A 43830-nucleotide genomic window follows, 5' to 3' on the forward strand; every position below is an offset into this window, starting at 1 on the left:
GATTGCGGATGGCATATTGGCTCTTAAGACTCTTTAGGCGAAGATGCCAATGTCGCGAACCGTTGATGTAGATACAAGAGGGGTTAGCACGACATGAATGATGGTCAGAATATTTTCTCCGACGCCCAGTCCGCGGATGCTGCCGCAACTGAGCAGGATGCGCAGGGCGCACCGGCTCAGGTAGAAGCTCCGGCCGAGGGTGCAGCCGACGCAGCCGCAGCCGACGCAGCCGCAGCTGACACTGCTGCAGCAGAAGCAGCGCCGGCAGAGGAGACTGCCGCTGACGCTGAGGCACAGGCAGCTGCTGACGCAGATGCCGAGTACCGTAAGCGCCTGCGCGAGTTCCAGCGTGAGCTCAAGCGTCGTCCGGGCGACTGGTACATCATCCAGTGCTACTCCGGCTACGAGAACAAGGTGAAGACCAACCTGGAAATGCGCGCCCAGACCATGGGTGTCGATGAGCAGATCCACGAGGTCATCGTTCCGGTTGAGGAAGTCGAAGAGCGCAAGGACGACGGCAAGAAGAAGATCGTTAAGCGCAAGCTGCTGCCGGGCTACGTTCTGGTTCGTATGAGCCTGGATGACCCGTCCTGGTCCGTCGTCCGCGACACCCCGGGTGTTACTTCCTTCGTCGGTAGCGAGGGCCAGCCGTCCAAGGTCAAGATTCGCGAGGTCGCTAAGTTCCTCATGCCGAAGGAGACCATCACCGCGGACGCCGCTGAAGAAGCTGCAAATGCCGACGGTGAGCTGGCTGTCGCAGCGGCGCCGCAGGCGGAGAAGAAGGCCGTCGCCATCGACTATGAGGTCGGCGAGTCCGTCACCATCCTGTCCGGTCCGTTCGCATCTGTGGCTGCGACCATCTCCGAGATCGACCCGGACACCGGCCGCATGAAGGCTCTGGTTTCCATCTTCGGCCGTGAGACCCCGGTCGAGCTGGGCATCGATGAGGTCGAGAAGCTGAACTAGGCCCGACCTCAAGCCAGGCGCAGAGCCAAGCGGAGAGCACCGCCAAGCCAAGCGCCGAGCAAGGCACCAGCTAGCTCGCTCGCGCAACCAATCCGGTAACGGATTTTGATGCACGCCATACGCTGCGGTAACGTAGCCAGGCGTGCATTTTTGTGCCTTGAGCACAGATGCGCCAAGTAATTCGTATCCCCGGTGGCTGGCACCAACTCAATGACCAGCGCCAGTGGCCATGATGGTCGAGGGCGCAAGGGTCGTCGTAAAGCGTCGGCATCCGGACGGGGTGAGTCGCCTTTTCATCGGGGCGGCGTGCCCCGGTAACTAGGAAGTAGGTTAATCCGATGGCTCCGAAGAAGAAGCTTTCTGCGATTATTAAGCTGCAGATTCAGGCTGGTCAGGCTAACCCGGCTCCGCCGGTTGGTCCGGCACTGGGTGCCCATGGTGTCAACATCATGGAGTTCTGCAAGGCTTACAACGCAGCAACTGAGAACCAGCGTGGCAACGTTGTCCCGGTTGAAATCTCCGTCTACGAAGACCGCTCCTTCACCTTCGTTCTGAAGACCCCGCCGGCAGCTAAGCTGCTGCTGAAGGCCGCTGGCATTCAGAAGGGCTCTGGCGTTCCGCACACCAACAAGGTCGGTTCCGTGACCTGGGAGCAGTGCAAGGAAATCGCCGAGCTGAAGAAGCCGGACCTGAACGCTAACGACATCGAGATGGGTGCACGCATCATCGCCGGTACCGCTCGCTCCATGGGCATCACCGTCGAGGGCGCAAAGTAAACCGTCAGCGTTTAGCTGCTCCTTCATCAAGTGGTAGGGCCAGCTTCGGCCCGCTACACACCACAATCCAACCATTTCACTTAATTGAGATTGGACTTTTCATGAGCAAGAACTCTAAGGCATACCGCGCCGCCGCCGAGAAGATCGACGCCGGCCGCATCTACTCTCCGCTCGAGGCCGCTAACCTGGCCAAGGAGACCTCCTCCAAGAACTACGACGCCACCATCGACGTCGCCATCCGCCTGGGCGTTGACCCGCGCAAGGCTGACCAGCTGGTTCGCGGCACTGTCTCCCTGCCGAACGGCACCGGTAAGACCGTCCGCGTTGTCGTCTTCGCTGCTGGCGAGAACGCCACCAAGGCTGAAGAGGCTGGCGCTGACTTCGTTGGCTCCGAGGAGCTGATCGAGAAGATTCAGGGCGGTTGGACCGACTTCGACGCTGCTATCGCTACCCCGGACCAGATGGCCAAGGTTGGTCGCGTGGCTCGCATCCTCGGCCCGCGTGGTCTGATGCCGAACCCGAAGACCGGCACCGTTACCCCGGATGTCGCTAAGGCTGTCACCGAGATCAAGGGCGGTAAGATTTCCTTCCGCGTTGACAAGGCTGCAAACCTGCAGGCTGTTATCGGTAAGGCTTCCTTCGACGCTGAGAAGCTGGCCGAGAACTACGGTGCGCTTATCGACGAGCTGATGCGCCTCAAGCCGTCCGCTGCTAAGGGTAAGTACCTGAAGAAGATCACCGTCTCCGCCACCAACGGCCCGGGCATCCCGGTTGACACCAGCGTGATCAAGGACTACACCGCCTAAATCAGCATCAGCCGATAGGTGAGTGTGCTCTTCATGAGTCACTCGAGAGCGACTCTGAGCAAAGCTCTTTAAAACCGCCGCCGCGCGCACTTTCCCACAGTGTGTGAGGTGGCGGTTTTGCATTGGCATAAGGGGTATCGATAGCGCGGTGGGGGCTTGGGCGCGGTAGACGTCGTAAAGCGAATTGCTAATCCAAACAACTAATCCAGGCGAAATGGACTCACAGCCAGAGTTTGTTGCTTAAAATCGCGACTATGACGTTAATTTTGGAACCCGAAGAAGGGCTGGAGGCGCTCGGCGAGATTAATCGCCTGGCGCAGCTCGACGACGGTTCCGGAATTATTGAACCGCAGCTCATCTCGTACCTTGATTCGTTGGGCGACGATGCCTATGACATGCCCTGCCTGCGCATCGCGGGGCAGACGCTGCTGGGCGAGGTACTGACGGGGCTAGGGGAGGACGAGCGCGTAGCTGAGGTCCTTCGCCGCAATATCCAGGATTCTGTGGTGCTTCCGGGGATGAGTGAGGAGGAAGCTCTGCAAGCTCGGGCGGCGCAGGTCGTCGTAGTGCGGTTGTTGCGCATCATTGCGCGGATGGAAGCCGTGGAGCTGCGCAATGTCGTGGCGCAACAGCGCCTGGCATTGCAGATTCCGCCGGTCGTGCGTGTGGCGCTGACACTGACCGTGGATATTCTCGACGCCGCTAGGTTAGACGCGCATCCCGACGACATGGTGCGCGTGGTACTCGACTACGCCGACCAAGTGCTCTGGCTTGCCGACGATGACCTGAATGCGTACTTTGCCGAGCTCGAGATGATTGTCCAGCAACGTGAGAAGGACCTGGAGTTCGGCCGCTTCGGAGAGCCAGGTGCGGCGCGGTTTGGATAGGCGATTTGGTTAATTGCCAGGGTCTGGTATAAAGTTTCTTCACGAAGTTTGACCGGCTTCCAATCGGTACCAACATCGAGTTGGGAAGATGGAGGTTGGTACTCAAGTTTCACCGAAGACCGTCGGTCATTCGCTTTGAAAGAAGCGGATTGAAGGTTTCATTGTAGGAATACAGTGAGCGGCCCACGCAGGAGGACTTGGAAGCGCTTGCGCAGTTTGACTTCACCTGTTGTCCTTGCGGTCGGCGGAGTTGAAGTGGAACATGCCACAAGAATTGTGCGCCCCATCCTTGTGCGAGGATTGGGGCGTTTGTTGTATTTGCGCAAAAGAATCCTTCACTTGGCCGAGCGGAAAATTGCAAAGACCAGGAAGGAGGCGAGAGTACACATGGCAGCAAATGCTGAGAAGATTGCAGCTGTTGCAGCGCTGAAGCAGGACGTTGAAGAGTCCAACGCTATCGTGCTGACTGAGTACCGCGGCCTGTCCGTTGCGGAAATCACGGAACTGCGTCGCGCCCTCGGTGCTGATGTTAAGTACTCCGTCGCCAAGAACACCATGATCAAGATCGCTGCCGACGAGGCAGGGATTGAGGGTCTTGATGAGCACCTGAACGGCCCGACTGCAGTCGCCTTCATCAAGGGCGAGGCTGTGGATGCGGCTAAGGCGATTAAGAAGTTCGCCGGTGACAACAAGAACCTCGTGATCAAGGGCGGCTACATGGACGGTGCTGCAATGGATGCAGCACAGTTCGAGGCTCTTGCGGATATGGATAACCGTGAGACCACGCTGGCAAAGCTGGCTGGTGCCTTCAACGGCGTTCTGGCGAACGTCGCTGGCCTGCTCGACGCTCCGACCTCCTCGGTTGCCCGCCTTGCTGCGGCACTCGAGGAAAAGAAGTAATCCCGAGCGGCTCGCGATCTACGCGAACTAAATCACGCGAAAAACTTTTCAATATCACTTTGACGGCTTCGACCCCAGGGATCTCTGAGGGGAGCGGCCGCACCACACTCATAGGAGAATATCCATGGCTAAGTACACCACTGAGGAACTGCTCGAGGCTTTCAAGGAAATGACCCTCGTTGAGCTCACCGAGTTCAAGAAGGCTTTCGAGGAAGAGTTCGACGTCACCGCTGCTGCTCCGGTTGCAGTTGCTGCTGCAGGCGCTGCTGGCGGCGAGGCTGCTGCTGAGGAGAAGGACGAGTTCGACGTCGTCCTCGAGGACGCTGGCGCTAAGAAGATCGGCGTTATTAAGGCTGTCCGCGAGATCGTCTCCGGCCTGGGCCTGAAGGAGGCTAAGGAGATGGTTGAGTCCGCTCCGAAGGCTATCCTGGAGGGTGCTTCCAAGGACGACGCTGAGGCTGCTAAGGCTAAGCTGGAAGAGGCTGGCGCAAAGGTTGCCCTCAAGTAATTCAATTACTTGCCTCGGCCCCGGTAGTGGCCTAAAGCTACCAATTATGACCGCCAATTCTGGGCTTCGTGCCCGGGGTTGGCGGTTCTTTTGTTTCTGGGGCCTTTGCTAACCCGCCTGACCCGGGCAAAACCTCACTAATCTCACCCGTCACAGGGAGTTGAGGCAAAAACCAGCCCACTCATTGTCTTGATTACCCTTATTGGCCTGTAAAGTATCTAACATGCTCTCACGGCCGAGAATTCTGTCTATCCTTCTGTTGGGTCTAGGCACCGCACTGCTTGCTGCTGGCATTTTGCTGCCCAAAGTGCTCAATGTTGATCCCAAAATGCCGCTTGACCTGCCGCCGGTGTCGTATACCCTGCGGGCGGAAGACGGCGTATCCACCAGGATTAACGAAGAGGGCAAGCGGGAAGAAGTGCACTCGCCGCTGCAGCGACAGCTTCACGGCGTGCTCATCGAACCCGCGGATGCGGACAAGGTTTCGCTCCGCGTCGGCGTGACTGAAATGCGTGAGCTTCCCCCTGAGGTTATCGGCACCGACCCGCTGACGGAGCTTATCGAGGCCAATATCTGGACAGTTACCATCGACCGACTCACCGGCGAGGCGCTGGCTCCTGCGACGCTTGTCGACCGCATGGCGGGCGTTCCACGGTCAGTGGCTTTCGAGGGGAACTGGGTGAAGCTCCCGGCCGACACGGAGGAAAAGGAATACCTGATTTTTGATGATCTCCTCCACGATTCCTTACCAGCAAAGTTTGTCGGGGAAGAGGAGCGCGGTGGTAACCGTGTCCTGCATTTCCGTCAGGACATTGAGAAGACGAATCTCGCCCAGAAGTACCGTTCTTATGTCTCTCAGCTAACCCAGGATGACAAGTCCGGCTTCCTCCAGTACCAGGGCACCCGTGATTTGTGGGTTGAGCCCAAGTCTGGCTCGGTCATCGATATGGCCGAGGACATCCACCTTTGGTGGGAGACCCGCGACGGCGAGCCGATCATGGACTACCTGCGCTTCAACGGCAAGATGGACGAAGGCCTTTCCAATCAGCTTCTCTTTGGCGCAATACAGAATTTCCAGCGCCCAGCTCTAGAGCCGTGGTCAATCGGCCTCATTGCGTCCGGTTCAATTCTGGTATTCATCGCAATCGTGGGCATCGTGCGTCCTTCGACCCGTCGTAAAGCAGAGTAACGCTTTACGACGGCCATAGCGCCCAGGCCTCATCGTTATATCGGTAACGGGTGAATGCGACACGCCCGATTTGTCAAGTTGTACTAGACAACTGCCAGTTTTTGATATAGGCTAAATCGTTGCGCTGGAATTAGTGTATCTGTCGCCAGCTCTTTTATAGTTTGCGCTCGGAGCGCGGGGCTATTATGTAGCACCGTTTTTCGTGCATCTAGCTGTTAAAGGAGTTGCTGCGGCGCCGCCGTTAGGGCTCGGGGCTCGCCTTTAAAGGCTGGTCTTGGAGGCCAAGTGGCGGGGGAATCACTTTCGTGTGTGACCAAAGGTTAGACGCAAAGTATCCCGGTGCGCAACAGAAATGATTCCTGCAACTTGAATCGCGTATAAACCAAGCGGGCGGAGCGCACCACCGGTTGCCGGTGTGCTCCACCGCGTGAGGTGCTGGAAGGACGCATCTTGGCAGTCTCCCGCCAGACCAAGGCAGTAACCGGTATTCCCGGAGCTTCGAAGAGGTACTCGTTTGCAAAGATTCAGGAGCCGATTGCGGTTCCTGGTCTGCTCGACCTGCAGCGTGAGTCTTTCGCATGGCTCATTGGCACGCCTGAGTGGCGTGCTCGTCGCCAGGAGGAGCTCGGAGAAGACGCTCGGGTTACCAGCGGTCTCGAAGATATTCTAGAAGAGCTCTCTCCGATTGAGGACTACTCCCAGAAGATGTCCCTGACGCTGTCGGACCCATGGTTCGACTCCGTTAAGAACACCGTGGATGAGTCCAAGGATAAGGACATCAACTACTCGGCTCCCCTCTACGTCACCGCGGAGTTCACCAACCGCGAGACCGGTGAGATCAAGAGCCAGACTGTCTTCATCGGTGACTTCCCGATGATGACGGACAAGGGTACGTTCATCGTCAACGGAACTGAGCGTGTCGTTGTTTCTCAGCTGGTGCGCTCTCCGGGCGTCTACTTCGATGAGACCATCGACAAGTCCACCGAGCGCCCGCTGCACTCGGTGAAGATTATTCCGTCGCGCGGTGCGTGGCTGGAGTTCGACGTCGACAAGCGGGACACCGTCGGCGTTCGTATTGACCGTAAGCGTCGCCAGCCGGTCACGGTTCTGTTGAAGGCTTTCGGCTGGACCACCGAGGAGATCAAGGAGCGCTTCGGCTTCTCTGAGATCATGATGGCCACCCTGGAGAAGGACGGTGTTGCAAACACCGACGAGGCTCTGCTGGAGATTTACCGCAAGCAGCGCCCGGGTGAGCCGCCGACGCGCGAGTCCGCGTTGGCTCTGCTGGAGAACAACTTCTTCAAGCCGAAGCGCTACGACCTGGCTAAGGTCGGTCGCTACAAGGTCAACCGCAAGCTGGGTCTGGGCGCTGATGCCTCCGGCGAGATGGTTCTGACCGAGCAGGATATTGCTACCACCATCGAATACCTTGTGCGCCTGCACGACGGCGAGAATGTTATGACCTCGCCGGAAGGTGTTGAGATCCCGGTTGAGACCGACGATATCGACCACTTCGGTAACCGTCGTCTGCGTACCGTAGGCGAGCTGATTCAGAACCAGGTCCGCGTGGGTCTGTCCCGCATGGAACGCGTGGTTCGTGAGCGCATGACCACTCAGGACGTGGAGTCGATCCAGCCGACCACCCTGATTAACGTGCGCCCGGTTTCCGCGGCTATCCGTGAGTTCTTCGGTACTTCCCAGCTGTCCCAGTTCATGGACCAGAACAACTCGCTGTCGGGTCTGACCCACAAGCGTCGTCTGTCTGCACTGGGCCCGGGTGGTCTGACCCGTGACCGTGCTGGCCTTGAGGTTCGAGACGTTCACCCGTCCCACTACGGTCGCATGTGTCCAATTGAGACCCCAGAGGGTCCGAACATTGGCCTGATTGGTTCGCTGTCCTGCTACGCACGCGTGAACCCGTTCGGTTTCATTGAGACTCCGTACCGTCGCGTCCGCGATGGTGTCATCACCGACGAGGTCGACTACCTCACCGCTGATGAGGAAGACCGCTACGTCGTCGCGCAGGCCAACACCCCGATCGACGAGAACGGCCACTTCGTTCAGGAGACCCTGTCTGTTCGTAAGAAGGGTGGTGACGTCGAGTCCGTCCGCGCCGATGAGGTCGACTACCTCGATGTTTCCCCGCGTCAGATGGTCTCCGTGGCTACCGCCATGATTCCGTTCCTCGAGCACGACGACGCTAACCGTGCCCTGATGGGTGCGAACATGCAGCGCCAGGCTGTGCCGCTGCTGCGTTCGGAGGCTCCGTTCGTCGGTACTGGTATGGAGCAGCGTGCTGCTTACGACGCCGGCGATGTCATTGTCGCTTCGGCCACCGGTGTGGTCGAGACCGTGTCGGCAGACTTCATCACCATCATGGATGATGAGGGCCAGCGCCACACCTACCTGCTGCGCAAGTTTGAACGCACCAACCAGGGCACCTGCTACAACCAGAAGCCTCTGGTTGACGAAGGCCAGCGTGTTGAGGCCGGCCAGGTCATCGCTGACGGTCCGGGTACCGACAACGGTGAGATGGCACTTGGTAAGAACCTGCTCGTGGCATTCATGCCGTGGGAAGGACACAACTACGAGGACGCCATCATCCTGAACCAGCGCATGGTTGAGGAGGACATCCTGACCTCGATTCACATCGAGGAGCACGAGATTGATGCCCGCGACACCAAGCTGGGTCCGGAGGAAATCACCCGTGACATCCCGAACGCATCCGAGGAGATGCTGAAGGATCTGGATGACCGCGGTATCGTCCGCATCGGTGCTGACGTTCGCGACGGCGACATTCTGGTCGCTAAGACCACCCCGAAGGGTGAGACTGAGCTGACTCCGGAGGAGCGCCTGCTGCGCGCTATCTTCGGCGAGAAGTCCCGCGAGGTCCGTGACACCTCCATGCGTGTTCCGCACGGTGAGTCCGGCAAGGTCATCGGCGTCCGCGTCTTCTCCCGTGAAGACGATGACGACCTGGCACCGGGTGTCAACGAGATGGTCCGCGTCTACGTTGCGCAGAAGCGCAAGATCCAGGACGGCGACAAGATGGCAGGTCGCCACGGTAACAAGGGTGTTATCGGCAAGATCCTGCCGCAGGAGGACATGCCGTTCCTGCCGGACGGCACCCCGGTCGACATCATTCTGAACACCCACGGTGTTCCGCGTCGTATGAACATCGGCCAGGTCCTCGAGGTTCACCTCGGCTGGCTGGCGAAGGCCGGCTGGAGCATTGAGGGCGACCCGGATTGGGCTAAGCGTCTTCCGGCAGACCTGCACGACGTTCCGTCCGACTCCCTGGTCGCAACCCCAGTGTTCGACGGTGCTGAGAACGAGGAGCTCGCTGGTCTGCTCGCGTCGTCCCGCCCGAACCGTGACGGCGAGGTGCTGGTCAACGCTGACGGTAAGGCCACGCTGTTCGACGGCCGCTCTGGCGAGAAGTTCCCGTTCCCGGTTTCGGTGGGCTACATGTACATGCTGAAGCTGCACCACCTGGTCGACGAGAAGATTCACGCTCGTTCCACCGGTCCGTACTCCATGATTACCCAGCAGCCGCTGGGTGGTAAGGCCCAGTTCGGTGGTCAGCGCTTCGGTGAGATGGAGGTGTGGGCAATGCAGGCATACGGCGCTGCCTACACCCTGCAGGAGCTGCTCACCATCAAGTCCGATGACGTGGTTGGCCGCGTCAAGGTCTACGAGGCAATCGTGAAGGGCGACAACATTCCGGATCCGGGTATTCCGGAGTCGTTCAAGGTGCTTCTGAAGGAACTGCAGTCGCTCTGCCTGAACGTTGAGGTCCTTTCGGCCGACGGCGTTCCGGTTGAGTTGGGCTCCTCCGACGATGAGGAACTCGACCACGCGACCGCATCCCTCGGCATTAACCTGTCCCGCGATGAGCGTTCCGACGCTGACTCCGCATAGTTTCTCGCTTAACGACGAAACATTGCGTGAGTATCAGGGTCGGGAAGCCCTAACTCGCGAATAACCCAACACAGACGACAACGTACAAAAACCTCCGCAGAGAATTTGGTTTCCGCATTACTTCGATGCGGAGGGAAAGGGAAAACAGGTGCTCGACGTCAACAACTTTGACGAGCTCCGGATTGGGCTCGCTACCGCCGACGACATCCGCCGCTGGTCTCGCGGTGAGGTCAAGAAGCCCGAGACGATTAACTACCGTACGCTGAAGCCGGAAAAGGATGGCCTTTTCTGTGAGCGTATCTTCGGCCCGACCCGTGACTGGGAGTGTGCTTGTGGTAAGTACAAGCGCGTTCGCTTCAAGGGCATCATCTGTGAACGCTGTGGCGTTGAGGTGACCAAGTCGAAGGTTCGCCGTGAGCGCATGGGCCACATTGAGCTGGCCGCTCCGGTCACTCACATCTGGTACTTCAAGGGTGTGCCGTCCCGCCTCGGCTACCTGCTCGATTTGGCTCCGAAGGATCTGGAAAAGATCATCTACTTCGCTGCCAACATCATCACTTCTGTGGATGAAGAGGCTCGCCACAACGACCAGGAAACCCTCGAAGCAGACATGCTCGTGGACAAGAAGCTGGTTGAGGACGACCGCGACCAGGAGCTGGCCGAGCGCGCCCAGACCCTGGAAGAGGATCTGGCTGAGCTCGAGGCAGCCGGTGCCAAGGCTGACGCCCGCAAGAAGGTTCAGTCTGCAGCCGAGCGCGAGATGCGCCACATCCGTGAGCGCGCCCAGCGCGAGCTGGATCGTCTCGATGAGATTTGGAACACCTTCATCAAGCTCGAGCCGAAGCAGATGATTATCGACGAGGGTATTTACACCGAGCTCGTCGACCGCTACGAGGACTACTTCACCGGTGGTATGGGTGCTGAGGCTATTCAGACCCTGATCCGCAACTTCGACCTGGCCAAGGAGGCCGAGGAGCTGCGCGAGATTATTCGCGACGGCAAGGGACAGAAGAAGATGCGCGCCCTCAAGCGCCTGAAGGTTGTCACTGCATTCCTGCAGTCCGGCAACGACCCGGCCGCTATGGTGCTTGACTGCATCCCGGTGATTCCGCCGGAGCTGCGCCCGATGGTGCAGCTCGACGGTGGCCGCTTTGCGACCTCGGACTTGAACGACCTCTACCGTCGTGTCATCAACCGCAACAACCGCCTGAAGCGCATGATCGACCTCGGCGCTCCGGAGATCATCGTCAACAACGAGAAGCGCATGCTTCAGGAATCCGTTGACGCACTGTTCGACAACGGGCGTCGTGGCCGCCCGGTCACTGGTCCGGGTAACCGCCCGCTGAAGTCCCTGAGCGACCTGCTCAAGGGTAAGCAGGGTCGTTTCCGTCAGAACCTGCTGGGTAAGCGTGTTGACTACTCCGGCCGTTCGGTTATTATCGTCGGCCCGCAGCTGAAGCTGCACCAGTGTGGTCTGCCGAAGCTGATGGCTCTCGAGCTGTTCAAGCCGTTCGTGATGAAGGAGCTCGTGGCCAAGAGCTACGCGCAGAACATCAAGAGCGCAAAGCGCATGGTTGAGCGTCAGCGCCCAGAGGTCTGGGACGTCCTCGAAGATGTCATTACCGGACACCCGGTCCTGCTGAACCGTGCACCTACGCTGCACCGCCTGGGTATTCAGGCGTTCGAGCCGGTCCTGGTTGAGGGTAAGGCAATTCAGCTGCACCCACTGGCATGTGAAGCTTTCAATGCTGACTTCGACGGTGACCAGATGGCAGTCCACCTGCCGCTGTCCGCTGAAGCACAGGCCGAGGCTCGTGTCCTGATGCTGTCCTCGAACAACATTCTGTCACCGGCTTCCGGTAAGCCGCTGGCTATGCCGCGTCTGGATATGGTCACTGGCCTGTACTTCCTGACGCTGGAGAAGCCGGAGCTGCCGGGTGGCCACCAGGATGCCACCGAGGACGCACCGGAGCAGGGTATTTACACCAGCCCGGCCGAGGCCATCATGGCTTACGACCGCGGTGCAATTGGCCTGCAGAGCCCGATTAAGGTTCGCATCAGCCACCTGCGTCCGCCGGCCGAGATTGAGGCCGAGCAGTTCCCAGACGGTTGGAACAAGGGCGATACCTGGCTGGCTTCGACCACGCTGGGTCGCGTTATGTTCAACGACCTGCTGCCGTGGAACTACCCATACGTCGAAGGCGTTATGGCTAAGAAGCCGCAGGCTGCGATTATCAACGACTTGGCTGCCAAGTACCCGATGATCACGGTCGCTCAGACCGTCGACAAGCTCAAGGATGCTGGTTTCTACTGGGCTACCCGTTCTGGTGTCACCATTGCTATGTCTGACGTGCTGGTTCTCCCGAACAAGCGGGAGATCCTGAACGGCTACGAAGAGAAGGCCGCCACGGTGGAGAAGAAGTTCCGCCGCGGTAAGCTCTCGGCTGCTGAGCGTCACGAGTCGCTGGTTAACCTGTGGAAGGCCGCGACGGCTGAGGTCGGTGAAAAGGTCGAGGCTCTGTACCCGGATGACAATCCGATTCCGATGATCGTGAAGTCGGGTGCTGCCGGTAACATGGGCCAGATTCACTCGCTGGCCGGCATGAAGGGTATGGTTACGAACCCGCGTGGTGAATACATCACCCGTCCGATTAAGACCTCCTTCCGCGAAGGCCTGTCGGTTCTCGAGTACTTCAACAACTCGCACGGTTCCCGTAAGGGTCTGGCCGATACCGCGCTTCGTACCGCTGACTCGGGTTACCTGACCCGTCGTCTGGTCGACGTTGCGCAGGACGTCATCGTTCGCGAAGAGGACTGTGGCACCCACGATGGTGTCATTGTCGAGATCGGCGAGGATGTTCTGGACGCAGCCGGTAACCCGACCGGCGAGATTCGTCGTGCGAAGTACGTCGAGACTGCCGCGATTGCTCGTGTGCTGGCAGCCGATGTCACCGACGCTGAGGGCAATGTCCTTATCTCGGCTGACACCGACCTGAACGACGACCACATCACCCTGGCTCTCAGCCACGGTGTCAAGGAAGTCAAGGTCCGCTCGGTTCTGACCTGTTCCACCGCAACCGGTGTCTGTGCCAAGTGTTACGGTCGCTCGATGGCAACCGGCAAGCTGGTCGACATCGGAGAGGCTGTCGGTATTGTTGCTGCGCAGTCCATTGGTGAGCCGGGTACCCAGCTGACCATGCGTACGTTCCACCAGGGTGGTGTCGGTGGCGACATTACCGGTGGTCTGCCGCGTGTCCAGGAGCTGTTTGAGGCCCGCGTGCCGAAGAACAAGGCTCCGCTGGTCCGCGAAAACGGTCGCGTGCGCCTGGAGGAGGACGAGCACTTCTACACGCTCACCCTCATCCCGGATGCCAACAGCGAGGACGAGGTTGTTTACGACAAGCTGTCCAAGCGTCAGGGCCTGGCTGAAATCACTGTCGATGGCCGTCGTCGCGCCATCCGCGATGGTGACCATGTGGTCAAGGGTCAGCAGCTGCTCAAGGGCGCTGCCGATCCGCACGAGGTCCTCGAGGTTCTGGGCCGCCGAGGCGTCCAGCGCCACCTCATCGAGGAAGTCCAGTCGGTCTACCGTGATCAGGGTGTGGCCATTCACGACAAGCACATCGAGGTTATCGTCAGCCAGATGCTGCGCCGCGTGATTGTGTCTAAGCCAGGTGACTCCGAACTGCTGCCAGGTGCACTGGTCGAGCGCTCCACGGTCATGGCGAAGAACCGCGAGATTGTCGCCTCCGGTGGCAGCGTCATCGAAGGCCGTCGCGTGCTGATGGGTATTACCAAGGCATCGCTGGCCACCGAGTCCTGGCTGTCCGCCGCCTCCTTCCAGGAGACGACGCGCGTGCTTACCGACGCCGCTATCAACAAGCGCTCGGATAAGCTCATCGGCCTGAAGGAGAACGTGATCATCGGTAAGCTGATCCCGGCTGGTACGGGTATCTCGCGCTACCGCAACATCACGGTTGAGCCGACTGAGGAAGCTGCCCGCCAGGCAGCCGCTCCGTTCGCTTCCTTCGGTGAGGGCTTCTACGGTGCCGAGGACACCTACGGCATCGATCAGGTCGGTTCCGCAGTTCCGCTGGATGACATCGGAACCTTCGAGTAGAAATCAATAGCTTTGCGGCAGCGGCTGGGGGGAGCGGGAGAATTCCCTCGGTCACTGTCTGGCAAAGCACCTCGCCTGACAGTTGGGGCTTCGTGCGCTAACTGTTAGGTGGCAACCGGAAAAATCCTCCGGCACAGTTGTGGCTTACTAGCGGGTTGCTAGTTCGTCACGGTCGTGCCGGAGGATTTTTCTTTGTCGAGGCAACCCAACTGGAAAACTCGGCTGGAGACTGAAGAAAGGCGATAGGAACAGAGGCAAGGGGCAGGGGAGGAAGGGCCTAGGGGTTCCGTCCCGACCTCCCTCCTCTACATCTTGAGAGCCTCTGCAATCGGGGTGTTGCCCTCGTTGAAGTTAATCATGCGACCAACGGTAGCCTCGTTGAACACGGCCTGCGCGATGACATTGGCAACGGTCGCGCGAGCGACCTCGCCTGCCTTGTCCGCCGTGGTGTCGATGGAATCCTGGCCCTCGTTGAGCGTGAGCGCACTCGGGCCGAGAATGGTCCATTCCAGGTTTGAAGCGCGCAGCGCTTCGTCGGCTGCAGCCTTGGACTCGGCATAGGCAAAGAAGCTGTGATCCTCTGGAACGCCATGGTCGTGGCCCGCACCAAAGTAAGAGACCATCACGTAGCGCTTAACGCCAGCCTGCTCGGCTGCGGCAATCGAAGTAATAGCTGCGTCGCGGTCGATCGCGTACGTCCGTTCTGGTGAACCTCCACCAGCGCCGGCGGACCAAATCACAGCGTCGTGCGCGCTGAGAAGGTCCGCAAACTGTTCGGTCGAGAGACTGGCGATGTCGTAAACGGCTGGTGTGGCGCCGAGAGCCTCGATATCCGGAACCTGGTCGGGGTTGCGTATAACAGACGTGACCTCGTAGCCATCGTCGATAAGTAGGGGAGTAGAGATTTGGGCCACCTTGCCGTGGCCGCCAATGACAATAACCTTTTTAGACATGTCCCCACCTATACGCTGCCAGTACACTGCTGGCAATGAAGAAGGCATTCGCCTGTGGTGAACATGGCGATTAAGTTTCTCCAGCGCTGATGCAGGACAGTACTATGGGCAAACCGAACGGACGGCAGAATTGGCCGAGTTATCAATTCAAACCGGCATAGTAACGTCTGCGTCTTTTGGGGCGAGGCGCGCCGTGCTGAACACCCAAAAATTTGATCACCAAGCCCACAAGCGCTCAAAGTGCTTGAAATTTATAGGCCATTACCAGGGTGTTTGGACTAAACCCGCAGCTCGCGTACTGTTATACAACGATCCCAGAAAAGAATTGGGAACTTGAGACATTACCCAGTAGGCCAGCGAGAGCGGCTGACTGGGTTTCGCACGTTCAAAATCCCTCCATTTCTTGCGTTCAACCGATGGGCTCACCACTGGATGAGTAATAACTTTTCTTGTGATGCATTCACACGGAAGGTGGTTACTCCGCTGCGGTTGGCATCGGTCGTGAGAATGTCCAGCGAGGATTGAAAACAGAAAGAGGCTTCATGCCCACTATTCAGCAGCTGGTCCGCAAGGGCCGCCATGACAAGAAGGCTAAGGTTGCAACCGCAGCTCTGAAGGGTTCCCCTCAGCGCCGCGGCGTTTGCACCCGTGTTTACACCACCACCCCGAAGAAGCCGAACTCGGCTCTTCGTAAGGTCGCTCGTGTTCGTCTGACCTCTGGTATCGAGGTTTCGGCTTACATTCCGGGTGAGGGCCACAACCTGCAGGAGCACTCCATGGTGCTCGTTCGCGGTGGTCGTGTTAAGGACCTCCCGGGTGTCCGCTACAAGATCGTCCGTGGTTCCCTCGACACCCAGGGTGTCAAGGACCGCAAGCAGGCTCGTTCCCGCTACGGCGCAAAGAAGGAGAAGTAAGCCATGCCACGTAAGGGCCCAGTACAGAAGCGTCCTGTCGTCAACGACCCGGTCTACGGCTCCCCTCTGGTGTCGCAGCTGGTCAACAAGGTTCTGATCGACGGTAAGAAGTCGACTGCAGAGCGCATCGTCTACGGTGCACTTGAGCTGTGCGAAGAGAAGACCGGTACTGATCCGGTGCTGACTCTGAAGCGCGCAATCGAGAACGTCAAGCCGGCTCTTGAGGTTCGTTCCCGCCGTGTTGGTGGCGCCACCTACCAGGTCCCGGTCGAGGTTCGTCCGGGCCGTGGCACCACGCTGGCACTGCGCTGGCTGCTGATGTTCTCCCGTCAGCGCCGTGAGAACACCATGACCGAGCGTCTCGCTAACGAGATTCTCGATGCATCCAACGGCCTGGGTGCATCCGTCAAGCGTCGTGAGGACACTCACAAGATGGCGGAAGCAAACCGCGCATTCGCTCACTACCGCTGGTAATCGCTTATCGACGGAGGCCGCGAGTGGTCACCGTCGTAGAGCAGCTGCCGGTATGTCAACGGCGCGCGTCGGTCGCGGTCCACAGATCTTTAAGGGTCACTCAATAGGGGCCAGCCCGGCGCTTACACCCGATGTCTTGCGTAGAATTTACGCAATAGGTGTACGTCACGGCGCGACTTCGCGCCAAGACGGTGGCATTATAGATAAAGCAAACCCGACCGACGGCGGATTTGACGGCCAATTGCAATCCCGTAATTGAGTCTCACCGCCAAACCGATTTGAAACGAGTGGGGAATCAAGTGGCTGAAGGTGCACTTCCCGTTAAGAAGGACCTCCACAAGGTCCGCAACATCGGCATCATGGCGCACATCGATGCTGGTAAGACGACTACGACTGAGCGCATCCTGTACTACACGGGTATTAACCGCAAGGTCGGCGAGACTCACGATGGTGGCGCTACCACCGACTGGATGGAGCAGGAGAAGGAGCGCGGTATCACCATTACCTCCGCTGCTGTGACCTGTTTCTGGAACGACAACCAGATCAACATCATCGATACCCCGGGCCACGTCGACTTCACCGTTGAGGTTGAGCGTTCCCTGCGTGTGCTCGACGGTGCCGTCGCAGTCTTCGACGGTAAGGAAGGTGTCGAGCCGCAGTCTGAGCAGGTTTGGCGTCAGGCTCAGAAGTACGATGTCCCGCGTATTTGCTTCGTCAACAAGATGGACAAGCTGGGCGCTGACTTCTACTACACCGTTGGCACCATCGTTGACCGCCTCGGTGCTAAGCCGTTGGTTATGCAGCTGCCGATTGGCGCTGAGGATGACTTCGACGGCGTTGTTGACCTGCTGGAGATGAAGGCCCTCATGTGGCCGGGCAAGGTTGAGATCGGTACTCCTGCGCAGGTCGAGGAGATTCCGGCGGACATGGTCGACAAGGCTAACGAGTACCGTGAGAAGCTCATTGAGACCGTCGCTGAGTCCGACGAGGAGCTCATGGAGAAGTACTTCGGTGGCGAAGAGCTGACCATGGACGAGATCAAGGGCGCCATCCGCAAGATGGTTATCAACTCTGAGGTCTACCCGGTCTACTGTGGTACCGCGTACAAGAACAAGGGTGTTGAGCCGCTGCTCGACGCTGTCATTGACTTCCTGCCGAATCCGCTGGACATCGGTGAGGTTCACGGCCACCAGATGGGCGACGAGGACGTCGATATGGTCCGTAAGCCGTCTAAGGATGAGCCGTTCTCCGCTCTCGCATTCAAGATTGCTGCTCACCCGTTCTTCGGCAAGCTGACCTTCGTCCGCGTTTACTCCGGTCGTGTGGAGCCTGGCCAGCAGGTCCTGAACTCCACCAAGGACAAGAAGGAGCGCGTCGGTAAGCTGTTCCAGATGCACGCCAACAAGGAGAACCCTGTTGACGAGGCAGTGGCAGGTAACATCTACGCCTTCATTGGTCTGAAGGACACCACCACCGGTGACACCCTGTGTGCACAGGATGCTCCGATCGTTCTGGAGTCCATGTCCTTCCCGGATCCGGTTATCTCCGTTGCTATTGAGCCAAAGTCCAAGGCTGACCAGGAGAAGCTGGGTACCGCTATTCAGCGTCTGGCTGAAGAGGACCCGACCTTCACCGTTCACCTGGATGAGGAAACCGGCCAGACCGTTATCGGCGGTATGGGCGAGCTCCACCTCGACGTCCTGGTTGACCGCATGAAGCGCGAGTTCAAGGTCGAAGCAAACATCGGTAACCCGCAGGTTGCTTACCGCGAGACCATCCGCAAGCCGGTCGAGAAGTTCGAGTACACCCACAAGAAGCAGACCGGTGGTTCGGGTCAGTTCGCCCGCGTCATCATTGCTCTGGAGCCGTACTCCCCGTCCGCTGAAGAGGTGGAAGAAGGCGAGTCCACAACTTACCTCTTCGCAAACGAGGTCACCGGTGGCCGCGTTCCGAAGGAGTACATCCCGTCTGTCGACGCTGGTATCCAGGATGCAATGCAGTACGGTACCCTCGCCGGCTACCCGCTGGTGAACATCAAGGCAACCCTGCTCGACGGTGCTTACCACGAGGTTGACTCCTCCGAAATGGCCTTCAAGATCGCTGGTCAGCAGGCTCTGAAGGAAGCTGTTCAGAAGGCTAAGCCGGTCCTGCTCGAGCCGATGATGGCCGTTGAGGTCATTACTCCGGAAGAGTACATGGGTGAGGTCATCGGTGACATCAACTCCCGTCGTGGCCAGGTCAACTCCATGGAAGACCGCACCGGCGTCAAGGCTGTCAAGGCTCTGGTTCCGCTGTCCGAGATGTTCGGCTACGTTGGTGACCTGCGTTCCAAGACCCAGGGTCGCGCTAACTACACCATGATCTTCGACTCCTACGCTGAGGTTCCGTCCTCCGTGGCCGAGGAGATCATTGCAGCTCGTACCGGCGCTTAAATCACGCCGGTAGGGTGGGGCACTCAATCAGAGTTGACCCCATCCCTGCACGCACTGCACTGTCACTCTTTTAGAGAACGCAGTGCGAGGGTCTGCAGCTTTAGTAGATTCCCTCTAGCTTTGACTGTGCTGAGACATCGTCAGACTGTTGGCGTGTGTTAGCACAGGCAAGCTCTAGGGGGTAGCTGCTCGCAATTCATATCGTTGGCCGATTTTAGATCGCAGCTCAAATATCTAGCATTTATGCAGGTAAATGACGATGTGAGTTGCTGGCCGTTACCCACCCTTAACTAGGGGGTTGGTCTGGTTTGGAAAACTCCAGTATCCTGCCCTAGTATCGAGTAACTGGCACAGTGAAAGAATAGTGCTCTTTTGCGCGCGCACGTTCCGAAGTCGGAAGCGAACAGCTTCAAGGCTTCTGATGCTTGTGAAGGCGGATTGAGTGACCACAAAATTGTGGCTGCGAGAGTCGTGGCCACCTAGACCTCCAGGAGGACTAAAAGTGGCAAAGGCGAAGTTCGAGCGTACGAAGCCGCACGTCAACATCGGTACCATTGGTCACGTTGACCACGGTAAGACCACCACTACCGCCGCTATCACCAAGGTTCTGGCTGACAAGTTCCCGGACCTGAACGAGTCGTTCGCTTACGATGCCATCGATAAGGCACCGGAAGAGAAGGAACGTGGCATTACCATCAACGTTTCCCACGTTGAGTACCAGACGGAGAAGCGCCACTACGCTCACGTCGATGCCCCGGGCCACGCCGACTACATCAAGAACATGATTACCGGTGCTGCTCAGATGGACGGCGCAATCCTGGTTGTCGCTGCTACTGACGGCCCGATGCCGCAGACCCGCGAGCACGTTCTGCTGGCTCGCCAGGTTGGCGTTCCGTACATCCTCGTTGCACTGAACAAGTGCGACATGGTCGACGACGAAGAGATCATCGAGCTCGTCGAGATGGAGGTCCGCGAGCTGCTGGCTGAGCAGGACTACGACGAGGAAGCTCCGATCGTCCACATCTCCGCTCTGAAGGCTCTTGAGGGCGAAGAGAAGTGGGTCAACTCCATCCTCGAGCTGATGGAAGCTTGCGACGAGAACATCCCGGATCCGGTTCGCGAGACCGACAAGCCGTTCCTGATGCCGATTGAGGACATCTTCACCATTACCGGTCGCGGCACCGTTGCTACCGGTCGTGTTGAGCGCGGCGTTCTGAACGTTAACGACGAGGTCGAGATTCTGGGCATCAAGGAGAAGTCCCAGAAGACCACCGTTACCGGTATCGAGATGTTCCGCAAGCTGCTGGATTCCGCTGAGGCTGGCGACAACTGTGGTCTGCTGCTCCGCGGTACCAAGCGTGAGGACATCGAGCGCGGTCAGATCGTTGCTAAGCCGGGCGCTTACACCCCGCACACCGAGTTCGAGGGTTCCGTCTACATCCTGTCCAAGGATGAGGGCGGCCGTCACACCCCGTTCTTCGACAACTACCGTCCGCAGTTCTACTTCCGCACCACCGACGTCACCGGCGTCGTTTCCCTGCCGGAAGGTGTCGAGATGGTCATGCCGGGCGACAACGTTGACATGTCTGTCAAGCTGATTCAGCCGGTCGCAATGGACGAGGGCCTGCGCTTCGCTATCCGCGAGGGTGGCCGCACCGTCGGCGCTGGCCGCGTTACCAAGATCGTTAAGTAAGTCTTTTCCCCATAGGGGAAATGCTTTAACTTAAGTCTTAGAAGAATCCCGACTCCGCGTAAGCGGAAGTCGGGATTTTTTGTATCTGTACATAGCCGACACTAGACCGGGCGGGGCGGCGCAATAGCCGTCGTCAAGCAGACTGTGCCGTAATGGGTGTGATGTACGTTGCACTTTGGAATCGTGATTTTACATTCGTAGCCCGGACGTGCTTTAATACGGAGGTTGCTTTAACAAAGGCGTTCGCGCCAATTGTTGTATCAGGCCCAGCTGGGAACCAGTACGAAATTGGACATAGCGCCTATGGTAAGGCGAGCATGACCACGTAGGGAAGTTTCTTCCCAATCGTGCCTCACGGAGAAAACGGGCGACACGCCCGACCGCGGGGGTCGGAGGTGGCATGGCAAATTAACAGCGGCAGTAGGCAAATGAAGAGCCCCACGAGGGGGACTTGTTTTCCACTGGGATTTGAGTGCAAGGCGTTATTCGTCCGCTCGGGTCATGGCCATAAGTTAATTTGCCATGACGATCGAAGACGAAATCGCTTTGAAGTAATGCACAACCCAGTTTTGATTTCTGGCGCTGGCCATAGTTGCTGACGGCGTCGAGAAACATTGACAGGGTCGACGCCCCTTTAATTGGGGCGCGCCGACCGAGGAGAGGACAAGCGTGGCCGGACAGAAGATCCGCATCAGGCTCAAGGCCTACGACCACGAGGCTATCGACGCTTCTGCGCGAAAGATCGTGGAGACCGTTACCCGTACGGGTGCACGCGTCGTTGGCCCGGTGCCGTTGCCAACCGAAAAGAACGTTTACTGCGTTATCCGTTCGCCGCACAAGTACAAGGACTCGCGCGAGCACTTCGAGATGCGCACTCACAAGCGTCTGATCGACATTCTCGATCCAACGCCGAAGACCGTCGATGCACTTATGCGCATTGACCTTCCGGCAAGTGTCGATGTGAACATTCAGTGATCCTGGACTTTTGGTAGCGGAGACAAGATAAATGAGTGAAAACGAGATCAAGGGCATCCTGGGCACGAAGCTCGGTATGACTCAGATCTTCGACGAGGAGAACCGCGTTGTTCCGGTTACCGTCGTTGAGGCTGGGCCGTGCGTAGTGACTCAGGTGCGCACTAAGGAAACCGACGGCTACGACGCCGTCCAGATTGCATACGGCGAAATTGACCCGCGTAAGGTCAACAAGCCGGAGGCCGGCCACTTCAAGAAGGCCGGTGTGACCCCGCGTCGCCACAGCGTTGAGATTCGCACCCCGGACGCTTCCTCTTACGAGGTCGGCCAGTCCGTTGGTGTCGACATTTTCGGCGAAATTGAGTACGTCGACGTCACTGGTACCTCTAAGGGCCACGGCTTCGCCGGTGGTATGAAGCGCCACGGCTTTGCTGGCCAGGGTGCCGCTCACGGTAACCAGGCTGCTCACCGTCGTGTTGGTGGCATTGGCGCTTGCGCCACGCCAGGACGCGTCTTCAAGGGCAAGCGCATGGCAGGCCGCATGGGTAACGACCGGGTCACGACCCAGAACCTGAAGATCCAGAAGGTTGACGCTGACGCGAACCTGCTGCTCATCAAGGGCGCAGTTCCGGGTGCACGCGGCGGCCTGCTGGTTGTTAAGACTGCCACGAAGGGTGGTGCTCACGCATGACCAACCTCAAGCTAGACGTACACACCGCTGAAGGCGGCGTGAACGGTTCGGTTGAGCTTCCTGCTTCCGTGTTCGACGCGGAGGTGTCCATCGCCCTGATGCACCAGGTTGTTGTCGCGCAGCGTGCAGCAGCTCGCCAGGGCACCCACAAGGTCAAGACCCGCGGTGAGGTTCGCGGCGGTGGCCGCAAGCCGTGGCGCCAGAAGGGTACCGGTCGCGCTCGTCAGGGTTCGATCCGTGCTCCGCACTGGACCGGCGGTGGCGTTGTCCACGGCCCGGTGCCTCGCGATTACAGCCAGCGCACCCCGAAGAAGATGATTGCAGCTGCTCTGCGCGGCGCACTCTCTGACCGTGCTCGCCACGACCGCATCCACGTTGTCGAGGAACTGGTCCCAGGCCAGACCCCGTCCACCAAGGCAGCTCGTACTTTTGTCGAGCGTCTGACTGAGCGCCGCAACGTGCTCGTCGTTCTGCCGCGCGAGGACGTCAACTCGTGGAAGTCGGTTCGTAACCTGCCAGGTGTCCACATCCTGTCTGAGGATCAGCTGAACACCTACGATGTTCTGAAGGCCGATGACGTCATCTTCGCCGTTCAGGCACTCAATGACTTCATCACTCGCACCGCCGGTAAGGAGGAGAAGTAATGGCTACCATCGCAGATCCCCGCGACATCATTGTTGCACCGGTAGTGTCTGAGAAGTCCTACGGACTCATGGAGCAGGGCGTTTACACGTTCCTGGTCCACACCGACGCTAACAAGACCCAGATCAAGATCGCGGTCCAGGAGATTTTCGGTGCCAAGGTCGCTTCCGTCAACACCCTCAACCGTGAGGGCAAGCGCAAGCGTTCCCGCACCGGCTACGGCAAGCGCAAGAACACCAAGCGCGCCTACGTGACTCTCGCGGCCGGCAGCGATCCCATCGACATCTTCGGCGGTTCGGCAGCTTAGCCGCTAGCCGACGAGGAAGTTAAGGAAGAGCAAAAGTATGGCTATTCGTAAGTACAAGCCGACTACGCCGGGTCGCCGCCAGAGCTCCGTCTCCGAGTTCAGCGAGATTACTCGCTCGACTCCTGAGAAGTCTCTGCTGCGCCCGCTGTCGAAGACTGGTGGCCGTAACGTTCACGGTCACATCACCACTCGCCACAAGGGTGGCGGACACAAGCGCCAGTACCGTGTCATCGACTTCCGTCGTAATGACAAGGACGGCATTCCGGCAAAGGTCGCTCACATCGAGTACGACCCGAACCGTACCGCCAACATCGCACTGCTGCACTATGCAGACGGTGAGAAGCGCTACATCATCGCTCCGAAGAACCTGAAGCAGGGTGCCATCGTTGAGTCCGGCGCTAATGCCGACATCAAGGTTGGTAACAACCTGCCGCTGCGCAACATCCCGACCGGTTCCACTATTCACTGCGTGGAGCTCAAGCCAGGCGCTGGTGCACAGCTGGCACGTTCTGCTGGTGCTTCTATTCAGCTTCTCGGTAAGGAAGGCAAGTACGCAGTTCTGCGTATGCCGTCCTCTGAGATCCGTCGCGTCGACGCACGTTGCCGTGCAACCGTCGGTGAGGTCGGAAACCAGGATCAGATCAACATCCGTTGGGGCAAGGCCGGCCGTATGCGCTGGAAGGGCTGGCGCCCGACTGTCCGCGGTGTTGTCATGAACCCGGTCGACCACCCGCACGGTGGTGGTGAGGGTAAGACCTCCGGTGGTCGCCACCCGGTTTCCCCGTGGGGCCAGAAGGAAGGCCGCACCCGTAAGCCGAACCGTCCAAGCGACCAGCTGATCGTTCGTCGCCGTCGTACCAACAAGAATAAGAAGCGCTAAGGAGGGAACTGAGAATGCCACGCAGCCTTAAGAAGGGCCCGTTCGTCGATGAGCACCTCCTCGCGAAGGTCGATGCACAGAACGAGAAGGGCACCAAGCAGGTCATTAAGACCTGGTCTCGCCGCTCCACGATTCTCCCCGATTTCATCGGCCACACCTTCGCCGTTCACGACGGTCGCAAGCACGTGCCGGTGTTCGTGGATGACTCTATGGTCGGCCACAAGCTGGGCGAATTCGCCCCGACCAAGACCTTCAAGGGTCACGTCAAGGATGACAAGAAGGGACGTCGATAAGCCATGAGCAACGACATTACTTCTGCACGCGCAACTGCGCGCTTCGTCCGCGTTACTCCGATGAAGGCACGTCGCGTCCTGGACACCGTTCGCGGTAAGTCCGTCGACGAGGCACTGAACATCCTGGAGTACGCTCCGCAGGGTGCTGCTGATCCGGTCGCCAAGGTTGTTGCGTCTGCAGCTGCAAACGCTGAGAACAACTTCGGCCTGGACCGTCGTACTCTGGTCATCTCCGAGGCTTACGCCAACGAGGGACCGACCATGAAGCGCTTCCGCCCGCGTGCGCAGGGCCGTGCTTTCCACGTCCGCAAGCGCACCAGCCACATCACCGTGGTCGTCGAGAGCCAGAAGGAAGGTGACCGATAGTGGGACAGAAGATCCATCCACACGGTCTTCGCCTCGGTATTTCCAGCGACTGGAAGTCCCGCTGGTACGCCGACAAGCAGTACGCTGACTACCTGGCCGAGGACATCAAGATCCGCGATCTGCTGTCCACCGGTCTTGAGCGCGCCGGCATCTCCGATGTCGTTATCGAGCGCACCCGTGATCGCGTGCGTGTGGACATCCACACCGCACGCCCGGGCATTGTTATCGGTCGTCGTGGCTCCGAGGCTGACCGCATCCGCGGCCAGCTCGAGAAGCTCACCGGCAAGCAGGTTCAGCTGAACATCCTCGAGGTCAAGAACATTGACGCGGATGCGAAGCTGGTCGCTCAGTCCATCGCTGAGCAGCTCGCCAACCGTGTCGCTTTCCGTCGTGCAATGCGCAAGGCTATCCAGTCTGCAATGCGTCAGCCGCACGTCAAGGGCATCAAGGTTGTCTGCTCCGGTCGTCTCGGCGGTGCCGAGATGGGCCGCACCGAGCGCTACCACGAGGGTCGCGTTCCGCTGCACACCCTGCGTGCGGAGATCGACTACGGCACCCACGAGGCTCACACCACCTTCGGCCGCATTGGCGTCAAGGTGTGGATCTACAAGGGTGACGTGATCGGTGGCCGTCGCGAGTCCGAGATCAACGCCGGCAACGACCGCCAGCGTCGCGGCAACGACCGTCCGCGTCGTGGTGGCAAGCGTCGTCAGCGTGCATCTGAGAAGAAGGAGGGCTAATTCATGCTCATCCCGAAGCGCGTTAAGTTCCGTCGCCAGCACCGCCCGACCCGTTCTGGTATGTCCAAGGGCGGCAACAAGGTGACTTTCGGTGACTACGGTCTCCAGGCTCTCGAGCCGGCCTACATCACCAACCGTCAGATTGAGGCAGCGCGTATTGCCATCAACCGCCACGTCAAGCGTGGTGGTAAGGTCTGGATCCAGATTTTCCCGGACCGTCCGCTGACCCAGAAGCCACTGGGTGTTCGTATGGGTTCCGGTAAGGGCCCGGTCGAGAAGTGGATTGCAAACGTCAAGCCGGGTCGCATCATGTTCGAGATGTCCTACCCGGACGAGGCAACTGCTGTCGAGGCACTGAAGCGCGCAGGCGCTAAGCTGCCGATTAAGACCCGAATCGTTCGGAAGGAGGATCAGTACTGATGTCGAACGGCATTCCCGCCCACGAGCTTCGCTCGCTGGATAACGATGACCTGGTTGCCAAGCTCAAGGAGTCTAAGGAGGAGCTGTTCAACCTCCGTTTCCAGAGCGCTACCGGTCAGCTGACCAACAACCGCCGTCTCCGCACTGTCCGCAAGGATATTGCTCGCATTTACACCGTTATGCGTGAGCGCGAGCTCGGCCTGTCTGCTGCACCAACCGATGGTGATGCAGCATGAGTGAGGAAAACATGAACACCACCGAGGCTGGCGCACGCAAGGTGCGCACCGGTTACGTCGTGTCCGACAAGATGCAGAAGACCATCGTCGTCGAGCTCGAGGACCGCAAGCAGCACGCCCTGTACGGCAAGATCATGCGCACGAACTCTAAGGTCAAGGCGCACGACGAGAACGAAGAGGCTGGCGTGGGCGACCGCGTCCGCATCGAAGAGTGCCGTCCGCTCTCCAAGGACAAGCACTACCGCCTGATCGAGATCATCGAGAAGGCTAAGTAAGACCCGTCAGCTGAGCAATCAGCTCGGGCTTTACGACGAGAACCCCGTCGCGGGAAACACGAAAGTGTTTTCTGTGGCGGGGTTTTGTTTTTTTAGAAAGCCATGTTCCTTTGTATTTCTAGTCCGCTCAGTCCAGGTTTGATGGGTTTTTATCTCTGATAGCATTGGCCAGGATTTGTGCTTTGTGAGGGGAGAAGTTCGGTGACTACTGACGTGACCAGGATTGATGATCGAGATCTTGAGTCCGCGCTTCGCTCACATGACGTGGCTACGCTGTCGCGGCTCTTAACTGATATTGAACCCAAGGCTGCCGCTCGAAAGATGCGCCGCCTCAGCCATGGGGAACGTGCGCTGTTCTACCGCACACTGCCGAAAGACACGGCGGTTGAAACCTTCGATGAGCTGAACTCGGCTCTGCAGGCGCACCTGATTGACAGCCTCCGTGATCCTGAAGTCACCGCAGTTTTCGCGGAGATGGAACCGGACGATCGAGCAGAGCTGCTCGACGAGCTTCCTGCGTCTGTCGCTGCAAAACTGCTTGCCGATCTGCCGGATGATGAGCGAGAGCTAACCAACATCGTCCTCGGCTACCCCGACGGTTCCATTGGGCGTCGGATGAGCCCGGAGCTGGTGTCGCTTCACGACGATATGACGGTGGGGGAGGCTCTGGAGACCGTCTACAAGCATCTGGATGATGCCGAATCCATCTACACGATGCCGGTGTCGAACCGGAACCGTCGGCTGGTGGGCGTGGTTAGCCTTCGTGAACTGATGCGCGCCAGCAGTGATATCCATGTTGCGGCTATCTTGCGGAAGGCTGATTACGCAGAAGCTACCGAACTCGAAGAGAAGGTAGCCCGCATGTGCGCTGATCGTAAGCGCCTAGCTCTGCCGATTGTCGACAGCGAGCGGCGTGTTATCGGTCTGCTCACGGTGGACGACGCCCTCCGGATTCTGGAAGAGGCAGACTCCGAGGACCAAGCTCGTATTTCCGGTTCTGAGCCTCTGCGCTTGCCCTATCTCGCGACGCCCATTTTCGAGATTGTTCGCTCTCGTGTGGTGTGGCTGCTCGTGCTTGCTATCGGTGCGACATTGACCGTGCAAGTCCTGGAAACTTTCGAAGAGACTCTTTCTCAGATGGTGGTTCTCTCGGTATTCGTGCCGCTGCTGATCGGTACAGGTGGCAATACCGGTAACCAGGCAGCAACCACGATTACGCGTGCGTTGGCGCTGGGGGATGTCCAACCCCGCGATATATTCAAAGTCATTCTCCGCGAGGTGAGAGTCGGTGCCTTCCTCGGTCTATTGCTTGGTACTCTCGGCCTGCTATTGGCTGGCTTGGTTTACGGCTGGGACATCGGCCTAGTGATTGGCCTGACGCTGCTGGGTATTTGTACTCTCGCGGCAACTGTCGGTGGCATCATGCCGCTGATTGGTAAGAAGTTCGGCATTGACCCAGCCGTCTTCGCTAACCCGTTCATTACAACTCTCGTCGATGCCTCCGGTCTAATCATCTACTTCCTGATCGCTAAGTCAGTATTGGGAATCTAGTCCCGTCGCGCAGGGGACGTCGGCGGTATAGAAAAGAGACCAACTGCGCCATAATGGTGGCCATGAGCAATGGCACCCACAATCACCGCACTTGGAAAGAAATTATCGCCGCCGATCCGCAGCATTCCCGCCGCTACGCCAACCGCTGGCGGGGATTCGTGCGCGAGGGCCGCGATATTGACGGCGAGGCGCGGTTGGTGGATGCAATGGCGCCACGCCACGCTCGAATCCTGGATGCCGGCTGTGGGCAGGGGCGCGTCGGCGGTTACCTGGCGAAGGCTAGTCATCGAGTCGTCGGTGTCGATGTCGACCCCTATCTCATCGACGAGGCAAAGCGACAGTTCCCGGATGCGACGTGGTTGGTAGGGGACTTGGCGCAATTGCCGCATGTGCTTGACGACGGGCTGGAGAACACACCCCACGATGACACGGCATCCGCCTTCGACGTCATCATTTGCCCCGGCAATGTGCTCACTTTCGTAGCGCCAGAAGACCGCGCGAAGGTACTGCAGGGCTTCGCGAAGATGCTGAATCCGGAGAACGGTCGTGCCATTATCGGCTTCGGCGCTGGCCGTGGTTGGGACTTTGCCGATTTTGAAACCACTGCGCAGAAGGCTGGGCTCACCGTGATTCAGCGTTATTCCACGTGGGATCTTCGTCCCTTTGACGATGAGTCTCAGTTCCTGGTTGCAGTGCTTGAGCGAGCTAAATAGAGCGGACTAAGTAGTGCCGCCTAGGAATCCTTGGCCAGCAGTTCCTCGACTTCGGTTTTCGTCGGCGGCTGAGCTCCCTTACGGGAGACAGTAATGGCAGCCGCGGCGGTCGCATAGTGCAGAATCTCGCGCCACTGATCTGGTGATACGGAAGTCAGGTCAGCGACTGTTAGGCCACGCTTGTCGAACTGTGCCAACAGCGCGCCCATAATTGTGTCCCCAGCACCGATGGTGTCAACGACATTCGCGTTGACGGCTGGGACATCGATGCGGTTTCCGTCGGCAAGCAAAGTGAGCCCATCGCCACCTCGGGTGATGACGGCGGCCGGAACTTTAGTCAGCGCCTCTTCGCCAAGGAACTCGACTTCCTCGTCCGAGAGCTTCAACAAATTGACGTAGGGGAGCAAGCTCATGAGGAATTCGCGGTGTGCATCCGTTGCGTAAATGGGGCGAATATTTGGATCCAAAGCGACCAGGGTGCCATTGGCCGCGAACTGTTTGAGCAATTCCGCGTACCGGCTGGCACCTGGTTCTAGCGCCAGTGACAGGGTGCCGAAGCATGCGATATTCGCATCGATGTGCTTCGGCTCCACCAACGGGGTGGCCGTGCCGTCGGTGTAAAAGGTGTACGTTGCAGAGCGATCGTCGTGGATGGTGGTTACCGCCAGAATGGTCGGCTCTGGGCCACGCTGAACGTAAGAGGTGTCGACCCCTTCGTTTTCCAAGTGCTTGACCAGCTCATTTCCGAAACCATCCGTGGACAGGCGGGACTGGAAAATAACATCCGCACCGAGGCGAGAGGCCGTAACCGCGACGTTGTAGGGGCCTCCGCCTAGCGCCGGCACGTGGTTATTGAGGCTGCCAGGAGATACCGGAACGAGGTCAACCAGACCTTCGCCGCAAACACAAATAGCCATGACTTCAATAATATCGGGGGGAGGGGTATGACCTATCAGTCGAATTACCATCTGTCACCGCCGCAGGGCCGACTGAATGACCCGAATGGCCTTTTCGTGGACGGCGAGACACTGCATGTGTCTACCAGCATGATCCATGCTTTCCACATGCGTCGAAGAGAACTGGGTGGGGGCATGCGTCCGCGTCGCTCACGACAGCCGAGCGGTGGCGTCATCATCCAGATGCGCTGTATCCGGACATGCCCTATGACAAGCATGGTTGTTATTCGGGCGGCGCGGCTGTTGATGGCGATGATGTGTGGCTCTTTTATACCGGAAACTTGAAGGCAGACGGACGCCGTATACCATCGCAGAATCGGGTGCGCGCGCTTGCTCCCTCCGGCCCGGAGGGTGGGATTCATCTTGCCGATTCTGGTTATCTCATGGATTCTGGCAACGATTGAGAAGTTCTTCCATAAGCGTCTCAAGGGCACTGTCGACTTTATGCTGACACCACTGTTGACGTTGCTCATCACTGGTTTCATCACCTTTGCCGCCATTGGTCCAGTACTGCGCACTGCAGGTGAATGGCTGGGTATTGGTCTGGCGAATCTGTACGAATTCGCGGGACCTGTGGGTGGCTTCTTGTTCGGCTTGGTCTACTCGCCAATTGTCTTCACTGGTCTGCACCAGTCCTTCCCTCCAATCGAGTACATGCTGTGGGATCAGGGCGGCTCGTTCATTTTCGCGACGGCATCGATGGCCAATATCGCTCAAGGTGGTGCCGCACTGGCGGTGTACTTCCTGGCCAAGAGCGAGAAGCTCAAGAGGTTGGCAGGCGCCTCCGGTATGTCGGCGCTATTCGGTATTACCGAGCCGGCCATCTTCGGTGTGAACCTACGTTTGCGCTGGCCGTTTTACATCGGCATGGGTGCCTCGGCCATTGCCTCAACCATGAAGGATGAGCCGAAGTCAGAAACTGCTGCTGCACCTGCTGGTACCGGAGAAAAGAAGTAAATCTGCCTCTCTTCGACGGTGAATCGCAGTTCCTGGTTGCAGCGCCTAAGGGGGGTAGGGCGCTGTGACCGTCGTAAAGCGGTTGCGATTCCGCGTCAGCCTGTCGTTATTCTTTTATGCGAATAACTGCAATTAACGGCACGCAGGGAAAGGCTTCGGCGGTGACGCTATACGAAACGCTGGATACGGCTGGCGACAAGAAACAGGAACTGTTGACGCAGGACTACGGACGATTTGCCGTGCGAGCGGTCCTGGCGGGTATGTACCTGACGCTCGGGACGGCCTTTGCAGCGGTCGCTGGACAAGTGGCAGAGGGCGTCGCGCCGGGGACTGGGGGACTGGTTTTTGCGTGCCTGTTCGGGCTTGGGCTGTTCGCCATTGTGGTGCTCGGTGCGGAGCTTGCGACCGGCAGCATGATGTTTGTGTCCTGGTCCGCCGCACGCGGACGCATGGCGTGGGGAGTGGCCTTTCGAATGGTGGCCGTCGCTACGTTCTACAACTTCATCGGTGCGGCGATTGTGGCGCTGGTGCTCAGCCAGAGCGCCAAGCTCGGTGGGATCGATGACACACATCTGATTTCCACCTTGACTGAGGGGAAGCTGGCCAAGCCGTTCTTCGGCGCTTTCGTAGAGGCCATGGGTGCGAACTTCGTGGTCAATATGGCTGTCCTAGGTGCACTTCAAGCCAAGGAAATCATTTCGAAGTTCGTTGTGATTCTGCCGATTATTGCAGTGTTCGTTGGGCTTGGACTCGAGCACGTGATTGCGAACTTCTCGTTGTTTTCCTTGGCCTTTTTCGCTGATCCGCATCCTGCAGCCTTCGATGGTCTGCACATAACTGTTAACTGGGTGGCCGTGTGGCTGGGCAACTTCGTAGGTGGTGGCCTGGGGATCGGCGCGGTCTACGCCTGGTTGAACCAGACGAAGACCAGCTATGTTGACTAGGTTTTGAGTTTCGCTGTGCGTTAACCGGGCACCTATTTGACGGTCTAACCGACAGCCTGCCCGAAGAGCAGACCGACGAAGTAGGAAACAATCAAACCGAGCGCACCACCAATTACCAGGCGCAGAGCAGCCTTGCCGGAGTGCGTGGAGCTGAGCTTGGCGCTGATGTAGCCGGTTAGAGCCAGAGTCACGATGGTGACAACAGTGACTGCGATTGCGCCAGAAGTGGGGCCGGTGAAAACCAGTGCCGCAATCATCGGCAGGATGGCGCCGAGTAGGAACGACAGTGCCGAAGAACCGGCAGCAGCCCAGGGGTTGGTAAGTTCCTCACCGTCAATGCCCAATTCCAGCTTTAGGTGAGCCGCCAGCGGATCGCTTTGTGCGATGCCGTGGGCAGCATCTTCGGCGATATGTTCTGGGATGCCGTAGCTAGAGAGAATCCCCACGAGCTCTTTATGCTCTTCATCTGGAAAGTCTTTAAGCTCGGCCTTTTCTTTGGCAATCAGTGCCCGCTCAGTATCGCGCTGGGTTGAAACCGAGACGTATTCACCCAGGGCCATCGAGATAGCCCCAGCGATAACGGCCGCGGCGCCAGCAGTCAGAATGGCTTCGCGAGAGGAACCTGCTGCAATCACGCTGAGCAAGATTAGAGCAGTGGAGACGATACCGTCGTTGGCTCCGAGGACTCCGGCGCGAAGCCAGTTGAGCTTCGCCGACTCAGATGCCTTATGTGGTTCATGAGGATGTGCATGCGTGGTCATGGCAGGACCTTTCTCCCATGTCAGCCCCATGTCTACGGGTGGTACGAGGCCTCACCATCGATTTAATGCCGATTCGGGCACATTCTCAACCAGTGAAGTGAAACGCGGGGAGTCCTCTCGCGCGCGTAGCTCTTATGGAAGTCGGTGTGAGCGTTTGTGGAGGTCGGCGCGCGTCAATGTCAACACCGCGGTCAGTGCAATCAATGCACAGGTCAACATCGAAATAGCCATCGAGAGGGGAAGATTGGAACCAAGCCCCACCAACGGGGAAACCGTGGCGGCCGCGAGGAACTGTGTGAAGCCCATGAGACCGGAACCTGAGCCAATTCCGATATCTCGAACCTCCTCAATTCCGAGTGCCGTGGCATTGGCGAAGATTAGCGGCATCATCGGTACCGTAATGAACAGCAACAGCCAAGTAGTGAAGAAGGTAATCCCGACGAGGGCATTAATAATCAGGCCTATCGACGTCACGAGCATGACCGTAAGGGCAACTAAAATGCCTTTGCGGGGATGAAGCCGGTTGATCATCTTGCCGTTGAGGATTGACACAAATGTCAACATCGCTGCATTGGATGCGAACACGAGAGAAAACTGAGTAGGGGTGAGCCCCAGCAGCTCCTGGAAGATAAAGGGTGACGCAGCGATATAGGAAAACATCACCGAGAAGCCACCAGCGAAAGCCAACAAGTAGCCGACAAATACTGGCCGCCGCAGCAGCCTGCCAATATTGGGCAGGAGATTGCGCAGAGCGCCTGTGGAGCGTCGCTCAGGCGGCAGGGTTTCCGGAACCATCAGGATCACAATCGCGACCATCGCGACGTTGATGGCTGCGAGAAACCAGAACACGCTGCGCCAGCCGAATGCGGGGCCTAGAAAACCGCCCACAAGGGGAGCGATTGCCGGGGCGATGGAGGAAATGCCCATCAGCGTGGAGAAAGCTCTCGCTGATGCCTTGCCCGTCAAGAGGTCTGGTACTACAGAACGAGCCAGAACAACTGTGGAGCCACCAGCTAACCCCTGGAACAGGCGCATTGCAATAAGCGTGCCAATATTCGGTGCTACTGCACAGAGGATTGACGAGCCCAAGAACACCAAAGTCGCAATGAGAAGCAGCTTCTTGCGGCCCAAACTATCGGAGAGAGCGCCAATGACGAGCTGTCCAGCAGCCATGCCAATCATGAAGGTTGTCAGCGTGAGCTGAACCATCGACTCGGTCGTGGAGAACTCGCGTGCAATCTCCACGAAGGATGCCAGATATGTATCTGCGCCGAACGGGGCGGCGGCGGATAATAAGGCCAAGCCGGCAAGTAGCGATACCGGCAGCGTCTGTGCTGGCTGTGTCTGAGCGCTCCCGGAATGTTGATTTGTCACTGTCTCAGTATAGGGTTGCCGCACAAGGCATAAACCATGTTGGGGGCATGAAACTAAGGGATTTTGTTGTCCCGCACGAACGTGCCATAATACACAGGTTGCGCGAAGCGACTGCGTGCTGCTCTCAACGGTCTAGAACCGTAGTAAGCACGAGGTCAAAGCGATAGGAAAGCTACCTCTAGCAGGTGCTTCCGTCGTAAAGCGTAAACGCAAGACATAAAGACCGCGTGCGTTTAGGACGGAAATCTGACGCACAATGCAACCAGGTCAGGAGAAACGCAGTGATTCAGCAGGAATCCCGTCTGCGCGTTGCCGACAACACTGGTGCACGTGAAATTCTGTGCATCCGCGTTCTCGGTGGCTCGACCCGACGCTTCGCTGGCATTGGCGACACCATTGTCGCAACTGTCAAGGAAGCTACTCCGGGCGGCAACGTCAAGGCAGGCGAAATCGTTAAGGCAGTCATCGTTCGCACGAAGAAGGAGACCCGTCGTCCGGACGGCTCCTACATCTCGTTCGACGAGAATGCAGCTGTCATCATCAAGGCTGACGGTGAGCCGAAGGGCACCCGTATTTTCGGCCCGGTCGCGCGTGAGCTGCGCGACAAGAAGTTCATGAAGATTGTCTCGCTCGCACCGGAGGTGATTTAAGTGAAGATCCGTAAGGGCGATACCGTGCTGGTTATCTCCGGTCCGGACAAGGGTGCTCAGGGCAAGGTCATCGAGGCCTACCCGAAGCGCGACAAGGTCCTGGTCGAGGGCGTTAACCGTATCAAGAAGCACGTTGCAAACTCCGCTGCGGAGCGCGGTGCATCCTCGGGTGGCATTGTCACTCAGGAAGCTCCGATTCACGTGTCGAACGTCATGCTGGTCGACGAAGATGGTACCCCGACTCGCGTTGGTTACCGCTTCGATGAGGATGGCAAGAAGGTTCGCATCTCCCGCCGTACCGGGAAGGACATCTAAGCATGAGCGAAAATTACACCCCTCGTCTGAAGGCCCGTTACCGCGATGAAATTCGCGGCAAGATGCAGGAAGAGTTCTCCTACGAGAACGTCATGCAGATTCCGGGCGTTACCAAGGTCGTCGTCAACATGGGCGTCGGCGCTGCTGCTCAGGATAAGAAGCAGATTAACGGTGCTATCAACGACCTGACTCTGATCACCGGTCAGAAGCCAGAGACCCGTCGTGCTCGCAAGTCGATCGCTAACTTCAAGCTCCGTGAAGGCGACGCCATCGGCGCTCGCGTCACCCTGCGTGGCGACCGTATGTGGGAGTTCCTGGATCGTCTGCTGACCGTGGCTCTGCCGCGAATCCGCGACTTCCGCGGTCTGTCTGATCAGCAGTTCGATGGTCACGGTAACTACACCTTCGGCCTGTCTGAGCAGACCATGTTCTACGAGATCGACGTTGACAAGATCGACCGCCCGCGCGGTATGGACATCACCGTCGTGACCACCGCTACCAACAACGAGGAAGGCCGCGCGCTGCTGCGCGAGCTGGGCTTCCCGTTCAAGAAGTAGTTTTGCCTCTTCGGTAGCTTTTGCCTGAAGCCCCGGATGCCGCTCGGCCTCCGGGGCTTTTTGCTGCTCTGTTAGGTGCTTATGTTCGTGGGGGAGTGAGGTTGCTGTGCGGGGCCTGCGTAGAAGTTACCAGTGTTACTGGTGTGAAAGTTGACCCTTTTTGGGGGTTGAAAATTAGTAAAGCCACAAGGTTTCTCAGTTGAAAGTTAGGCGTTTGTGATGATTTCGTTGTAAACTGCCATTCGTCATAGTGACGGCCGCCAAAATGCATTGTGGTCGTTATCAATTTGGGCAAGACTTAAGTGACTTCAGCTTCTGTGTGATTGAGCCAGTGGTTCTACACAGAGCGGTTCTTAAGTTAAAACGCAAAGGGATTAACTACATGAAGAACTTCTCCGTGGCCGTCCGCTCGGCTGCTATTGCAACTGTTGCGGCTCTGGGTCTGAGCTTGGGTGCAGGTGCTGCCAACGCACAGCCGGCACTGCCGGAAATGCCGAACATTCCGATTCCGGGTATCGGCGACACCGGCCCGAAGGGCGTCAAGCAGATCGTCACCTTCGGTGACTCCTTCACCGCTAATGCCGGTAAGGGTGGCCCGCGTGGCCTGGCGCCGGGGCAGAACGTACTGGTCGCCAACTGCGCTACCGACATGGAAAACTGGCCGAAGATCGCAGCTACGAAGCTGAACAAGTCCCTGGGTGACTGGTCCTGTAACGGTCTTGGCGGCTTCCCGGGTCAGCTCCTCGCATACCTGGAGGCTTCCATCCAGTACGGCGACATCGGAGAGGGCACCGAGAAGGTTGTCCTGATGTACGGCGGCATGGACTGGGTCCAGTGGGTTGACGTGGCAGGCGAGCTTGTCGCAAAGCCGGATCCGCAGGCTCCTTCCGCGTTCAAGCAGACGCTGCGTCAGTTCACTGACCGCGTCCACCAGGTTGCCCCGGGCGCTCAGGTCGTCCTGGCGTCGTACCCTGAGTACGCCACTGATGACCAGCTGTGCCTGGTGAACACCCCGAACCAGACCTTCCCGATCCCGGCACCGGGTGGCAGCGAGATCCAGGGTGCATTCCGTGACAGCATTCGCTCCGCATCTCAGCACGTAGGTGCCGGCTTCATTGACGTCTACGAGGCAACCCTCGGCCACGGTACCTGCAACCCGAACCCGGATGAGCGCTTCGTCGCCGGTTTCGCAGACCCGGTGATGGGCCCGATGACCAACCACCCGACGGTGGCTGGCGAAAAGGCAATGGGTAACATCATCGCCGACCAGCTCTACTAATTTCCTTTCGCCGGCACCATGTCGGCTAGGAATTGAGTTCCACCGCTAGTTGGTGGGGCTTCACGCCGTGAGCGGACTAACGTCCGTCCGCGGCGTTTTTGCATTTCGGCCGGTATTTGTTAGTATCACCAGGTCTGCCCTCTATAAGAGGTGCGGCAGTAAAAATGTAAGAACTTTGCTGTAGGCCCCTCGCCTCGCATCGTCTCTGGTGTCACCTGGGTGGCGAGCTGACTCGGCTATTGAACCGAGTTGGCGAACAGTAGCCCTTAAATCGCCGGAATCACGATATTGGTAATCACTCCAACTTAAGCTTTCGCCGTGTGACAGTTGCTGTTTGCGCGGTCATTGGAGTTAGCCACGAGGTGGGAAGGAACCGCAGCGAGAAAGGAAGCGGTCACTAACCATGACCATGACTGACCCAATCGCCGACATGCTGTCGCGCGTGCGCAACGCTAACAACGCGTACCACGACTCTGTCTCGATGCCGTCGTCCAAGCTGAAGGCTAACATCGCCGAGATCCTCAAGTCTGAGGGTTACATTGCGGACTACGCAGTCGAGGATGCCAAGGTCGGCAAGACCCTGACCCTGAACCTGAAGTACGGTCCGTCCCGCGAGCGTTCGATCGCTGGCGTGCGTCGCGTCTCCAAGCCGGGTCTGCGTGTTTACGCAAAGTCCACTAACCTGCCGAAGGTCCTCGGTGGCCTGGGCGTGGCTATCATCTCCACGTCTCAGGGCCTGCTGACTGACCGTCAGGCTTACGAGAAGAAGGTTGGCGGGGAAGTCCTCGCTTACGTCTGGTAAAGGGGGAACTACACAATGTCTCGTATTGGTAAGAACCCTGTCGTTGTCCCGGCAAACGTTACTGCCCAGGTCAACGGCCAGGACGTTTCCGTCAAGGGCCCGAAGGGCGAGCTGTCTGTCTCTATCCCGGCTCCAATTACCGTTGAGCTGAAGGACAATGAGATTGTGGTCAACCGCCCGGATGACCACCGCAAGAGCCGCTCCCTGCACGGCCTGTCCCGTTCGCTGATTAACAATATGGTTGTCGGTGTGACCGAGGGCTACACCATCAAGATGGAAATCTTCGGTGTCGGTTACCGTGTCGCCAAGAAGGGCAAGGACCTCGAGTTCTCCCTGGGCTACTCGCACCCAGTCCTGATCGAAGCACCGGAAGGTATCACCTTCGACGTCGACGGCACCACCAAGCTGTCGATCACAGGTATTGATAAGCAGCAGGTCGGACAGCTCGCAGCTAACATCCGTCGTCTGCGTAAGGATGATCCTTACAAGGGCAAGGGCATTCGTTACGATGGCGAGCAGATCCGTCGCAAGATCGGAAAGACGGGTAAGTAATGAGCAACACCAACGAAAAGCGCCTCCCGGTAGGCAAGGACATCTCGACTCGTCGTCGTGTCGCCCGTGCCCGCCGTCACGCACGCTTGCGCAAGAACGTCCGCGGCACCTCCGAGGCACCGCGCCTCGTCGTGCACCGCTCTTCCCGCCACATCACCGCTCAGGTTATCGACGACTCCATCGGTCGTACCCTGGCAGCTGCTTCCACTCTGGACGCAGATCTCCGTGGCTTCGAGGGCGACAAGAAGGCCAAGAGCGCCAAGGTCGGCGAGTTGATTGCTGCTCGCGCTAAGGATGCTGGCATCGAGAAGGTCGTTTTCGACCGCGGTGGCTACCAGTACCACGGCCGCGTTGCTGCTCTGGCCGAGGCTGCCCGTGAAGGTGGTCTGAAGTTCTAATGCGCACTTACAAGTCCAACGGAAGGAATGCGTGATGTCGGAACGCGATAAGCGCGAAGGCGGACGTAACTCCGCTGACAACAAGAACAACAACCGTCGTGGTGGCCGCGGTAACGACCGTCGCCAGCAGGACGAGCGTTCGCAGTACATCGAGCGCGTAGTAACTATCAACCGAGTTTCCAAGGTCGTCAAGGGTGGTCGTCGCTTCAGCTTCACCGCTCTGGTCATCGTCGGTGACGGCGAGGGCATGGTCGGCGTCGGCTACGGCAAGGCCAAGGAAGTACCGGCAGCTATCCAGAAGGGTGCTGAAGAGGCTCGTAAGAACTTCTTCCGCGTCCCGATGATTGCTGGCACCATTACCCACCCGGTTCAGGGTGAGACCGCTGCTGGCATCGTCCTGCTGCGCCCGGCTGCTCCGGGTACCGGTCTGATTGCCGGCGGCGCTGTCCGCCCGGTTCTCGAGTGCGCCGGTGTTCAGGATGTTCTGTCCAAGTCGCTGGGTACCAACAACTCCATCAACGTTGTTCACGCAACCGTTGATGCCCTCAAGCAGCTGGTTCGCCCTGAAGAGGTCGCCGCACGTCGTGGCAAGTCTCTCGAAGAGGTCACCCCAGCACGTATGCTGCGCGCACGCGCAGGTCAGGGAGCGTGATTTCCATGGCACTGAAGATTACCCAGGTCCGTGGTACCGCTGGTACCAAGCAGAACCAGAAGGATTCGCTGCGCACCCTCGGCCTGAAGCGCATCAACGATTCCGCCGTTCGCCCGGATACTCCGGCTGTGCGCGGTCTCGTGAACGTTGTGCGTCACCTGGTCGAGGTTGAAGAAGTAGCGGGGGAGTAGGTAAACCATGAGCGAACCAATTAAGCTCCACGACTTGGCCCCGGCTCCGGGTGCTAAGAAGAAGAAGACTCGCGTCGGCCGTGGTGAGGCTTCCAAGGGTAAGACCGCTGGTCGCGGCACCAAGGGCACCAAGGCCCGCAAGCAGGTTTCGGCAGCATTCGAGGGTGGCCAGATGCCACTTCACATGCGTCTGCCGAAGTTGAAGGGCTTCAAGAACCCGGCGAAGGTCACCTTCCAGGTGGTCAACGTTTCGGATCTGGAGCGTCTGTTCCCGAACGGTGGCGACGTCACCATCGCCGACCTGGTTGCAAAGGGCGCTGTCCGCGCTAACCAGCCGGTGAAGGTCCTCGGCGACGGCGACATCAACGTCTCCGTCAACGTCACCGCAACCAAGTTCTCGGGCTCCGCAAAGTCCAAGATCGAGGCTGCAGGCGGCTCTGTCACTGAGGCCTAAAGCATTTAAGCTTTAACAAAAGAGCTCTTAACCCAAGTGGTTAAGAGCTCTTTTTGTATTGAAAGGGAGGAAAGGGGAGGGGACGGCAGCGCAAACCGCCCGCTTACAGCAGGCCGGTGTTGCGCAGAGCCTGCTCCAGTCGGTCGATGTCAGCGTCCGTATGGAGCGCTGTAATGGTCAATCGCAACATTGCCTCACCACGGGGAACCGTCGGGTAGCGAATCGCAGGTATGTACACGCCTAGCTCCGCCAACCGTGCGGAGGCGTCCATCGCTTCGGCTTCGTCGCCGACGGGCAGCGGGATAATCGCAGATGCGGGGTCGGCCTGTGCACCAACCAGGGAGCGGACGCGCGCAATATTACGCTGCAATCGCTTGACGACGTCTCCAGCCTCCAACTGCTTCAACGCTGCACGGATAGCTGCGACGGAACCGGGGTTCATCGACGTTGAGTACACGAAGCTACGGGCTTGATTGCGTAACAGTTCGCCAACTGGTGCCGAGCAGAGAACGTATCCTCCTTCGACACCGAGAGCCTTGCTCGCGGTGCCGACCACAATGTCCGGGTGAATGCCCAGGTGCGATGCGGTGCCACGGCCTTGCTCTCCGATAACGCCGACGCCGTGGGCGTCGTCAAGCATCAACCATGCGTTGTGACGGCGACAGGTGCGCTCGAGTACGGGGCCGTCGATGATCTCGCCTGACATAGAGAACACGGAGTCGGAGATGACAAGCTTGTGGCGGGCGCTCGATGCTGCGAGGAGACGGTCGAGTGCCTGATAGTCAGCATGTGGAAAGACCGTGACGTTAGCTCGGGCATTGCGGCATCCGTCGATGATGGAAGCATGGTTGGCGGCGTCGGAGAAGATTTCCACGTCGGCGGTGGCGATGGCAGCGATGGTTGAGTGGTTCGCCTGGTAGCCAGTCGCAAAGAGAACGGCATCGTCGAAACCGAAGAACTGCGCCAGTTCATTCTCAAGTGCGCTGTGGATGCTAGTGCCGGTGGTCAGGCGAGAGCCGCCGGACCCGGTGCCGAAATGTCCAATTGCCTCGGTGGCAGCTGAGATGAGTTCAGGGTGCGTGGACAGGCCGAGGTAGTCCGAAGAAGAAAACAGTAGATAGTCGGTTCCGTCAATTCGGCTGTGTGGCAGTTGTCCGGTTTCGAAAGTGCGCACTGTGCGGGCAAGCCCTTCAGCGGCCCAGGCCGAGTTCCTTTGGGCGGCGATTGCTGAGAGGTCGCTGTTGGGGGCGGTCACGTCCGGCGAGGAACTGGCGTCAGCTGGGAGCTCGACGTAGACCGGCGCGTTCTCCAGGTAATCGATTAGCTCGGGGATATCGGTGCCGGGTTCAACGATGAAGATGCGAGTACCAAGAGTGCTGCCGTGGTCCTTGATATTGGGGATACGGTGAAAGATTCCGTCCAGCGCCAGATATCCCCGCGTGTAAAAGGGGTCATCGGAGAGGCAGATTTCTGCGACGATACCCGGGGCGCTGTGAACCTTAGATGCGAGGATGAGCGCCTCGTGAAAATGATCCTTGGTGCAGTCCTTACTGGGGTGCGAGATGGCATCAAAAGTGGAAACCCGTACACCACGGGTAGGGTTTGGGTCGAGCCGTTCACCGGAGGAGGCATCGATGAGAGCGGCACCGCGGAGACCTGTGAGTGAATAGGCCATTTCGACGGCGATGTCGGCTGCCTGTATGCCTGCAGCGTGTAGGCGTTGAGCAATGAGATTGCGTGCGTCCTCAGGGCTGGGGTTCGACTCTAGAAAGGGAGTCAACGCGGACACGGTGCCGATAGTCGACTCTTCAACCTTGTCCACAGTGATGTGAATTGTGTCGGCTCGACCCTTGTCGTGGTGAAGTGCACGGCTAGTCATTGCAGAAGCCAGCTGAGGTAGTTCGACGGCCGGTGCAAGACGCTCAGCGCCAGAGATATGGCAGCCATCGGCGCTGGATCGCATGCGGATGCTGTAGGTACTCACAGAGCAAAACTTTAACACTGTTCAAGTTTTGTCTGGGAAAATTGGGTGGAGCACAGTGAGGGGCGTGGGCTCAGAGGGGAGGGGCGCTGGGATCGTCGTCAAGCGAAAAGAGGTGATTGGCGGGGCGCTGTACTAACGGTGATATGGAGGTGTATTGCGACGATGTGGAGAAACGCTGGTAGACTCACTACGTCAAATACTGTCAATTAAAGGTTTGAGGAATACGTCATCCGCGTTGCTTAACTAAAACGGGAGACTACTGGCGGATAAGCGGGTAAGTCTTTCGGGAAAAGCGTGGGAGAAGCGGATTTCTTGACCTCGGGAGGATGCACGTGGCTTCCGGTCTCATTGCGGCGTTGCGCGATCCCGATTTGCGTAAGAAGATCTTCTTCACTCTGACGATGATCATTCTGTACCGAATCGGCTCGCAGATTCCAACCCCTGGTATCGACTACCAGTTGGTCAACGCGCAGCTCGAGCAGATTTCGAAAGATCAGTCCAGCGTTTACTCGCTGATCAACCTGTTCTCAGGTGGCGCTCTGCTGCAGATGGCGATTTTCGGCATCGGCATTATGCCGTACATTACGGCCTCGATTATCGTCCAGCTGCTCACGGTGGTGATTCCACACTTCGAGCAGTTGAAGAAGGAAGGGCAGTCGGGTCAGACAAAGATGACCCAGTACACCCGCTACCTCACAGTGGCGTTGGCGTTGCTGCAGTCTGCAGGCATTGTGGCCATGGCAGACCGAGGTGCCCTGCTGGGTGGCTCGCAGTCGCTGCTGGTTAAGGATGCGGGTGTCTTTGACCTCGTGGTGATGGTCGTTGTGATGACCTCCGGTGCCGTGCTGGTCATGTGGATGGGTGAGCTCATCACTGACCGAGGCGTCGGCAACGGTATGTCGCTGCTGATTTTCTCCGGCATCGCCGCTGGTATGCCGGCGCAGGGAGCGAACATTCTGCGCTCCACTACCGGTGTCGTGTTCGCCACCGTGATTGTTGCCGTGCTGATTCTCATCATCGGCGTTATTTTCATTGAGCAGGGACAGCGCCGTATTCCGGTGCAGTACGCAAAGCGCATGGTTGGTCGTCGCCAGTACGGCGGATCTTCCACCTACCTGCCGCTGAAGGTGAACCAGGCCGGTGTTATCCCGGTCATCTTCGCGTCCTCGCTGATTTACGTGCCGGTTCTGATTACCCAGATTGTTCAGTCCGGTCAGTCGAATCCGAACATGGACAACTGGTGGCAGCGCAATGTCATTCAGTACCTGCTGGCGCCGTCCAGTTGGCAGTACATTCTGCTGTTCTTCCTGATGATCATCTTCTTCTCCTTCTTCTACACCTCCGTGCAGTACGACCCGCACGAGCAGGCGGAGAACATGAAGAAGTACGGCGGATTCATTCCGGGCTTCCGCCCGGGCCGTCCGACTGCTGAATACCTGTCCTACGTCCTGATTCGCCTGCTGACTGTCGGCTCGCTGTACCTGGCGCTGATTGCTGTTCTGCCAAATGTCGCTCTTGATATGGGGCTTGGCGACGCGAACTCCGGTACAGGCGGTATGTTTGGAGGTACAGCCCTGCTGATTCTGGTCAGTGTTGCGCTGACGACGGTCAAGCAGGTTGAAAGCCAAATGATGCAACGTAACTACGAAGGGTTCTTGAAGTAATGCGACTCGTACTTGTAGGTCCTCCCGGTGCAGGCAAGGGCACTCAGGCAGCTATCCTCTCGGAGAAGCTCGGTGTCCCGCACATCTCCACCGGTGACCTGTTTCGCGCAAACATCGGTGAAGGCACTCCGCTCGGTATTGAGGCGAAGTCCTACATCGACGCCGGCAACCTTGTTCCGGACGACGTGACTGTGCGTATGGTCGAGTCCCGTCTGAATGAGGACGACGCTGCCAAGGGGTTCCTGTTGGATGGCTTCCCGCGCACTGTTGGTCAGGCAGAAGAGCTGAAGCGTCTGCTGTCCAACCTCGGCACTGAGCTGGATGCGGTCGTACAGTTCGACGTTTCTGAGGATGTCGTAGTCGAGCGCATGCTGGCCCGTGGTCGCGCAGACGACACTGAAGAGGTCATCCGCAACCGCATGCATGTGTACACCAATGAGACCGCTCCTTTGCTGGATTACTACTCGGAGAAGATCATCAAGATTGCCGCTGAGGGATCCGTTGAGGAGATTAACGAGCGCACGATGGCTGAGCTGGAGAAGCTGAACTAGGCTCCTGGCACACCGGGTAACTAGACGCTCTAGATTTTTCGCTGGCTGGGGCCGATGGGTTTGCCGGTTGTAGATGGTTGTTGAAGCCGCCCTTTCGAACCGTTGAGGTTTGGAAGGGCGGCTTTTGTGTGTGGCTGTTGGGGCTGGGGTGGGGCAGGGGGGGG

At 58.4% G+C, this 43830-nt stretch carries 44 protein-coding genes and 2 pseudogenes; 41 read left to right on the plus strand and 5 right to left on the minus strand.

Translation table 11 applies throughout. The features are described from left to right. Positions 1-93: 93 nt before the first annotated feature. The 9 genes from nusG (at position 94) to HMPREF3135_RS03595 (ending at position 14073) form a co-directional block, all read left to right on the plus strand. Entirely contained in the window at positions 94-966 is an 873-nt protein-coding gene (gene nusG, locus HMPREF3135_RS03555) for a transcription termination/antitermination protein NusG (protein ID WP_070438075.1), read from the plus strand. A gap of 338 nt (positions 967-1304) precedes the next feature. After that, positions 1305-1742 (plus strand): 50S ribosomal protein L11, encoded by a 438-nt coding sequence (rplK, locus tag HMPREF3135_RS03560; protein WP_016422043.1) that lies wholly within the window; start codon positions 1305-1307, stop codon positions 1740-1742. 101 nt (positions 1743-1843) lie between these two features. Beyond that, the gene (gene rplA / locus HMPREF3135_RS03565) at positions 1844-2548 is read left to right on the plus strand and encodes a 50S ribosomal protein L1 (protein WP_016422044.1); all 705 of its coding nucleotides are present in this window, start codon (positions 1844-1846) and stop codon (positions 2546-2548) included. 254 nt (positions 2549-2802) lie between these two features. Then, positions 2803-3435, plus strand: coding sequence for a hypothetical protein (locus HMPREF3135_RS03570; RefSeq protein ID WP_049193217.1), 633 nt, complete (start codon positions 2803-2805; stop codon positions 3433-3435). A gap of 387 nt (positions 3436-3822) precedes the next feature. Continuing rightward, on the plus strand, positions 3823-4335 hold the full coding sequence (gene rplJ, locus HMPREF3135_RS03575; RefSeq protein ID WP_016422046.1) for a 50S ribosomal protein L10: 513 nt from the start codon (positions 3823-3825) through the stop codon (positions 4333-4335). A gap of 124 nt (positions 4336-4459) precedes the next feature. After that, entirely contained in the window at positions 4460-4843 is a 384-nt protein-coding gene (gene rplL / locus HMPREF3135_RS03580) for a 50S ribosomal protein L7/L12 (protein ID WP_016422047.1), read from the plus strand. A 223-nt stretch (positions 4844-5066) separates the two neighbouring features. After that, positions 5067-6032 carry a cell envelope lipid trafficking protein PgfA gene (locus HMPREF3135_RS03585; protein WP_049170045.1) on the plus strand — a complete coding sequence of 322 codons (966 nt, stop codon included), beginning with the start codon at positions 5067-5069 and terminating at the stop codon, positions 6030-6032. Between the two features lie 432 nt (positions 6033-6464). After that, entirely contained in the window at positions 6465-9953 is a 3489-nt protein-coding gene (locus HMPREF3135_RS03590; RefSeq protein ID WP_042388391.1) for a DNA-directed RNA polymerase subunit beta, read from the plus strand. A gap of 148 nt (positions 9954-10101) precedes the next feature. Next, entirely contained in the window at positions 10102-14073 is a 3972-nt protein-coding gene (locus tag HMPREF3135_RS03595) for a DNA-directed RNA polymerase subunit beta' (protein ID WP_070438078.1), read from the plus strand. A gap of 305 nt (positions 14074-14378) precedes the next feature. Here HMPREF3135_RS03595 and HMPREF3135_RS03600 read toward each other — a convergent pair whose 3' ends face one another. Next, positions 14379-15026 carry an SDR family oxidoreductase gene (locus HMPREF3135_RS03600; protein WP_016422051.1) on the minus strand — a complete coding sequence of 216 codons (648 nt, stop codon included), beginning with the start codon at positions 15024-15026 and terminating at the stop codon, positions 14379-14381. Between the two features lie 542 nt (positions 15027-15568). Here HMPREF3135_RS03600 and rpsL point away from each other — a divergent pair. From rpsL to HMPREF3135_RS03685, 17 genes are all read left to right on the plus strand, one after another. Then, complete coding sequence (gene rpsL, locus HMPREF3135_RS03605) at positions 15569-15940, plus strand: 30S ribosomal protein S12 (protein WP_005509887.1); 372 nt, start codon at positions 15569-15571, stop codon at positions 15938-15940. A gap of 3 nt (positions 15941-15943) precedes the next feature. Then, positions 15944-16414, plus strand: coding sequence for a 30S ribosomal protein S7 (rpsG, locus tag HMPREF3135_RS03610; protein ID WP_016422052.1), 471 nt, complete (start codon positions 15944-15946; stop codon positions 16412-16414). Between the two features lie 299 nt (positions 16415-16713). Then, positions 16714-18846, plus strand: a complete 2133-nt coding sequence (gene fusA, locus HMPREF3135_RS03615; protein ID WP_016422053.1) for an elongation factor G — start codon at positions 16714-16716, stop codon at positions 18844-18846. A 502-nt stretch (positions 18847-19348) separates the two neighbouring features. Continuing rightward, entirely contained in the window at positions 19349-20539 is a 1191-nt protein-coding gene (tuf, locus tag HMPREF3135_RS03620; protein ID WP_049170037.1) for an elongation factor Tu, read from the plus strand. Between the two features lie 669 nt (positions 20540-21208). Beyond that, entirely contained in the window at positions 21209-21514 is a 306-nt protein-coding gene (gene rpsJ / locus HMPREF3135_RS03625; protein ID WP_003938093.1) for a 30S ribosomal protein S10, read from the plus strand. A gap of 31 nt (positions 21515-21545) precedes the next feature. Beyond that, on the plus strand, positions 21546-22202 hold the full coding sequence (gene rplC / locus HMPREF3135_RS03630; RefSeq protein ID WP_005509762.1) for a 50S ribosomal protein L3: 657 nt from the start codon (positions 21546-21548) through the stop codon (positions 22200-22202). Continuing rightward, on the plus strand, positions 22199-22846 hold the full coding sequence (rplD, locus tag HMPREF3135_RS03635) for a 50S ribosomal protein L4 (RefSeq protein WP_016422055.1): 648 nt from the start codon (positions 22199-22201) through the stop codon (positions 22844-22846). Before rplC ends, rplD begins: the two co-directional genes overlap by 4 nt. Further along, a complete protein-coding gene (rplW, locus tag HMPREF3135_RS03640) occupies positions 22846-23151 on the plus strand; it encodes a 50S ribosomal protein L23 (protein WP_005509869.1) in 306 nt (101 codons plus the stop codon). The genes rplD and rplW overlap by 1 nt, the downstream gene beginning before the upstream one ends. Before the next feature lie 37 nt (positions 23152-23188). Then, positions 23189-24031 (plus strand): 50S ribosomal protein L2, encoded by an 843-nt coding sequence (rplB, locus tag HMPREF3135_RS03645; protein WP_016422056.1) that lies wholly within the window; start codon positions 23189-23191, stop codon positions 24029-24031. A 14-nt stretch (positions 24032-24045) separates the two neighbouring features. Next, positions 24046-24324, plus strand: coding sequence for a 30S ribosomal protein S19 (gene rpsS, locus HMPREF3135_RS03650; RefSeq protein WP_005509882.1), 279 nt, complete (start codon positions 24046-24048; stop codon positions 24322-24324). Positions 24325-24327: 3 nt separating this feature from the next. Continuing rightward, positions 24328-24690 carry a 50S ribosomal protein L22 gene (gene rplV / locus HMPREF3135_RS03655; RefSeq protein ID WP_005509775.1) on the plus strand — a complete coding sequence of 121 codons (363 nt, stop codon included), beginning with the start codon at positions 24328-24330 and terminating at the stop codon, positions 24688-24690. Next, entirely contained in the window at positions 24690-25430 is a 741-nt protein-coding gene (gene rpsC / locus HMPREF3135_RS03660; RefSeq protein ID WP_016422058.1) for a 30S ribosomal protein S3, read from the plus strand. Before rplV ends, rpsC begins: the two co-directional genes overlap by 1 nt. Positions 25431-25433: 3 nt before the next feature. Then, positions 25434-25850 (plus strand): 50S ribosomal protein L16, encoded by a 417-nt coding sequence (gene rplP / locus HMPREF3135_RS03665; RefSeq protein WP_070438081.1) that lies wholly within the window; start codon positions 25434-25436, stop codon positions 25848-25850. Then, positions 25850-26086 (plus strand): 50S ribosomal protein L29, encoded by a 237-nt coding sequence (gene rpmC / locus HMPREF3135_RS03670; protein ID WP_005509851.1) that lies wholly within the window; start codon positions 25850-25852, stop codon positions 26084-26086. Before rplP ends, rpmC begins: the two co-directional genes overlap by 1 nt. Then, positions 26083-26361, plus strand: coding sequence for a 30S ribosomal protein S17 (rpsQ, locus tag HMPREF3135_RS03675; protein WP_042388398.1), 279 nt, complete (start codon positions 26083-26085; stop codon positions 26359-26361). Before rpmC ends, rpsQ begins: the two co-directional genes overlap by 4 nt. Before the next feature lie 201 nt (positions 26362-26562). After that, positions 26563-27912, plus strand: coding sequence for a magnesium transporter (gene mgtE / locus HMPREF3135_RS03680; protein WP_070438084.1), 1350 nt, complete (start codon positions 26563-26565; stop codon positions 27910-27912). Between the two features lie 53 nt (positions 27913-27965). Continuing rightward, the gene (locus HMPREF3135_RS03685; protein WP_083280606.1) at positions 27966-28625 is read left to right on the plus strand and encodes a class I SAM-dependent methyltransferase; all 660 of its coding nucleotides are present in this window, start codon (positions 27966-27968) and stop codon (positions 28623-28625) included. Between the two features lie 20 nt (positions 28626-28645). Here HMPREF3135_RS03685 and HMPREF3135_RS03690 read toward each other — a convergent pair whose 3' ends face one another. Then, on the minus strand, positions 28646-29542 hold the full coding sequence (locus tag HMPREF3135_RS03690; protein WP_049193222.1) for a carbohydrate kinase family protein: 897 nt from the start codon (positions 29540-29542) through the stop codon (positions 28646-28648). A gap of 27 nt (positions 29543-29569) precedes the next feature. Here HMPREF3135_RS03690 and HMPREF3135_RS11100 point away from each other — a divergent pair. The 3 genes and pseudogenes from HMPREF3135_RS11100 to HMPREF3135_RS03700 all read left to right on the plus strand — a co-directional run. Beyond that, positions 29570-29943: pseudogene (locus HMPREF3135_RS11100) on the plus strand (glycoside hydrolase family 32 protein); the annotation flags it as partial. After that, positions 29942-30466, plus strand: a pseudogene (locus HMPREF3135_RS03695) (PTS transporter subunit EIIC); the annotation flags it as partial. The pseudogenes HMPREF3135_RS11100 and HMPREF3135_RS03695, both read left to right, overlap by 2 nt. A gap of 233 nt (positions 30467-30699) precedes the next feature. After that, positions 30700-31482, plus strand: coding sequence for a formate/nitrite transporter family protein (locus HMPREF3135_RS03700; RefSeq protein WP_070438090.1), 783 nt, complete (start codon positions 30700-30702; stop codon positions 31480-31482). 44 nt (positions 31483-31526) lie between these two features. Here HMPREF3135_RS03700 and HMPREF3135_RS03705 read toward each other — a convergent pair whose 3' ends face one another. Both HMPREF3135_RS03705 and HMPREF3135_RS03710 read right to left on the minus strand, forming a co-directional pair. Then, positions 31527-32243: a VIT1/CCC1 transporter family protein gene (locus tag HMPREF3135_RS03705; protein WP_049170007.1), complete on the minus strand. Its 717-nt coding sequence runs from the start codon at positions 32241-32243 to the stop codon at positions 31527-31529. A gap of 132 nt (positions 32244-32375) precedes the next feature. Further along, positions 32376-33617: a multidrug effflux MFS transporter gene (locus tag HMPREF3135_RS03710; RefSeq protein WP_042388406.1), complete on the minus strand. Its 1242-nt coding sequence runs from the start codon at positions 33615-33617 to the stop codon at positions 32376-32378. 281 nt (positions 33618-33898) lie between these two features. Here HMPREF3135_RS03710 and rplN point away from each other — a divergent pair, with 281 nt between their 5' ends. The 10 genes from rplN to rplO all read left to right on the plus strand — a co-directional run bounded on the left by rplN (position 33899) and on the right by rplO (position 39467). Beyond that, on the plus strand, positions 33899-34267 hold the full coding sequence (gene rplN / locus HMPREF3135_RS03715; protein ID WP_070438093.1) for a 50S ribosomal protein L14: 369 nt from the start codon (positions 33899-33901) through the stop codon (positions 34265-34267). Beyond that, positions 34268-34582, plus strand: a complete 315-nt coding sequence (gene rplX, locus HMPREF3135_RS03720; RefSeq protein ID WP_005509963.1) for a 50S ribosomal protein L24 — start codon at positions 34268-34270, stop codon at positions 34580-34582. It abuts the gene before it with no gap. A gap of 2 nt (positions 34583-34584) precedes the next feature. Then, the gene (gene rplE / locus HMPREF3135_RS03725) at positions 34585-35139 is read left to right on the plus strand and encodes a 50S ribosomal protein L5 (RefSeq protein ID WP_005509901.1); all 555 of its coding nucleotides are present in this window, start codon (positions 34585-34587) and stop codon (positions 35137-35139) included. A 382-nt stretch (positions 35140-35521) separates the two neighbouring features. Continuing rightward, positions 35522-36418, plus strand: coding sequence for a GDSL-type esterase/lipase family protein (locus HMPREF3135_RS03730; protein WP_070438096.1), 897 nt, complete (start codon positions 35522-35524; stop codon positions 36416-36418). 403 nt (positions 36419-36821) lie between these two features. After that, complete coding sequence (gene rpsH / locus HMPREF3135_RS03735; protein WP_005509822.1) at positions 36822-37220, plus strand: 30S ribosomal protein S8; 399 nt, start codon at positions 36822-36824, stop codon at positions 37218-37220. A 15-nt stretch (positions 37221-37235) separates the two neighbouring features. After that, positions 37236-37772, plus strand: a complete 537-nt coding sequence (rplF, locus tag HMPREF3135_RS03740; protein ID WP_005509895.1) for a 50S ribosomal protein L6 — start codon at positions 37236-37238, stop codon at positions 37770-37772. After that, positions 37772-38170, plus strand: a complete 399-nt coding sequence (gene rplR / locus HMPREF3135_RS03745; protein ID WP_005510009.1) for a 50S ribosomal protein L18 — start codon at positions 37772-37774, stop codon at positions 38168-38170. The genes rplF and rplR overlap by 1 nt, the downstream gene beginning before the upstream one ends. Positions 38171-38204: 34 nt before the next feature. Further along, complete coding sequence (rpsE, locus tag HMPREF3135_RS03750; protein ID WP_005510059.1) at positions 38205-38822, plus strand: 30S ribosomal protein S5; 618 nt, start codon at positions 38205-38207, stop codon at positions 38820-38822. Between the two features lie 5 nt (positions 38823-38827). Further along, positions 38828-39013, plus strand: coding sequence for a 50S ribosomal protein L30 (gene rpmD / locus HMPREF3135_RS03755; RefSeq protein WP_005509843.1), 186 nt, complete (start codon positions 38828-38830; stop codon positions 39011-39013). Between the two features lie 7 nt (positions 39014-39020). Next, positions 39021-39467: a 50S ribosomal protein L15 gene (gene rplO, locus HMPREF3135_RS03760; RefSeq protein ID WP_016422071.1), complete on the plus strand. Its 447-nt coding sequence runs from the start codon at positions 39021-39023 to the stop codon at positions 39465-39467. Between the two features lie 103 nt (positions 39468-39570). On the opposite strand, the gene HMPREF3135_RS03765 is transcribed toward rplO, so the two are convergent. After that, positions 39571-41451 carry a 6-carboxyhexanoate--CoA ligase gene (locus HMPREF3135_RS03765; RefSeq protein ID WP_246818304.1) on the minus strand — a complete coding sequence of 627 codons (1881 nt, stop codon included), beginning with the start codon at positions 41449-41451 and terminating at the stop codon, positions 39571-39573. Positions 41452-41777: 326 nt separating this feature from the next. On the opposite strand from HMPREF3135_RS03765, the gene secY reads away from it, so the two are divergent. Beyond that, positions 41778-43115, plus strand: a complete 1338-nt coding sequence (gene secY, locus HMPREF3135_RS03770) for a preprotein translocase subunit SecY (protein ID WP_048731466.1) — start codon at positions 41778-41780, stop codon at positions 43113-43115. Continuing rightward, complete coding sequence (locus HMPREF3135_RS03775) at positions 43115-43666, plus strand: adenylate kinase (RefSeq protein ID WP_005509947.1); 552 nt, start codon at positions 43115-43117, stop codon at positions 43664-43666. The genes secY and HMPREF3135_RS03775 overlap by 1 nt, the downstream gene beginning before the upstream one ends. Positions 43667-43830 lie beyond the last annotated feature (164 nt).

This window comes from Corynebacterium sp. HMSC14H10 (genome assembly GCF_001807105.1).
GTDB lineage: Bacteria > Actinomycetota > Actinomycetes > Mycobacteriales > Mycobacteriaceae > Corynebacterium > Corynebacterium jeikeium_D.

Excerpts from the sequence above, each read along its gene's own strand:
- rplC (WP_005509762.1), top strand. The coding sequence starts at position 21,546 with ATGAGTGAAAACGAGATCAAGGGCATCCTGGGCACGAAGCTCGGTATG.
- secY (WP_048731466.1), top strand. The coding sequence starts at position 41,778 with ATGCACGTGGCTTCCGGTCTCATTGCGGCGTTGCGCGATCCCGATTTG.
- HMPREF3135_RS03730 (WP_070438096.1), top strand. The coding sequence starts at position 35,522 with ATGAAGAACTTCTCCGTGGCCGTCCGCTCGGCTGCTATTGCAACTGTT.
- rpsE (WP_005510059.1), top strand. The coding sequence starts at position 38,205 with ATGTCGGAACGCGATAAGCGCGAAGGCGGACGTAACTCCGCTGACAAC.
- HMPREF3135_RS03775 (WP_005509947.1), top strand. The coding sequence starts at position 43,115 with ATGCGACTCGTACTTGTAGGTCCTCCCGGTGCAGGCAAGGGCACTCAG.
- HMPREF3135_RS03600 (WP_016422051.1), bottom strand. The coding sequence starts at position 15,026 with ATGTCTAAAAAGGTTATTGTCATTGGCGGCCACGGCAAGGTGGCCCAA.
- rpsS (WP_005509882.1), top strand. The coding sequence starts at position 24,046 with ATGCCACGCAGCCTTAAGAAGGGCCCGTTCGTCGATGAGCACCTCCTC.
- HMPREF3135_RS03585 (WP_049170045.1), top strand. The coding sequence starts at position 5,067 with ATGCTCTCACGGCCGAGAATTCTGTCTATCCTTCTGTTGGGTCTAGGC.
- rplE (WP_005509901.1), top strand. The coding sequence starts at position 34,585 with ATGAGCGAAAATTACACCCCTCGTCTGAAGGCCCGTTACCGCGATGAA.
- rplA (WP_016422044.1), top strand. The coding sequence starts at position 1,844 with ATGAGCAAGAACTCTAAGGCATACCGCGCCGCCGCCGAGAAGATCGAC.
- rplO (WP_016422071.1), top strand. The coding sequence starts at position 39,021 with ATGAGCGAACCAATTAAGCTCCACGACTTGGCCCCGGCTCCGGGTGCT.
- rplV (WP_005509775.1), top strand. The coding sequence starts at position 24,328 with ATGAGCAACGACATTACTTCTGCACGCGCAACTGCGCGCTTCGTCCGC.
- rplR (WP_005510009.1), top strand. The coding sequence starts at position 37,772 with ATGAGCAACACCAACGAAAAGCGCCTCCCGGTAGGCAAGGACATCTCG.
- rpsG (WP_016422052.1), top strand. The coding sequence starts at position 15,944 with ATGCCACGTAAGGGCCCAGTACAGAAGCGTCCTGTCGTCAACGACCCG.
- rpsH (WP_005509822.1), top strand. The coding sequence starts at position 36,822 with ATGACCATGACTGACCCAATCGCCGACATGCTGTCGCGCGTGCGCAAC.
- HMPREF3135_RS03570 (WP_049193217.1), top strand. The coding sequence starts at position 2,803 with ATGACGTTAATTTTGGAACCCGAAGAAGGGCTGGAGGCGCTCGGCGAG.
- rpmC (WP_005509851.1), top strand. The coding sequence starts at position 25,850 with ATGTCGAACGGCATTCCCGCCCACGAGCTTCGCTCGCTGGATAACGAT.
- HMPREF3135_RS03690 (WP_049193222.1), bottom strand. The coding sequence starts at position 29,542 with ATGGCTATTTGTGTTTGCGGCGAAGGTCTGGTTGACCTCGTTCCGGTA.
- rplF (WP_005509895.1), top strand. The coding sequence starts at position 37,236 with ATGTCTCGTATTGGTAAGAACCCTGTCGTTGTCCCGGCAAACGTTACT.
- HMPREF3135_RS03685 (WP_083280606.1), top strand. The coding sequence starts at position 27,966 with ATGGTGGCCATGAGCAATGGCACCCACAATCACCGCACTTGGAAAGAA.
- nusG (WP_070438075.1), top strand. The coding sequence starts at position 94 with ATGAATGATGGTCAGAATATTTTCTCCGACGCCCAGTCCGCGGATGCT.
- rpsL (WP_005509887.1), top strand. The coding sequence starts at position 15,569 with ATGCCCACTATTCAGCAGCTGGTCCGCAAGGGCCGCCATGACAAGAAG.
- rplD (WP_016422055.1), top strand. The coding sequence starts at position 22,199 with ATGACCAACCTCAAGCTAGACGTACACACCGCTGAAGGCGGCGTGAAC.
- rplK (WP_016422043.1), top strand. The coding sequence starts at position 1,305 with ATGGCTCCGAAGAAGAAGCTTTCTGCGATTATTAAGCTGCAGATTCAG.
- rpmD (WP_005509843.1), top strand. The coding sequence starts at position 38,828 with ATGGCACTGAAGATTACCCAGGTCCGTGGTACCGCTGGTACCAAGCAG.
- rplL (WP_016422047.1), top strand. The coding sequence starts at position 4,460 with ATGGCTAAGTACACCACTGAGGAACTGCTCGAGGCTTTCAAGGAAATG.
- rpsQ (WP_042388398.1), top strand. The coding sequence starts at position 26,083 with ATGAGTGAGGAAAACATGAACACCACCGAGGCTGGCGCACGCAAGGTG.
- rplJ (WP_016422046.1), top strand. The coding sequence starts at position 3,823 with ATGGCAGCAAATGCTGAGAAGATTGCAGCTGTTGCAGCGCTGAAGCAG.
- rplP (WP_070438081.1), top strand. The coding sequence starts at position 25,434 with ATGCTCATCCCGAAGCGCGTTAAGTTCCGTCGCCAGCACCGCCCGACC.
- rplW (WP_005509869.1), top strand. The coding sequence starts at position 22,846 with ATGGCTACCATCGCAGATCCCCGCGACATCATTGTTGCACCGGTAGTG.
- HMPREF3135_RS03705 (WP_049170007.1), bottom strand. The coding sequence starts at position 32,243 with ATGACCACGCATGCACATCCTCATGAACCACATAAGGCATCTGAGTCG.
- rplB (WP_016422056.1), top strand. The coding sequence starts at position 23,189 with ATGGCTATTCGTAAGTACAAGCCGACTACGCCGGGTCGCCGCCAGAGC.